The organism is Lawsonibacter celer (assembly GCF_014281125.1).
GTDB lineage: Bacteria > Bacillota > Clostridia > Oscillospirales > Oscillospiraceae > Lawsonibacter_B > Lawsonibacter_B celer.
The window spans coordinates 1-56,800 of the sequence record NZ_JACOEA010000009.1; the positions used below are offsets into that span (position 1 = coordinate 1).

Here is a 56,800-nt window from a genome sequence, read left to right on the forward strand (position 1 = left end):
TGATGTACTCCAAGGGCGTGCTGGCCAAGAACAACCGCCAGTTTGTGGAGCGCGCCGCCCGCGTCATCCGCGAGTATGGCTGTGAGGTCGCCACCCCGGATGAAGCCCGTCAGATCCTCAGCCTCAAGTAAGCGATCCACTTTTGTGAAGGTCTTGCCGGGTGGGAGGCGGCCATCCCACCCGACCAGATAAAAACAAAATGGGAAAGGAGTCGTTTTTATGTCATTGATCCCCTTCATCGCGTGGGCCCTGTCCGTAGTTGTCGGCATCTTTATCTATATCTACGTGGCGGCCAAGATCGAGAAGAGCGGTCTCAAGCGCTTGGGCGCGACCGGACACCTCTTTACCTGTGATCCTGACAAGAAATGAGCGAGCGAGTGTTCTACCTGACAAACTGACAAGAGAGAGGGAAAGTAAAGTATGAATATCTACCTTATCGTATTTATCATCTACTTTGCGATCATGATCATCTCCTCCATCGCGGGTGCAAAAAAGGTCGAAACTATGGGCGACTTCACCTCCGGCGGAGGCAATATGGGCCTGATCCTTGGTATCGGCACATCCGTTGCCACATGGCTGTCTGTGGCCTCGGTCATGGGTGTGCCCGGCAATATTTACTCCCGCGGCGTAGCCGCCGTGTTCGGCTGGATCGCCGGCTGGTTCCTGGGTACTGCCATTATGCCCCTGATCGCGCACCGTGTCCGCCGTCCCGCAGTCCCCACCCGCACCTTCCCTGAGTTCATTCATGTGCGCTACGACCCCTTTGAGAGGAAGTCCAAGATCCAGATCTTTGTGGCTGTCATCGAGCTGGTGGGCTACTTCGTGTTCTCATTTATCCAGGTTCAGGGCTTCGGCATCGTGCTGTCCACCATCAGCGGCCTGAACTACAACCTGTGCTGCGTCCTGTTCCTGGTGGTGCTGGTCTTTACCTCCTTCGGCGGCTTCCAGTCTGTGGCCCGCACTGATACGGTTAACGCCATCCTGATTCTCATCGGCGTGATCGCCGGTATGGTCACAGTGCTGCACCTGACTGGCGGCTTCAGCGCCATTGTGGATAACTTTATGACTACCACCGCTCCTGTTGTTGAAGGCGGCGAACCTCTGGTGGCCGGCGTCCTGGGCTCCCCCTGGGGCACCTTCGGTTTCAGCGCCATCATGTCCACCTTCCTGGCCAACTCCATCGGCGCCACCGTGGCCCCCCACTGGATTGCCCGTTTCATGGCTCCCAAGAATGCCAAGACCGCAGCGCTCCAGATGTTCTGGGTGCTGATCGTCCTGATCCCCGTGTTCGTACCCTTGGTGGTCATCGGTATGGGCGGCAAGATGCTGATGCCCTCCCTGCCCGTTGGCGTGACCTCTGACTACATGTTCCCGCAGCTGATTGTGCGCTTCCTGAACCCGGTGCTGGGCGCCCTGGCCCTGACCGCCATCTGCGCCGCCGCTGTGTCCACCGCCAACTCCATGCTGCTGCACTGCTCTACCTCCCTGATTTACGACATCAAGCGCGTGATTCAGGACAAGGTACCCTCCGCTGAGGAGGATGCCAAGACCACCAAGCAGCTGCGTTACTGCGTGCTGATTTTGGGCGTGCTGGCCGTGCTGGGCGCCATCGCAAAGCTCTCTCTGCTGGCGGCAGGCTTTACCTACATCTACGGCGCCTTTGGCTCCACCTTCTTCTGGGTCACTTGGCTGGGCCTGTTTACCAAGCGGATGAACAAGCCAGCTGCCTGGGCGGCCATGATTTCCGGCCTGGTATCCTATCTGATCATCACCGCCGGCAAGATCAGTGTATTTGGGATCCCCACCTTCTTCGTCACCGCGGGTATCTCCCTGATCTTCTGCCTGATCTTTATGTTCGCCACCAAGAAGCCCCCGGTGGAGGCGTATGAGTCCTTCACCAGTGATAAGGTCAGCGAGTCCACTTTGGCCGTGGTTCGTGCCATCCGCAAGGATGCCTGATTTCGCATCCCCCAACTCACACACTCTCCATACAGGAAAAGGCGGTCCGGTTTTACCGGACCGCCTTTTCCATTTGCCACGGGCACAATTATTTGGGAGGCATAACTGAGGCTTCGCCGTCAATCACAACGGCACCCTCCTGGTTGGTACACACGGTGTGCAGTTTGACGCGGTTCTTTCCTGTGTTGAGCTCCGTAATGGTGACTGTGGCGGTTATTGTATCGCCAATCCGCACCGGCGCGGTAAATTTCAGGGTTTGTCCCAGATAGATGGAGCCGGGGCCGGGCAGCTGCATGGCAATGGCGGCCGAGATCAGGCCGGCAGAGAGAATGCCGTGGGCGATGCGACCCCTGAAGTGCGTATTTCTGGCGTATTCCTCGTTGATATGGGCGGGGTTCAGGTCGCCGGTAATACCGGCAAATTCGTATATGTCATGCTCGCTGATGGTCTTAGAAAAGCTGGCGGACTGGCCGACGGTCAGCTGGTCGATGGTGAGTGCCTTCATCCTTAAAACACCTTTCTGGTCAAACCGTAGATTTCGCGGGCTTCTTCCGGGGTGGCGGCCTCCAGGCCGTTGATCTCCAGCAGCTGCTTGGCGCGGGTTACAAATTGGGCGTTGGAGTCGGCCTTGACGCCCTTGAGCCACATCACGTTATCCTCCATGCCTACACGCAGATGGCCGCCCATGGCAATGGTGGCCATCATCATGGGCAGATGCCCCCTGCCGATTCCGCAGGCGGCCCAGGTAGAGCCCTCCGGGAGAATGTTCTTTAGGAATACCAGATTTTCGACTGTGCAGGGCATGCCCCCGGCGGCACCCAGGACGATCTGGAAATGGCAGGGGGATTTTAGAATGCCGGTTTTGATATAGTGGATGGCGTTATAAACCATGCCGGCGTCAAAAATTTCGATTTCCGGCTTGATGCTGCACATCTGGAGTGCGAGGCCCAGCTTTTCCAGAAAAGCGGGCGGGTTCATAAATACAGTGCGGTGCTGCCAGTTGAGGGTACCTGCATCAAACGAGGCCAGCTCGGGCAGCAGGGCCTGGAGGGGACGGATGCGCTCCTCATCACCGAAGTCCACGGAGCCGGAGCTGGTGATGTTCAGGCAGATGTCGCAGTCCCTGTGGGCGCGGATGCGGTCGATGGTTTCCTGATATTTGCTAAAATCCGTGGAGGGGGTGCCGTCATCGTTGCGGACGTGAATATGGGCAATCGCCGCACCGGCTTTCCAGCACTGGTAGACGTCCTCGGCGATTTCTGCGGGGGTAATGGACAGATTAGGGTTGTCTTCACGGGTAGGCCAGGAGCCGGTGATAGCCGCGGTGATTACGCGCTTGTTTTTTAAATCGGGCATGCTCTGATTCCTCCTATCAATTTTTCGGGAATAGGTGCTGTTTTTAAAAAGAAGCAAAATTCATGCCAAATCTTTCTGCCCCATTCTAAAACAGGGTTGGCATGAATTTTGCTTCTTAAATAAAGAAGAGTTCAAATGAAAAAGGAGGAATCTCTAAAATGAAAGTTGCAATTCTGGGCTGCGGCGCCATGGGGACGGTTATGGGCGCTTATATGACCAAAAATGGCTGTCAGGTGGAACTTATTGACAGCTATGCCGACCATGTCAGCGCGTTGAACAGAAATGGTGCGCACATCGTGGGCACCGTGGATTTCACAGTGCCGGTGCACGCAGTGACTCCCGAGCAGATGGAGGGGATTTATGATGTGGTATTCCTCTTCACAAAGCAGACGGCCAATGACGCGGTGCTGCCTCACCTGCTGCCCCACTTGGGGTCGGAGAGCACGGTCTGCACCCTGCAGAACGGGGTGCCGGAGCCCTATGTGGCCAGCTATGTGGGGGAGGCGCGCACCGTGGGCGGCACGGTGCTCTGGGGCGCCACCTTTGTGGAGCCCGGCGTGTCGGAGCTGACACAGGACCTCTCCCGCAATGACCACCTGTTTGAGGTCGGGGAGATCGACGGCTCTATCGGCCCCCGGATTCAAAAGGTGGCGGAGACCCTGGGTTACATGGGGCCGGCCAAGGTCTCAGATCAGCTGATGGCCTCCCGCTGGGGCAAGCTAATTAACAACGCCTGCATGAGCGGTATGTCCGCTGTGTGCGGGGCGACCTTCGGCGGCGTGCTGGACAACGGGATTGCCCGGGCCTGCCTGAGCTATCTGGGCCGGGAGGTCAAGGAGTGCTGTGAGGCGGCTGGGTATAAGCTTCCGACCCTCCTTCACGAGCAAGCCCCCGACAGCTTGGAGATTGCCGATCAGGCGATGTTCGAGGCCAATCAGCGCATGTTTCTGACTATGTACTCGGATATGCGCACGGCCAAGGCCTCCATGCTCCAGGATCTGGAGAAGGGCAAGCCTACCGAAGTGCGCATGATCAACGGATACGTGTGTGAGACGGGGGACCGGTACGGGATTGAGACGCCGTTCAATGACAAGGTGGTAGAGATTGTCACTGGTATTGAGGAGGGGCGCCTTCCACTGAATGACTCCAATCTGACGCTGTTTGACAGGGCTATGTTTCCCTATCCACTCTGATCTGGCTGAGTATAAAAACAGGGCCGCCCCGATCGGGGCGGCCCTGTGCCGGAAGGCGCTACAGGGAGGAGGCAAAGACGGCCTCAGAGACCAGCAGCTCCGCCTGGGGCAGGACGGCCACCAGGCTGGCTGGCACCTGATTGGTGGGCGTGCCTGCGGCGGCGAGGGCTTCGGTCTTTTCCACCGCGTCCCGCTTGGCCGGTGTATTGGCCACCACCCAGACCGCCTTGGCCTCTGCCGCGTTGGCAAGGCCGATGGTGACGCCCGCCGTCAGAGGAGGGGCCTCCTTTTCAAAGTATTTTTGGGCCACCGTGGCGGTGACGCCGGCCACCTGGGCCACGTGGATGTGCAGAGCGGGGTCGATGCCCGGCTCGTTCAAGGCTACATGGCCGTTGACGCCGATACCGAACACGATTACGTCAAAGACGCCGCGGGCGGCGAGGTACGCCTCCCCTCGGGCGCATTCCGCCTGGGGATCGGCCGCGCCGTCGAAGAGAAATACCTCCTTAAAGTCCACCTCGTCGAGAAAATGCCGGTGCAGAAAGTCCGCCATGGCGCCGTCGGCGTCCTGGGGCAGGCCGCACCACTCGTCCATGCCGAAGAAGGTGGCCTGGGCAAAGGAAATTTCCCCGGCCCGGACCTTCGCCTTCAATGCGTCAAACAGGGGGAAAGAGGAGGTGCCGGCCGCGATGGAGATCAGCGCGTCAGGCTTGGCGCGCACAATGTCTGCGATCCGGTCGGCCAGATACCGGCCCAGAGCCTTGTCGTCGGAAAAACGCTGCACCGTGCTCACCTCCAGTTGTCCACCGGCTTGGCAGCCTTGGAAAAATAGGGCAGTTCCACCTTGCGGCCCTCTTTGGAAGACAGGTACGCGGCGTGGATGACCTCCAGCACGGCCTTGCCGTATTCGCCGTCAGAGACGGGCTTTTTGCCGCTGCGCACACAGTCCACAAAGTGGGTCAGCTCCTGGGGATAGCCCTGGTTGAACGCCTCCTCGAAGATGGGGAAGGTCCAGCCGGTGGTGGCTCCCGCCTTCTCGCTGGCGTAGTCGTAGCCGTCCAGGCTGTACATCTGAGAGGAGTTGCCCTGGAACAGGTCGGAGTAGCACACGCCTTTGTCCCCGTACACCTCGATGCAGTCCTGCATGCCGCCCTGCTTGACCCAGCTGTCCTCACCCACGCACAGCACCTTGCGGCCGCTGCACTCAAACTCCAGCTGGGTGATGGAGTGGTCCTCGGCGTCCGTGTCGTGATAGACGTGCATAAAATTGCCATAGACGGCCTTGGGGGCGGTGTTTTTGAGCATCCACATGAACCAGGCGATGGCGTGGCACCCCATGTCCATCATCACGCCGCCGCCGGACTTGTCGGATTCGTAGAACCAGCGGCTGTGAGGGCCGGAGTGCTTCTCGCACTGCTTGAGCATGTACACATCGCCCACCGCGCCGCTCTCCACAATGGCGCGCACCCGCTCGTACTTGGGCGCGAAGCACAGCTCCTCAGCGTACATGAGCAGCTTGCCGTTCTCCCGGCAGGCGGCGATCATCTCGTGCGCCTCCTGGAGGGACAGGCACAGGGGCTTTTCAATGATGACGTGCTTGCCCGCTCTGGCGGCCTTCAGGCAGACGTCGTGGTGCAGGAAGTTGGGCAGGCAGATGTCCACAATATCGCATTCGCACTCCGAGAGCAGAGCGTCCACATCGTCATAGGCCGCGGGCACGCCCATTTTTTCGGCAAAGGCCCGGGCCTTGTCCAGGTGGTGGGAATATACGGCCACCACCTCGGCGTCATGAACAAAGCGCTGGTAGGAGGAAATATGGATTTCAGAGATAAAGCCGCAGCCCAGCACGGCCACTTTGGTCTTGTTCATGCATTGCTCTCCTTATTTTCTTACATATATTGTTTCATAAAGCGGTAGCTCTGCTCAATGCCGGCACGCACATCCTCCGGGCAGCTCTCAAAGGCCTTGTCCTCCACCTCGATGACCGCGCAGCCGTTGTAGCGGATGTCGTTGAGCGCCGAGACAAAGGCACCGAAGTCCACGCCGCCCATGCCTGGCAGCTTGGGGGAGTGCCACAGGGTGGGGTAGGAGAAGCAGCCATACTCGTCCAGCTTTTCCTGGTAGATCTTGATATCCTTGAAATGGACGTGATAGATGCGCTCGGCAAACTCGTATACGGGCTTGATGTAGCTGGCCCTGGTGAGGTAGGGGTGGGAGGGGTCCAGGGCAAGCCCCAGGGCAGGGGAGGGGATGCGGCGGAACATCTCCCGCCAGATGGCGGGAGAGCAGGCCAGGTTGTTGCCGCCGGGCCACTCGCTGACGGTGTAGAGCATGGGGCAGTTCTCAATGGCGAGCTTCACGCCCTTATCCTCGGCGTAGGAGACGATGGGCTTCCACACCACCTCGAACTTGTCCAGGTTCTCCTCCACGGTCTTGTTCTTGTCCTTCCCGATGAAGGTGGTGACCAGATTGACACCCATCAGGGCGGAGGCGTCGATGAGGCGGTAGAGGTGCCTGACCGCCACTTCAGCGGCCTCCTGGTCGGCATCCATGGGATTGGGGTAGTAGCCCAGTGAGGCGATGGCCACGCCCCGGTCCTCGGCGTACTTTTTATAGTAGAGCAGCTTGGCGTCGTCGCTTTCATTGAGGTCGATGTGGGTGACGCCGGCGTAGCGGCGCACCGCCTTGCCACGGGGCCAGCAGCACACCTCCACACAGGTAAAGCCCACCTTGGCGGCATAGTCGATCACCTGCTCAAAGCTGTCGTCCGGCAGAATCGCGGAATGGAGACCGAGTTTCATCATGGGAATACCCTCCTTTTATAAAATATGTAGATGGATGGTCCGCCTTTACAGGGCGGCGATGGTCTCGCGGAGGAAGCGCACGGCCATGCGGATGTCCTCCGCGCCGTTCTTCGCCTCGCGCTCGATGGTCAGGAAACCGTTGTAGCCTACAGACTGGAGGGCGCGGAGATAGGGGATCCAGCGCACGCTTCCCTGACCCAGAGGGGTCTCCTCATAGCAGGGGTTGGAGAGAATCCAGTCCAGGCCGTCCTCGGCAAATTTGTGGTAGAACTCCTCCGGAAGGATAGGGCTCAGGGAGCGGCCGTCCTTGGCATGGGTGTGGACGATGGCGCTCCCCGCGTCGGCCACGGCGGACACCTCGTCGTCGGCCCCCACCATAACCAGGTTGGCCGGGTCAAAATTGATCCCCATGCCCTTGCCGCAGGCGTCCACAAAGCCCCGCAGGGTCTTAAGGGGCTCGGGGCCGGTCTCCACGGCGATGACGGCACCCCGCTCCGCGGCGTATCGGGCCGCTTCGCCCGCTGCGTCCAGCATGACCTGGTAGCGGGGGTGGGAGGAGTCGGCGGGCACCACGCCGATGTGGGTGGTGACAATCCGGCAGTCCAGTTCCAGAGCCAGATCCACCACCCGCTTCAGGTAGTCCAGCTTGGGAGGATTGTCCTCCGGCTTTTCAAAGCCAAAGCCCCCCAGCTCGCCGCAAAGGGCGGTGACCGTCTGCCCGGCGTCCCGTGCGGCGGAACGGACCGCGGAAACGGTGTCCCTGGAGACAGTGCGGGGGTCAAACTCGTCTGCCGCGTAGATCTGCACGCCTTCAGCGCCGCAGCGGCCGGACTCCCGGATGCCCTCCAGCAGGCCGACGCCAAACCAGTCGGCCAGAGTTGCAATTTGAAACATACGCCCGCTCCTTACCCGTCGATTTTGATCCAGCGGCGTTCCCGGGCGCTGCGCACCACGGCGTCGCACAGGACCATTTCCCGCAGGCCGTCGTCAAAGTTGGCAAAGATCCCCTTGCCGCTGTCACCCTGCTCAATGGCGGCGTAGATGGCCTTGAAATTCTGCTTGAAGGTGTCGGGGAAGCCCTCCACATGGCCGCCGGGATAGCTGATAGAGGCGGCGGCCAGGCCGCTGAGGATGGAGGGGTCCTTGGGGGCCTTCTGGTTGAAGGCGTCTCTGCGACCGATCCAAAGCTCGTTGCTGTCCTCGCTGTCCCAGTGAAGGGCGCACCGGCTGCCGCCGATGTCCATGAGGATCTGGTTCTTCCGCCCGGCAAACACCTGGCTGATGGTGCAGGCGCCGTGGGCGCCGTTGTCAAAGCGGAAGAGCACCGTGCAGTAGTCCTCGGTGTGGATGGGGATCTCCGCGTAGTCCTCGGGCCGCAGGGCCATGCCGGAATAGGTGTCCACGGGCTTGAGGGGCTTTTTGCGGGTTTTGTGGAAGGTCTCAAAATCGGCCAGCACTTCCACCGCCCGCAGGCCGGTCACCGACTCCACCATGTCGATCCAGTGGGAGCCGATGTCCGCAAAGGCGCGGGAGTCGCCGCTCACCTCGGGCTCCAGCCGCCAGCTGTAGTCGGTGTCGTAGTACAGCCAGTCCTGGAGATAGCCGCCGTGGACGGTGTAGATGTCGCCCACCTCGCCGCTGTCCACCATGGCCTTGGCCTGCATGACCTGGGGATACCAGCGGCAGTTGAAATTGACGCCGGTGATAATGTTGTGCTCCTTCGCGTAGGCGGCCAGCGCCCGCGCCTCCTCCAGGGTCTTGGTCAGGGGCTTCTCGCACACCACGGCGATGCCCCGCTCCATGGCGTACATGGCCATCTCATAATGGGAGGCGTTGGGGGTGCAGATGTGGACCACATCCGGCTTTTCCGTGTCGATCATCTCCCGGTAGTCGTCGTACCCCCGGGGGACACAGTGGGCCTCGGCCTTGGCGGCGGCGTTGGGCACGTCGGCGACGGCCACCACATCCACATTGCCCAGCCGGCGCAGCGCCTCAATATGGGCGGCGCCAATAAAGCCAACGCCAATTACACAAGTTCGGAACCGTTTCATTTTTGCTTAACCCCTTTCAAATATTATCAAATGCGCGGTGCACACAGACGGGACGCTTCTACCAAGAAGTATATCCTATGCTGCAAAAGATTGCAAGGGAAACCCCATATAATTCGGAGAGAAGGGCTGGAACACTTTTTTAATGTTGAAAAACACTCTGTTGCAGGTCTTTATCTGAAAAAATTTGAAAACCATTGAATGAAATTGAAAAGAATGATATAATGGCACCGGCCCAGGCCGCCGCCGTCCTGGCCGCGCAGGCCCAGAAGTGACGTTTAGGAGGGGTAAGTAATGAAAGATATCTGCAACAAACTGATTCAGGCGACTCGGTTTCCCTCGCCCGCCCGGAAGGACTGGCGCATCGGCTGCATCGGATCCGGCTTCATTATGGCCGACTGCCATCTGGTCTCCTACCGGAACGCAGGGTTTAACCCGGCGGCCATCGCCTCCCGCACTCCGGCCCATGCCCAGGCGGTAGCCGACCGGCATGGGATCCCCAAGGTGTATGATACCTGGCAGGAGCTGCTGGCGGACGAGAGCCTGGAGATCCTGGATGTGGCCTTCCCGCCGGATCAGCAGCTGGAGATTGTCCGCCAGGCGGTGAAGTGTCCCAACCTAAAGGGCATCCTGTGCCAGAAGCCCTTGGAGATGTCTCTGGAGCGGGCCCGGGAGATCGCCCGGCTGGGGGAGGAGAGCGGCAAGGCCATTGCCGTCAACTCCAACATGCGCTGCGACCAGTCCATGCGGGCGCTGAAGTATCTGCTGGACACGGGAGAGCTGGGAGAGCCGGTGCTGGCCACCATCGAGATGCGTGCCATTCCTCACTGGCAGGAGTTCCTGAAGGCGTACAGCAAGTTGGAAATCTTCGGCATGGGGATCCACCATGTGGACATTTTCCGCTTCCTCTTCGGGGACCCGGCGGAGATCACCTGCGTGTGCCGCACCGACCCCAGAAGCAAGTTCCCCCATACCGACGGCATTGTGCAGTTTACCTACAAATATGACAGCGGCATGATGGCCACCTCTCTGGACGATGTGTGGGCCTGGCCGGAGGAGCCCTGCGAGAAGGACATCTACATCCGCTGGCGTGTGGAGGGCACTGAGGGCATGGCCCAGGGCACCATCGGCTGGCCCATGTATCCGGAGCGCTGCCCCTCCACCCTGCGCTTTACCTCCAAACGCTATCCCCACCAGTGGGTGGAGCCCAAGTGGGAAACGGTCTGGTTCCCCGACGCCTTTGAAGGGACAATGGCCCAGCTGCTGCGGGCGGTGGAGAACGGGACGGAGCCGGAGATCTCCGCCCGGGACAACATTGCCACCATTGCCTGCGTGGAGGCCTGCTACCGCTCCATTGAAGAGAAGCGCACCGTGGCGCTGAGCGAAGTGTTGGGCTGAGGATACAGACCGCCCGCCGGAGGGCGGGAAAAACATGTCAATGAATAAGGAGGAATCCACTATGATCAGCGTCGGCATTTTTACCGGCTACTACCCCTATGCGATGGATGAAGTCATCCGCCGCATCAAGGCCTCTGACTTCAACTGTGTACAGCTGGACGTATCCTTTAAGGATTTTGACGCGGCAAAGCAGCCGCTGACCGAGCAGAAGGCCCACGAAATCCGGGACGCCTTCCGGGACGCCAACCTGCCCGTGATCGCCGTGTCCGCCTACACCAACTTCATCCACCCGGACCCGGAGGTGCGCAGGCGCAACATCGACTATATCAAGATGATGCTTCGCTATGCCAGAGATTTGGGCTGCCCCTATGTGGCCAGCGAGACGGGCACCTATAACCTGGAGAGCGACTGGGTCTGGCACGAGAAGAACGCCGACCCCAGAGTGTATGAAGAGACCATCGGTGTCATCCGGGAGCTGGCCGACTTCGCCGGGGAGTGGGGATCCACCTTTATTGTGGAGAACTACGTCAACAACGTCATCGGCACGGTGGAGCAGGTGGAGCAGATGTTCCGCGACGTGAACAGCAGGCATCTGGGTCTGATCTGCGACCCCACCAACTATTTCAACGAGACCGCCATGGAGGACATCGACGGCACCATCAACCATATCTTTGACAAGCTCAGCCCCTACATGAGGATTGCCCACGCCAAGGACATCAAGTTGGCCTCCGACACCGGGGAGAAGCACGCGGACATCGATGCGGACGCCTCCCACTCCTTCCGGGGTTCCGGCAGTGTGGAGCTGCCCGCCGCCGGTCTGGGTGTGCTGAATTACCCGCTCTATGTGAAACGCCTGGCGGAGGAGCACCCCAATATTCCGCTGATCATCGAGCACCTGGACGAGGGCGATATCGAGCGGGCCAAGCGCTTTACCGACGGTGTGCTCAAGGACGTGGGCGTGTAAGATACCGAATATCTGTAACTGAATTGGGAGGAACGAATATGCAGTACCGCATCGGCATTGACCTGGGCGGCACCGCCGTCAAGTCGGGGATTGTGGATGAAAATCATCAGGTGGTGTTCCGCCACTCACAGCCCAGCGACCATAACTTTGAGCGCGCTGTGGCCGGCCTGGCCGAGGCGGTGGAGACGGTGGCCGCCATGGCAGGGCTGAGGGTATCCGACTTTCCCTGTGTGGGGGTGGGTATCCCCAGCACCGTCAACCCCCATACAAAGCGGCTGGTGTTTGCCAACAATACCGGCTGGCGGGACGTCCCCATCGGGGAGGCCTTGGAGCAGCGCCTTGGTATTCCCGTGTACATCGGCAATGACGCCAACTGCGCCGTCATCGGCGAAGCGCTGGCTGGCGCGGCCAAGGGGCGGAAAAATGTGGTGATGCTTACATTGGGCACCGGCGTGGGCGGGGGCATCCTGCTGGACGGCAGGCTCTTCACCGGCGGCGACGGCATGGGGGTGGAGCTGGGGCACACCCCTCTGCTGCACGGGGGGTACCGCTGTACCTGCGGTATTGAGGGCTGTCTGGAGGGCTATGCCTCGGTGACGGCGCTGATTCGCCAGACCAGGCAGGCCATGGAGGAACACCCTGAGTCCGCCCTCCACGCCTATGTGGCGGAGCACGGCGGGCAGGTGGACGGCCGCACCGCCTTCGACTGCGCCCAGGCGGGGGACGAGGCGGCCGCCGCTGTGGTGGACCAATACCTGGAGTATCTGGCCAACGGCATCGGCGGGCTGATTACCATCTTTCGCCCGGAGATTTTTCTCCTGGGCGGCGGCCTGTCCGCTCAGGGGGAGAATCTGACCCGCCCACTCAGCGAGAAGGTGCTCCGCTATGTGTACTCCTCGGACCTGATCGGAGTGCCCCCCATTGTGACCGCCACCCTTGGCAACGCCGCCGGGACCATCGGCGCGGCCTACCTGGATCGGATGTAGGGCCATGGTGCGCTTTGGGATCATTGGAACCAATTTTATTTCCCGGGAGTTTGTAAACGCCGGGAAAGCGCTGCCCGATTTCCGTGTCTCGGCGGTGTACTCCCGCAGCCTGGATACCGCCCGGGCCTTTGCCGGGGACTCGGGGGCGGTCTGCCTCACCAGCCTGGACGAGCTGGCCGGCCGGGCCGATGTGGACGCGGTGTACATCGCATCCCCCAATGCCTTCCACGCCGGTCAGGCGGAGCAGATGCTCCGCGCGGGCAAGCATGTGCTGCTGGAAAAGCCCGCCTGCCCGGATCGGGACACGTTTGCGCGGCTGTGCAGCCTTGCGCGGGAACAGGGCGTGGTGCTGCTGGAGGGCATGCGCCCGGCCTTTACCCCCGGCTTTGTCGCTCTGAGAGAGGCGGTTAGTGGCCTCGGTCCGGTGCGACGGGTCTCTTTCCTCTACTGCCAGTACTCCTCCCGATATGACAAATTTAAGGCGGGAATTGTGGAGAACGCCTTCAACCCGGCCCTGTGCAACGGCGCGCTCATGGACATCGGGGTGTACTGTGCCCACGCGCTCGTCTCCCTGTTCGGCCCGCCGGAGGGCGTGCTGGCCGCCGCGCACCGCCTGGAAAACGGGCTGGACGCCCAGGGGGGTGCCCTCTGCCGTTACCCGGGGATGCTGGCCGACCTGAGCTGGTCCAAAATCGCGGACGGCAGGCGGGCCAACGAGATCCAGGGGGAGGAGGCCAGCCTGCTCATTGACAGCATCACAAATCCCAAGCGGATCCAGAGGGTCGGTCGGGATGGGAGCCGCAGGACACTCTATCATGACCCTGATCCGGAGTTTTTCGGCATGACTCACGAGATTGCCGCCTTTCTGGCCTTTGTCGCCGCAGCTGAGAGCGGCCGGCCGTGGGAGGGGCACAACCGGGTGACGGAGCAGACCCTGTCCCTGATGGACCAGGTCCGCCGCCAGACCGGCATTGATTTTATCCTGCGCACGTCGTAGAAGAGAGGGCGGAACCATGATTGCATCTGCAAGAAGCCTCTATATTTTAAGGCGGCTCAACGAGGCCGGCATTGTAGACTACAAGAGCATCGCCAGCGAGCTGGGCGTGTCCGAGGCCACGGTGCGCCGGGACTTTGAAAAGCTGGAATCCCAGGGAAAGCTGCGCCGGGTGCGCAGCGGAGCCGTGCGCAATGGCGATGAGGAGGGGGAATTTGACGCGGAGCTGTCCATCCGCGCCAAAAACACCCTGAATACCCAGGAAAAGCTGTTGGTGGCCACGGCCGCGGCAGAGGTGGTGCAGCCCGGGGAGAGCGTGTTCCTGGACGCGGGCACCAGCATATCACCGCTGGGTTCCCTGCTCTTGACCATGCCGATCCGCATTGTGACCTACAACAATGTGGTTTTGCAGCGGGCCACCCCCAAATCCAGGGCGGAGGTCTTTGGCCTGGGCGGACAGCTGATCCCAGCGGATCAGATGATTGTGGGCGCGATTGCCGAGCGTACCCTGGAGAATTTCGGCTTTGACCGGGCGTTTATCGGCTGTATGGGTCTGGATGTGAAGAACAACACGGTCTACGAGACGGATATGGAATGCATGCGCCTGAAAGAGATTGCCATGAAGAACGCCAAGGCCAGCTATCTGCTGGCCGACCGCAGCAAGCTGAGCAAGGTGGGCCTGTTCCGCTTTGCCGGGCTGGACGCCTTTGAGCAGGTGTATCTCAACGGCCCCAGGCCAAAGGGAAAATTCCAGGATAACCTGACCTTTGTGGAGCCAACAGAAAAGGATTAAATTCGTTTGAAAAGCGTCCATGCACTGCATGGACGCTTTTGCAATGTTTTGATTGACTTTGCAAAAAGATGCGATATAATGACAGTGAGAATATAGAAAGGCGGCGTGTGTATTTATGAAAACCACAGATCCGAAGAAAAGAGCGATTCTGGAGTCCTTTAAGAACGGATTGATTGTATCCTGTCAGGTGCAGCATGACGACCCCATCAGCACCCCCGACATGCATGTGAAGATGGCCCAGGCCGCCCTCTGGGGCGGGGCTGTGGGCATTCGCGCCAACTCCCCGGAGCAGATACGGGACATCAAGGCGGCCGTGGACCTGCCCCTCATCGGGCTATATAAGCAGTGGAACAGGGGCACCGATGTGTTCATCACCCCCAATCTGGACGCGGTGCGCCAGGTGTATGAGGCGGGGGCCGACATCATCGCACTGGACTGCACCAACCAGATCAACGCCGACGGCCGTCCGGCCTGGGAGCTCTTCCCCGAGGCCAAGAAGGCTTTCCCTGACGCCATGTTTTTTGCCGATGTGTCCAACTTTGAGGAGGCGGAGCGGGCGGTGGCCATGGGGGCGGATATCGTGGGGCCCACCCTGTACGGCTACACGGCGCAGACCAAGCACATTGAGGAGCCCGACCTGCGGGAGTTTGCCCATATGTGCCGCGCCTTCGGCGACGACGTATATATGGTGATGGAGGGGCATATCTACTCCCCGGAGGACGCCATCAAGTGCCTGTACTTAGGCGCCCACGCGGTAGTGGTGGGCAGCGCCATCACCCGCCCCCACCTGACCACCAAGCGGTTTACCGACCTGATGGGCGGCTACCGGAACAACTGGCGCGACGCGGAGAGGAGTGCGCATTAATATGGCCTTTAACGCCGAAATCGCTCAAAATGTAGAGGTCAGCATCAAGATTCCCCCCGAGCTGTCCCCTATGGCACAGCTGGAGCTGATGGAGCGGTACACCGCCGTTCACAGCGCCCCGGGCCAGACCAAGGAGGGGCGTGAGGCGGCCTGCCTGCGGGTGCTCTATCCCGCCCTGTTCCGCTCTATTGAGCCGGCGGACCTGATCGCCGGCCGGCTGGATTTCCTGCCCATCGGCTTTGGCTGTGTGACCTCGGTGGGCGGCGTGGGCCATTACTGCGTGTTCAACAAGCTGACCAAGTTCAAGGCCCAGCTCCCGGAGGGGGAGCAGGGCCGGGTGGACGCGCTCTATCAGTACTGGCTGGAGCACGACCTAAAGACCAAATACTGCCGGGATGCCCTGAAGGACGATATCGTGGGCATGTTTATCGACTGTGACTACCCCCTGATCGCCACCGCCCGGCTCTCGGGCATGATGCTGGACTACCGTACCCTGATGGAGCTGGGCATCGGCGGCCTGCGCCGGCGCATTAAGACGCTGCAGGCGGAGAAGGGGGACAGCGCCTTCTACCGGGCCAGCCTGGACTGCCTGGACCTGTTCGGCGTGTGCTGCAACGCCCTGGCGAAAAAGGCCGCCCGGGGGATGGAGACCGCCGGTCCGGAGCGGCGGGCGGAGCTGCAGCGGATGATCGACGCCCTGGGGAACATCCGGGAGAACCCGCCCGCGACCTTCTTTGAGGCGCTGCAGCTCTTCTGGCTGTATGCCCTGCTGGCCGGGGTCATTAATTATGGCCGCATGGACGACGTGCTGGGCCCCTTCCTCCAGAGAGATCTGGACGAGGGCCGGCTCACAGAGGAGGAGGCCTTCCGCCTGCTCAAGTCCCTGTGGACCATGATCGAAAACCGCCGCACCACGGTCAACGGCCGCATCATCGTGGGCGGCCGGGGCCGCCGTGATCCAGAGGCGGCGGACACCTTCGCCCGCATCGCCATGAAGGTGGCCCAGGCCACCCGGTATGTGGAGCCACAGTTTACCCTGCGTTTCGACCGGAACACCCCGGAGGATATTATGGACGCGGCGCTGGACACCATCGGGCAGGGGGCCACCTATCCCACCCTGTACAACGACGATGTGAACATCCCGGCGGTCATGCGGGCCATGCGGGTGGACGAGAAGACGGCGGAGCAGTATGTCCCCTTCGGCTGCGGCGAGTTCGTCATCCAGGGGCAGAGCACCGGCACCCCCAACACCTGCATCAACCTGCTGAAGCTGCTGCAGATCTCCCTCAACGGCGGCGTCGACCCCATGGACGGTGTGGACAAGAGCGACGGGGTGCCCCTGCTGCCCGCGGAGGAGCTGGACAGCTTCGAGGCGGTGTACGGCCAGTACAAGCGCCTGGTGGACCACTATCTGGATCTATCCGTGGCGGCGCAGACCCGGTCCTATGAGATCATGAATCAGGAGGTCTCCTTCCTCTTTACCAGCATCCTGATGGACGACTGCCTGGGCCGGGGGAAAGCCGTGCTGGACGGCGGAATCCGCTACTTGGGCGGCACCAACGAGACCTATGGCAACATCAATGTGTCCGACTCTCTGGCGGCCATCAAAAAGGTGGTCTTTGAGGAGAAGCTGGTCACCCTCCCCGCCTTGCGGGACGCGGCCAACGCCGACTTTGCCGGTCAGGAGCGGCTGCGCCGGGCGCTCTGGGAGTGCCCCAAGTACGGCAACGACGACCCCTATGCCGACGACATGGCCGACGACCTGTTCCGGTTTGTGGCCAGCGGGGTGCGGGACAGGGGCATTGCCGCCGGGATGCAGTACTACTTAATCGTCATCAGCAACAACCAGCTCAATACCGAGTGGGGGCGGCGCACCGCGGCCTCCTACGACGGCCGGCACAGAGGGCAGTTCATGAACCCGGCCAACAATCCCCAGGGGGGCGCCAATCACAGCGGCCCCACGGCCATGCTCAACTCCCTGGCCCGGTTTGACGCCGGGCTCCACGGGGGCAGCGTGCAGAACATCAAATTTACCCCGGATTTCTTCAACAACCGCAGAGACCTGATCAAGCAGATGTTCCGGGTGTATTTCGACAAGGGCGGCTGCCATCTGATGGTGACCGTGGTGGACCGGGGCGTACTGGAGGCGGCTGTGGAGCGCCCGGAGGAGTACAGGGACCTGATTGTGCGGGTGTCCGGCTTCTCTGCGGTGTTCGTCAATCTGGAGCCGGACATCCAGCAGGAGCTGATGAGCCGGGTGCTCTATGGCTGAGAAAACCCTTCTGGTCACGGAGATCGAGCGCAGCGCCATCCACGACGGCCCCGGCCTGCGCACGGTGGTGTTCCTCCAGGGATGCCCCCTGCGCTGCTTCTGGTGCTGCAATCCGGAGACCCAGCCCCTGACCCCGGTGCTGCTCCACAACGGGAAGCGCTGCGTGGGCTGCGGCTGCTGCGTGTCCGCCTGCCCCCACGGGGCTATTTCCCTGGCGGAGGGGAGGGCACAGGTGGATCGGACCCGGTGCCGGAGCTGCGGCAGGTGCGTTCCGGTGTGCCCGACGGGGGTCAACGCCCTCTCCGGCCGGGCCATGGCGCTGGAGGAAATCCTGGACATTGTGCGCCGGGACATGGATTACTACAAAGCAACCGACGGCGGGCTGACCCTCTCCGGTGGGGAGCCGCTGCTCCAGCCCGCGGCGGTGAAGCTGCTGGCCATGGCCAAGAGGGCGGGGATCTCCACCTGGGTGGAGACCACCGCCTTTCTCCCATGGGAGCGGCTGGAGGAGGCCGCCCGTTTCCTGGACGGCCTCTATGTGGACTATAAGCATTCGGACGCGGCCGCGCTGGAATGCTCTGCCGGGGCGCAGCTGGAGCGGATTGAGGAAAATCTGCGCCGGCTGGCGTCCGCCGGCGCGCCCTTTACCCTGCGCACCCCGGTGATCCCCGGCTTCAACGACAGCGAGGCCGCCCTGCGGGGCTGCTTTGCCTTTGCCCGCGACCTGGGTCGGGAGGAGTATGTGCTTCTGCCCTACCACAGCCTGGGGGCCGGCAAGTATAAAAAGCTGGGCCTGAATCCGCCCATGGCGCAGACGCCTGTGATGAAGCCGGAGGCGCTGTCCGGCTTTGCCGCCCTGGGGGCAGAATACGGCCTGCGGGTACAAATTGGAGGTTGACCATGTTTCTGCTGGAGCCTGTCTATAAGGACTACCTGTGGGGCGGCACCGCCCTGTGGGAGCGGTTTGGCAAGGGAGCCGGCCTGCCGGTGGTGGCGGAGAGCTGGGAGCTGTCCACCCACCCGGACGGCCTGACCCTGCTGGCCGGGAGCGGCCGGACCCTGCGGGACGCGCTGGGGGAGGACCTGCCCATTCTGGTGAAGCTCATCGACGCCCATAAGCCCCTATCCGTCCAGGTACACCCGGATGACGCCTACGCCCTGCGCACCGCGGGGGAGCGGGGCAAGACCGAACTGTGGCATGTGCTGGCTGCGGAGAAGGACGCATATCTGTATCTGGGATTGAAGCGCCCGGTGACCAAGGCGGAGTTGGAGCGCGCCATCGGGGAGAATACGGTGGAGGAGCTGCTGAACAAGGTGCCTGTCCACGCCGGGGAGAGCTACTACATTCCGGCGGGGATGCTCCACGCCATCGGTCCGGGCTGCCTGATCTATGAGGTGCAGGAGAGCTCAAATCTGACCTACCGGGTGTATGACTACGGCCGGGTGGACGCCCAGGGCCGCCCGCGGGAGCTGCACATTGCCGACGCCCTGGCGGTGGCGGCCCTGGCTCCGGTATCCACCACGCCTCCGGGCGCGGGGGAGGCGCGGGAGCAGGGGGGGCTCCGCCGCCGGGCCATTGTCCGCTGCCCTTATTTTTCCCTTTGGGAGCTTCATCTGGCCGGACAGGCCCATGTCTCGGCATCGGCGGACGGCTTTTGCCATCTGCTGTGCACAGAGGGGGCCTGCAGCGCTTTCCAGGGCGGGGAATCGCTTGGACTGGCGGCGGGGACGGGGCTGTTCCTGACCGCAGGAGAGGAAATTGCCCTGGAGGGGGAGGCCGTCCTGCTGGCGGTATCCCCGGGGAAATAGAGGCATTTCGCCAGAAATCCCATCTGCTTCTCCAATCACAGTTGCAAAACGCCCCAAAATGATGCATACTTATACCATTCTACTCGCTGCCGCGGAGTACGGCGTTTTGCCCCGCGCGGCGGAAAGGAAGACTGATCCACTTGGTTGAAGTAAAGCATCTTGTCAAACACTATGGAGCCAAAGTCGCCCTGGCCGATGTGAGCTTTTCCATCCGGGCGGGGGAGGTGGTGGGCCTTCTGGGCCTGAACGGCGCGGGTAAATCCACCACCATGAACATACTGACCGGGTATCTCAGCGCCACGGCGGGCACCGTGCGCATCGACGGGCACGACATCCTGTCCGACGCCAAGGCTGCCAAACGGTGCATCGGCTATCTGCCGGAGGCCTTCGCCTTTTACCCGGAAATGCGGGTGAACGAATTTCTGTCCTTCTGCTGCGACCTGAAGGGAGTTACCTCCAGGCGCGCCGAGCGGGAGGCGCACATCTCCGCCATCTGCGAGCGGGTGGGTCTGACCCAGGTGCGTACCCGCATGATCCGCAACCTGTCCAAGGGCTACAAGCAGCGGGTGGGCTTCGCCCAGGCGCTGGTGGGAAGCCCGAAGGTGCTGATCCTGGACGAGCCCACGGTGGGCCTCGACCCCTCCCAGATTATTGAAATCCGGGAACTCATCCGCCAGTCCGGACAGTCCAGCACGGTTATTGTCTCCTCCCACATCCTCTCGGAGATCCAGGCCATCTGCGACCGGATCATCGTCATCCACGGGGGCCGGGTCATCGCCGACGACACGCCGGAGCGCCTGTCCCGCAAGATGCTTGCCACCCACAGGGCCATTGTGCGGGTGGCCGGCGCGCCGGAGGCCGTCATTGCCGCGCTGGGTGCCGTGCCCGGCGTGCAGGCGGTCAGGGCCCTGGCGGAAAAGGAGCCGGGCGCCTGGGACTACAGCATTGACGGACAGCCGGACACCGACATCCGGGCCGATGTGTTCCGCGCCCTGGCGGCGGCGGACCTGCCGCTGCTGGGCACCTATCATAACGAGTTCTCCCTGGAGGAAATCTTCCTCAATCTGGTGGGCGAGCAGCAGGTGGAGCAGGAGGAGGGAGCGCAGCCGTGAGAGCCGTATTCAAGCGGGAATTCCGCGCCTATTTTCAGTCCCCTTTGGGCTATGTGTTCATTGCGGTGCTCTATTTTTTCACCGCGTACTATTTCTTTACCTATAACCTGTACAGCAACACCACGGATATGTCCAATCTGTTTCGCCAGCTCTTTTCCGTGGTGCTATTTTTGGTGCCCATTCTGACCATGCGCCTGATGAGCGAGGACAAGCGCTCCAAGACCGACCAGCTGCTGCTGACCGCGCCGGTACCCCGCATCGGCATTGTGCTGGGCAAATACCTGTCGGCCCTGTGCGTGTACCTGATCGCCATTTCCGGCGCCCTGCTGATGGCTTTGGTGCTCTCGGCCTATGCCGCACCGGACTGGCCGGTGGTGATCGGCAATCTCCTGGGCTTGGCGCTGCTGGGGACGTGCCTGATCGCCATCTGCATGTTCCTGTCCTCCCTGACGGAGAGCCAGGTCATCTCCGCCGTGTGCGGCTTTGCCGTCAGCCTGTTTCTCATTCTAGTGGACGCGCTGGTGTATGTGGTGTCCACCCCGGCCTTTCAGACCTTCTTTTCCTACCTGTCCTTCAACGACCACTACAACGGCTTTACCTACGGTATCATTGATTTTTCCAACGTGCTGTTTTTCGTGAGCATTGCGGTGATGTTCCTTCTGTTCACCACTGCTGTGCTGGAAAAACGGCGCTGGAGCTGAGGGGAGGGCCGGACGCATGAAAAAACCTGTAACCACGCACAGCGGGAAGATGAAGGTCATCTTTGCGCTCATCATTGTGCTGCTTCTGGCGGCCACATTTCTGCTCAACGCGGTGGCGCTGGTGCTGTCCAACCGCTTCCCGCTTTCGGTGGACCTGACGGCCAACGCCGCCTATGAGATCGGGGACGAGACAAAGCAGGTCCTCTCTGCGCTGAGCCAGGACATCACCATTGATGTGCTGGCCACGGAGGAGGCATTCAGCGGCGACTCCTACCTGGTGCAGGCCAAACGGATCCTGGAGCACTATCCCCAGTACTCCGACCGGGTGAGCCTGCGCTATATCGACTACGCCGCGGACCCCAGCTATGCCGCCAGCCACCCCGACCTCACCCTGTCCGAGGGAGATGTGATCGTCTCCGGCAACGGCCGGGTGCGGCAGGTGTCCATGACCTCCCTGTTCAACTACGCCTATACGGCTTCCGGCTCCCTGACGATTGAGTCCTCCCGGGCGGAGGAGGCGGTGACAGGGGCGATTCTGAACGTGCTCAGCAACCGGGACGTGCGCATCGGCGTGCTCACCGGCAACGGACAGCAGGACATGCCCAATTTTACCGCCCTGCTGGTGAACAACAACTATGTGCTGGAGAGCGCGGTGGCCGCCACCAGCGACCTGTCGGCTTACGACGCGCTGCTTCTGCTTGCCCCCCAGTCTGATTTGTCTGAGGACGATGTGCGCAAGCTGGAGGAATACCTGTACAACAACGGGTCCTACGGCAAGACCCTGTTCTACGCCGCCTCAGTGACCCAGACGGTCCTGCCCAATCTGGAGACCTTCCTGTCCGAGTGGGGCGTGACCGTGGGGGACGGGTCGGTATTCGAGACCAAGGCGGAACGCACTTACCAGTACCAGCCCTATTATCCCATTGCGGACTACACCTCCGAGAACTGGCGGGATATGCTCATCGACAGCAGCACCCCCATGCTTATGCCCCTGTGCCGTCCGCTGGAGGTGCTCTTTGACAGCCGGGACGGCCAGTACACGGAGACGCTCCTCTCCTTTGGGGAGAGCGCCGGTGTGCGCCCCTCCGATGCGGGGGAGGGATTTGCAGCCGACGATGCGCAGCAGTGGGGACCCATGCCTGCCATGGTGCTGGCCAGCCGAAAGGTGTATGAAAACGGCGTCTTGGCCAAGCAGTCCAATGTGGTGGTCACGGGTTCGGTGTCCATGCTGGAGGAGGTGTGCCTGCAAAATTCCTCCCTGGCCAACAGCAGCTATCTGCTCAACCTGTTCAACACGCTGACCCAGCGGGAGGAGACCGTCACCATCGCGCCCAAATCCCTGTCCGGCAAGACCTTGGGCATTACCACCGCCCAGGTATCCACGCTGGGCATGGTGCTGGGGGGCGTGATTCCTCTGGCCATTCTGGCCGCCGGTATCGGCGTCTGGCTGTATCGGAGGTATAAGTGATGAAACGACTGATACAGCTACTTACCATTGAAATCGTGGTTGTGGCGGGGCTTGCCGCAGTCCTGGCCGCCCTGCTGCTGAGCACGCCCGATTCCGGCGCGGAGCACCACGTGTTTTCCAACCATGCAGCCACGGACGTGGCGTCCGTTCAGGTGGAGAACGAGCTCGGAGTGGTCTCCGTAACCACCCGGGACGGCGGCTATATAATCGACGGCGTGCCGGCTGAGCTGGTAGACACCAGCGCGTTCATTGAGTTCCTCACTGCCTGCTCCCAGGTCTCTGCCCAGCAGCAGGTGGCTGGAGGGCAGGCCGACCTGGAGCAGTACGGCCTTGCCCAGCCCCAGGCGCAGATGACGGCAGCCTATACCGACGGGGAGTCGCTGACCGTCCGCCTGGGCAGCCAGGAGAGCATTTCAGGCGACTATTACTGCTGCGTGGAGGGGGAGAACGGGGTCTACCTGCTTCCGGCGGAATACGCCCAATGGTATCTGATTGCGAAGGAATCTCTGATCTCGTTCCGCCTTACGCCGGAGCTGGCGGTGTCCAGCGCCCTGTCCGCCGTACAGGATGTGACCTTCAGCGGCAAAGCGCTGGAGGCCCCGATCACCATTGAGTCGGTGTCCGCCGGGGACGAGGAGGTAAAACAGCTGGCCCGTTCCTTCGGCGCGGCCACCCATATTGTGCGGGGCGCCGGGGTGTACGAGCTGGATCAGACCTACGCCCTGACCATGCTCACACCCCTGTGCGGGATGACCGGACAGTCCATCGTCTCCTACGGCCTTACGGAGGAACAGGTGGACGGGATGGGCTTTGCCGATCCCTACCTGCAAGTGGAGTTTGACTACAAAAACGGCGCCGACACGGTCGAGCACTATGTCCTGCGCTTCCTGCCCGCCGTAGAGGACGGCACTTACTTTTACGCCAATGCCCAGGGCAGCGGCGTGGTCTACCTGGTGGAGCGGCCGGCTTTCATGGATCTGGAATACGAAAAGCTGCTGCTGCGCTGGTTCCTCTCCCCGTTGCTGATGGATGTGAGCGGCGTCACAGTGGAGAGCGCCGCAGGCCGGCATGAATTTCAGGTGGACAATACCGACGCCCGAAACCCCGTGATTACCCTGAATGGCTCGGTGGTGGACACCGATCTGTTCCGCAGCTTTTTCAAGCTGCTGGGCAGCGCGGCCAGCGACGGGGAATACCTGGGAGTGCAGCCGGAGGCGGAGACGCCCGCGGTGATGACCATCACGTACCACTATACGGACGGAAAGGCAGACGACGTGATGGCGTTGCATGCCGGAGGCACCCGGCGGATGAACGTATATGTCAACGGCGTGTGCGAGTTTGCCATGAAGGAAACCTTTGTGGAGCGGGTTAACCAGGCCCTGAGCGCCCTGCAGGCGGGAGAAAGCTTCGATATTAACTGGTAAGCTGGGCACGCAAAAATATATTGACATTCTCTCCAAAAGCCGCTTGCATTTCTCTGCTCCTTTTGTTACAATAATGACGAGATTTGAAACGTTATTTTTTATTTTGCAAAACGGCTCCGCTGATTGTTTGCCCGCGGATATTTGCAACAAGGGGAGGATTCTGATTTGAAGGAGAGCAAGCTTAAGGTGGCCGTGATCAGCTGCGGCATGATTGCCAACGCGGCCCATATCCCGGCTTACCGCAGCCTGAGCGACAAGGTGGACCTGGCTGCTGTGTGCGACGTGAATCCCGTCTCGGCGGAACAGACCGCACAACGTTTTCAGATTCCCCGCTGGTATACGGACGCGGAAGAGATGCTCCTCAAGGAGAAGCCGGACCTGGTTTCGGTGTGCACGCCCAACGCGCTGCACAAAAAAATGGCCATGTTGGCCCTGTCCCACGGAGCCCATGTGGCCTGCGAAAAGCCCATCGCCTTCACCTATGCCGACGCGAAGGAGATGTTTGACTACGCGAAAAAGGTGGACCGGGTGCTCTTTGCCTGCCAGGTGGTGCGCTACAACCAGGAGTACCAGGTGGCCAGGGAGTTTGTAGAGGGCGGCCTGCTGGGTGACATCTACTATTCGGAATTTTCCCTGATCCGCCGGCGGGGCGTGCCCAAGTGGGGCGCGTTTCACCGGAAGGACGCCAACGGCGGCGGCGTGCTGTGCGATCTGGGGGTGCATATGCTGGACGCGGCTCTGTGGGTCATGGGGGGGCCGAAATTTGCCTCCATCTCGGGCACGGCGTCTGCGCACATCGCGCGCAATGAGCGGGACGTGATCACCAGCCTGGCGGAGAGCGGCGCCCCAGCCGGGGTGTTCAACGCCCGGCCCTATTCCCCGGAGGAGTTTGAGGTGGAGGAATTCGCCGCGGGCAATCTCCGGCTGGACAACGGCTGTTGCATCAACTTCAAGACCTCCTGGGCGGTCAACCTGCCGCCCGAGTACTCCATGTCCTTTGCCGGGAGCAAGGCGGGGCTGCTGCTGCCCCAGGTGGAACTGCTGTCCACCATGGGCCGCTACCAGGCGGACATCAAGCCCCGGCTTTTTCCGGAGGAGCGGCCCTTTGCCAAGGAGGCGTTTCCGGGGCACTTCCTCCTGTTTGCAAACGCGGTGGACCATCTCCTCCTCGGCACGCCGCTGGCGGTCCGGCCGGAGGAGACCCTGAATGTGGCCGCCATTATCGACGCGTTTTACCGCTCCGCTGCGGAAGGCCGTGAGGTCCGCGCGGAGGAGATCACCGGATAACTGCATGTTCCGGCAGCTAAATTTCATATCATGAAAAGGAGCGTTTTATCATGAAAGTCGGCCTGTATTCCATCTCCTGTTCGGGAACCTGGTTCAAAGACCGTCCCGCCCTGACTGTGGAAGAATTTATTGACACAGCCAAGAAATTCGGCTATGACGGCGTGGAAATTGATCTGAAGCGCCCCCACGGCTCCCCTTTGGATCTGGATGAAAAACGCTGTGCGGAAATCCGCGCCTATGCGGAGAAACAGGGCCTGGAGATCTGTGGCTGTGCCGCCAATAACAATTTTGCCTCCATCGTGCCGGAGCATATTGAAAACGAGCTGCTCATGGTGCGGGAGCAGATCCGGGTCACGAAGCAGCTGGGGGCGAAGGTGCTGCGGGTGTTTGCCTGCTGGCGGGGGATTGTGAAGCGGGACGGCGTGGCCACCTATGAGATCCCCAGCCAATACCACACTTATTACGGCGCGCTGGACTATGAGCTGCGCCTGAGCATTGTCAATTGCCTGAAGGAGGCCGCCAAGTGGGCGGAGGAGGCCGGTGTGGTGCTGGCCCTGCAGAACCACCACCCCATCATTGACGAGTACACCGACATGCTGGACATTGTCAAATGGGTGGATTCCCCCTGGGTGAAGTGCTGCCTGGACGCTCCCTGCTGCGGCTGGACGACGGAGCACCAGTCGGATGCGTATATTACCAAGGCCGTCCGCGATGTGGGCGACCTGCAGATGATTACCCACGCCAACGCAGAGTTTATCGAGCACCCCGACGGAAAGATCGAGATGATCTCCTTTGATCCGCACCTCCAGCCGGTGCTCACCAACTATCCCGCCTTTATCCGCGCGCTGAAGGAAGTGGGCTACGAGGGCTATATCAATTATGAGTTCTGCCACATGCCCTTCCAGGGCGGCAAGGTGCGGGGCTACAACGACTACATCGAGGACCAGATCCGCATCGCCCAGAAATACTTCCGCGGTCTCATTGAGAACGCCTGAAGCACACTTGAAACCCTGTCGCGTATCCATCTGGTAATCGAGGGGATGTCAGCCCCTTGGTTATAAACACCGGAAGGCACCGGAAGATGCTTCCAACAAAAAAGAAGGAGGAAACAAAATGAAGAAGTATCTCGCAATGCTGCTGGCAGTGGCCATGATACTGGCTTTGGCTGCCTGTACCAGCCAGCCCAGCGGCAACTCCCCCGCGCCCCAGACTTCCGCACCTGTCTCGACTGACACCCCCGCGCCCACCCAAGGCGGCGATACCCAGGAAATCCGCCTGGCCTCCCACAACGCCGTGATTGAGGGTAACCCCTACCGTGTGCGCTATGAGGCCGACATCCAGGAGGCTGCCGCGGCCGCCAAGGACTACGGCCTGAACGTCTCCTACGCGTCCTTCGTGTCCAACTGGGACGCCGCCACCGAGTCTCAGCAGATTGAGAACTCCATCAACGAGGGCTATGACATCATCCTGGTGAACGCCGTGTCCTCCACCGGCCTGGATCCCATCATTGAGAAGGCTCAGGATGCCGGCATCATCTACATCAATGCCGACTGTGAGTACACCTCCACTGACGTAAACGTGCTGAATGTCTCCACCGACCAGTACTACCTGGGCTATGAGACCGCCAAGTACGCCGCTGAGGTCCTGGGCGAGGGCGCCAAGGTCATCATGATCGCCGCGCTTGACGGCAACTCCGCCAATACCGACCGCCAGAACGGCTTTGCCGACGCCATCGAGGAGTACGGCCTGGAGGTCGTGGGCGGCCAGTACAACCACGACTGGGACGCCGTGAAGGCCCAGCAGATCATGACCGAGATCCTCAACTCCGGCCTGGAGTTTGACGGCATCCTGATCTCCCAGTGCGCCGAGGCCGCCCTGGCCGCCTATGACGCCGCTGGCGCCCAGTATCCCAAGTTCATCGGCTTCAACGACACCGGCGAGTTCATGAGCCGTATGTACGAGCTGAACAAGGATGAGAAGAAGATGGACTTCATGGTCATGTCCAACCCCCCCGGAGTTGGCGCTACCGCTCTGAACTTCGGCCTGAACATGATCCTGGGCAAGGAGCTCAAGGAAGACGTGTACACCGTGCCTGAGATCCACGCCATCCGCGTGCCCTCCAAGGTGTCCTTCACCTACGATGACATTGAGAACCCTGAGTTTGTCGAGTATGCTACCACCATGGCCCCCGGTGATGCCATCACCTACTGGCTGACCATCGACGAGGTTGCCAGCGCCTACTTCAAGTAATCCCCGCAAGCAACATCTATATTCCCAGAAGGGACCGAATGGACCGCTTGACCGGCGGAATTCCGATTCCGCCGGTCAAGCTTCTACTTCTTTATCTCCGGCCTGCCGCCCGCCTGTTTGCGGCAGGTCCGGTGGTCCCGGGCAGGCTGTGCCTGCCCCCTGTGGGGACAAGTCGTCCCCTTTCCGGGCGTCTTGCAGCGGGGACCGAACTTTTTTATTGGCGGGAGGGAAGCGATTCATGTTTGAGTTACGCGCAATCGAAAAGCGATTTGACGCGGTTGTGGCACTCAACGGCGCGCATCTGCATGTGGAGCCAGGCGAGATTCGCGCATTGCTGGGCTCCAATGGCTCCGGTAAGTCCACAATGATCAAAGTGCTCGCCGGTCTGGTCAACCCCAACAAGGGGGAGATTCTGATCGACGGTGAGCCGGTTGAAATCCACAGCGGCCAGGATTCCAGGCGCCTGGGAATTGCCACGGCGTTCCAGGATTTGAGCCTGGTTCCCACTATGAGCGTCCGCGATAATATCCTTTTGGGCAATGAGCCCTGCAACAAATTCGGCATCGTTGACCGGAAGGCCGGCGACGATTTGATCGACGCACTGTTGGCTCGATTCCATATTGACTGTGATCCCAACGCATATGTGCAGACGTTGACGCCGTCCACGCAGACCATGCTGGAGGTGGCCAAGGCGGTGTCCCTCAAGCCGCGGCTGCTGCTGTTGGACGAGGTGACGGCCGCGCTGCACTACGATGAAATTGAAGTGCTCTTCTCCGTGATGCGCGAGCTGAAGGAGGAAGGCGTCGCTATGATCTATGTAACCCACCGTATGAATGAGGTGTTCCAGGTCTGCGATACCACTACCATCATGCGCAGCGGGGAAACAGTCACCGAGGGTAAGATGTCTGACTTTACCCTGGATGATATAGTATATTATATGACCGGTCAGCGCCCGGAAAAGGGCGACGGGACCGCGGCTCACGGCCACTTCCACGCAGAGGACAAAACCCCTCTGCTGGACGTGAAAAACCTGTCCATCTTCCCGCGGGTGCGGGATCTGTCCCTGCGGGCCTATCAGGGCGAGATCATCGGCATTGGCGGGCTTCAGGGTCAGGGACAGTCGGAATTCATTCGCGCGCTTCTGGGGGCCGAGCCTTTTCAGGAGGGCACCATTGAGTATGATGGCAGGAGTGTGGCCTTCAAATCCCCGGCTCAGGCAGTGAAGGGCGGTATGGGCTTCATCTCCGGCGAGCGCAACCGGGAGGCTATGTTCCCCCTGCGCACCATTGAGGAGAACATTCTGGCCGGCAAGGTGGCCAAGGGCAATCTGTTCGCCTACATGACGCCTAAGTCTAACCATGCTTTTGCCAACGACGCGGTGGAGAAATACAGCATTAAAATTGGTGAGCTGGGCCATCCGGCCAGCTCTCTGTCCGGCGGCAACCAGCAGAAGCTGGTGGTGGCCCGCTGGATTGCCATGCAGCCCAAGCTCCTGTTGTTGGACGACCCCACCAAGGGCGTGGATATCCACTCCCGTCAGGAAATCCACAAGATACTGCGCCAGTGTGCCGATGAAGGTATGACCGTCATCATCTCCTCCAGCGAATCGGAGGAGCTGCTCAGTATCTCCGACCGGATCTATGTGTTCTATGAGGGCTGCGTGAGCGCCATGCTCTCAGGCGACAAAAAGACGCCTGAGATGCTGGTGGCGGCCATGATGGGCATGACCGGCGGCTCGCAGACATCCGAGGAAGGGGTGCAGTCATGATCAAAAATGCATTTGACAGGTTCCGCCGCTCCCCGGCGTTTGCGGGATTCATCCTGTTCCTGGTCGCTCTGGTGCTCAACGCCGTGCTGCAGGGGCCTGCGTCCTTTTTCACGGTCAAGAGCATCAATACCCTGTTTGCAAAGAACGCCCCCTTTATTATCGTCACCGTGGCACAGAGCCTTCTGCTGATTGCCGGCACCATGGATATTTCCTGCGGCGTGCAGGTGGCTCTGGTCAACGTGGTCATCATTATGGCCGGGCAGACGCTGGGGCTGCCATTCATCGTGTGCTGCATTCTGGGCGTGGGTGTGGCCGTTCTGGCCTCCTTGGCCTGCTGGATATGCTGCTCGGTGTTCCGACTGCCCGCGCTTTTGGCCAGCTATGCGCTGACCTATATCATAAAGGGTATAAACGTCATGATTATGGACGTGCCCCAGGGCAAGGTGGACAAGGTTTTCTACAAAGCCTACGACTCCCAGATCCTCGGGTTTATTCCGGTATCCGCCCTCTTTATTGTGGGCGTGCTGATCATTTGGCTGTATGTCCGGCACAACCGGTTTGGCACCCATATTTACGCCGTGGGCGCCAATCCCCGTAATGCCTTTGCCGCGGGCATCAGCCCGATGAAGGTGCAGCTGAAGGCCTTTGTGCTCAAGGGGATCTTTATCGGTGTGGCCGGTATCTGCATTACCCTGATGATCGCCTCCGGTAATCCGCTGCAGGCCGAGGACTACGGCATCCGCTCCCTGTCCGCCTGTATTCTGGGCGGCCTGGGCTTCGGCGGCTGGGGCAATGTGGCCTGCGCAGTGTTCGGCTCTGGCTTCTATGTGCTGATCCAGAACTCTGTGTACTATTTCTTCTCCCTGCTGGTCAAGCTGATTCCCGGCTTTGCCGTTACCAGCTACTGGCAGAACTTTGTGTCCGATATCATCATTTTCCTGGGTCTGCTGATGACGATCGTGACCGCCAAGGGACAGCGACAGGCCCTCAAGGAGGGCATTGTGCGCCAGTTCCGGCGCAGCGACCGCCATTACGACGAACCCACGGCGGCAAAGAAGGGGGGCGACGGGAATGAGTAATCCTCTGGCTGCTCAGCAGCTCTCCGCCAGCCAAAGGGCAAAGATGTTCATCCAGAAAAGCCCCGCCCGCATGGCCTTTATCATCGCGGCGCTGATCTATCTGGTGACCATCATTATCTCCCCCACCTCTCTGAATCCCAGCGCCATCGGCTCGATCATCATGCTCACCCTGCTGCTGAGCTTTGCCTCCGCGGGCCAGACCATCGTGCTGATCGGCGGCGGCATGGACTTCGGTGTGGGCGCGGTGATGTCCTCGGCGGCGATTTTGACGACCACCATTATGAACGGTAAGGACGGCCATTTCCTCCAGCTGCTGGTGACGGCTCTGGCCATGGGCGCGGTGGTCGGTCTGCTCAACGGCGTGTGCACGGTGAAAATCGGCCTGCCGCCCATGATCGTCACCCTGGCCATCTCCAATGTGGTCACCCGGATGCAGTATGTGCTCACCCAGGGCAGCCCCATGGGGTATGCCTCGCCTACGTTTATCAAGACGGTGACCTCCCGCCTGTTCGGCCTGCAGTTCCTGCCGTCCATCGTGCTGTATGCCATTATCATCATACCGCTGGTCTACTTCCTGCTCAACCGCTCCCGCTTCGGAAAGCAGGTCTATCTGGTGGGCAACAATCCCACCGCCGCGCGGCTCAACGGTATCAATGTGGCTCGGGTGCAGATCCTGACGTACGTGTTTTCCGGTCTGTTCGCGGCCTTCGCCGGCATGTTGGGAGCGGCGTACATGAACGCCGCCCGATGCCAGATTTTTGACGAGTACGCCTACAATTCCCTGATCGCGGTTATCATTGGCGGCACCACCCTCTCTGGCGGTATTGGCTCCTATACGGGCAGCATCGCCGGGTCCCTGGTTATGGTGGTGCTCAGTAATGCGCTGACCACGGTGGGCCTTTCCCAGCCGGTACGCAACGTGTTCATGGGCCTGATTATGGTCCTGCTGCTGATTCTCTACAACCGGGAGAAGAAAGTCCGGCAGTAAGCCGCTCCGTCTTTCCCGGATATAGGTCTACTTAAAAAAGAACCGGCTTCGGGTGCCCCGGCGCCGGTTCTTTTTGTCAAAAGGAGAGATTTCATGGAAACCCACACCAGCCCTCCCGCAGTGAAGGGTGTTACGGCCGCCATTCTGATCGTATCTTTCCTCTACGCCTTTGTGAACTCCATCAGCAGCGTGCTGCTCAACGAGGTCGTGGAGACATTCGCACTGACCGGTGCGGCGCAGGGCCTGCTGAGCAGCATGCTCAACGTGGGCTACATGCTGGCGCTGCTGGTCAACCCCCTGTTTCAGGGGCGGACGGAGAAGCTGGCCATGCTCCTCCTCTCCGGCATCCTGCAGGTGGCCATGCTCCTTCTCTCCGGCGCAGCCACCTCCTTTGCCGTGTTCCTGCCCGCCATTGTGCTTTTGGGGGTGGGCTGCGGCTGGCTGGACGGGTATATCAACTCCTGCATGATCGATTACCATCCCCAGGACAGCCCCAAATATCTCAGCCTGCTCCATGGTCTCTTCGGTGTGGGCAGCCTGCTTGCCCCCCTGCTGATGCAGGCGCTGCTGCTGGGGATCAGTTGGCGGGGCGTGTTCTTTGTGACCGGAGGCATGATGGCAGCGGCCATGGTCTCTGTAGCCCTGGCACGGCGTGGGGTCAAGCGCCTGAACGGCTTCCAGCAGGTGCAGGAGGCCCGCCTGTCCTGGCGGGAATTGGGCGGCTACCTGCGCAACAGGCGCAATCTGCTGTTACTGGCCTGCGGGGCCATGTGCGCCCTGGTGCAGACCGGCCTGACCTGCTGGATCGTGCGCTACATGCTTCTGGTACATAACGACAGTGCCCTGGGGGCCACCTGCCTGACCGCCTACTGGGTGGCCGCCACGGTCAACCGCTTCCTGGCACCCCGCCTGCGGGTGCGCCCGCTGCTGTTGATTCTGGGTGGCGGGGCTCTGTCCGCCGTACTGCTGTCCCTGGGCATCCTCAGCGGAAGCGCCGTGGTGATGTGCCTGTGCTTCGGATTGCTGGGCCTGGTCACCGGGCACTTTATGCCCATGATGGTGGCGGAATGCGCGAGAGGCTATCAGGGCAGTACCACTCTCACCACATCAGCCTACATGTTTGTAACCGGCATTGCCAGAGTCGTGGTCCCTCTCCTGATGGCCGCCGTATCCGATGCGGTCTCCGTTCAGGCCGGTATGTTCCTGCCTGCGGTCGCGGGCGTGCTGGCAGCTCTGATGGGTGCTGTGGCCCTGCGCAATGCGCCCCGGGAGGCTGAAAATGGGTGACCGGTGAAATGCAGGCGGGGGTGTGTGGAATGCAGAGCTTTTTCTGGGAATATCGGATGAAACCGGATTTTCCTTTCTCTGCCATTGATTATGCAGTTACTGACATTGTAGGGGGTCCGCCGCCCCGGCTGCACTGGCACAGTTTTTTTGAGCTGGGCGTGTGTACCGCTGGGGAAGGAATCTTCTATTTCGAAGAAAAATCCTACGACTATTCCGCGGGCGACATTTTTCTGGTTAACAACCTGGAAAAGCACGGAGCGGCGGCGTTGAGCCAGGCAGACACTCGGTTCCGCTTTTTCCTTTTTCTGCCGGAGCTCTTTTTGGAGGGGGCCGCCGCTTGGGAGGCGGAATGTCTGCTCCCCTTTCAGTACGACAGCGCCCGGTTCTGCAACCGTGTCACCGGGGACAGCCCAGCGGGGCAGACGCTGCGTCCTCTTCTGGATGGTCTGTGGGAGGATGCCCACGGCGACCGCACCGGCCGGGAACGGCTCATTCGGGCCCGGCTCCGACTGGTGTTGGCTGAGCTGTGCAGCTTGCTCCGGCTGGATGAGAGTCCGGCTTCCGCGGCGGCATTAGCGGATTATCTGCGCCTGCGCCCAGCCCTGTCCTATATAGACAGCCATTTTTCCCAGCGTTTGAACCAGAAGGAGATCGCCGCGCTGTGCTTCCTCAGTGAGTCCAGGTTTCGACACCTGTTCCGCAGGCAAATGCACATGAGCTTTCAGGATTATGTGGCAAAGCTGCGCTATCTGGACGCCCGGCGGCGGATCGCCTCTGGCATCGGCAGTATCTCTGACGCTGTCCGCGAGGCGGGGTTTTCCAATCCATACCGCTTTTATCAAATGTTCCAGGAGAATGAGGGGGTCACACCGCTGGTTTGGCGGACGCGGCTGCGCTCTGGGGAAAATGATCCTTTGGGGGAATAGCCGGATTTGATATAAAGCAAAGCGCTTTTGATATTTTCCTTTCCTCATGTTCTGTTGTAAAATTTACTTGTAAGATGTCTGACATTTGCACTTTAATTTGTGCGCTTTAACAATATTCTGTAAACAGACGCATTGATGAAAGGAGAGTTTTCTATGCTGAAGTACCCGCATCTGTTCCAACCCATCCAGATCGGTAATATGCTGGTTCCCAACCGCATTTGCCATGTGCCTACCGACGTCAGTTCCTCCCATGCCGATGGTTCGGTAAGTGAACGGGACATCCATCACCACAGCGAGCTGGCCAAGGGCGGCGTGGGCCTGATCATTGTAGGCGCCACCTCCCCTGACTCTGCTACTGGCCGCCCCACCGTTACCGGCCTTGCGGCAGACAGCGATACGTTTATCCCAGGCTTGGCTCGCTTGGCGGAGAGCATGCACAAGTACGGCGCCAAGTGTGTGGTCCAGCTGCAGCACCCCGGCCGGCAGTGTGCTTGGCCCCGCTATAACACCATGTCCGCCACCGATATGGTGGTGAAGCTGCCCTGGAGCGCGGGGCATGAGATCGTCTATGAAAACGCGGAGGAGAAGGGCAAGCCGGTGCGCGCCATGACCACCGAGGAAGTCGTGGATATGGTGGACAAATTCTCCGAGGCGGCCTGGCGTGTCAAGCAGGCTGGTTTTGACGGCGTGGAGCTTCATGCGGCTCATGGCTATCTGATCTCCCAGTTCATGTCCCCCTATCTAAACAAGCGCAACGACCGCTGGGGCGGCAGCTTTGAGAACCGGATGCGCTTTCCATTGGCCATCATCAGCTCTATCCAACAGAAGTGCGGCAAGGACTTCCCCATTTTAGTGCGCTACTCTGTGGACGAGTGGGTTGAGGGCGGCCGTGAGTGCGAGGAGAGCGTCCGCGTAGCTGCAGAGTTCGAGCAGGCAGGCGTGGCGGCTTTGGACCTGAGCCAGTGCATTCAGGAGAGCCCCGGTGCCGGCTTCGACCCCATGTACTATCCTGAGGGATGGACGCTTTACGCCTCCCAGGCGGTGAAAAAGGCCGTGTCCATTCCCGTTATCAACAGCCACACCTTCCGCAACCCCGACTTCTGTGAGAAGGTCCTGGCCGACGGCGACACCGATATGGTGGGTCTGTCCCGTCAGCTTTTGTGCGACCCCTACTGGGCGCTGAAGGCCTATCTGGGCAAGGACGAGCAAATCCGCCGCTGCATCTCCTGCCTGACCGGCTGCTGGCAGGAGAGTATGATGGCCAAGAAGGAGATTGGCTGTGCCATTAACCCCGCCTGCGGCCATATGGAGTTCGACAATATGGCTCTGGCCGAGAAGCCCCTGAATGTAGGCATTGTGGGCGGCGGCCCCGCCGGCATGGAGGCTGCCCGCATCGCCACGGTCCGCGGCCACAAAGTCACCCTCTTCGAGAAGAGCGGGGAGCTGGGCGGGGCCATTCTGGGCTGCTGCATGGCCCCGGGCAAGGAGAAGATGAAGTGGTATGCCGACTGGATCCGCAATCAGATCAAGCAGCTGAAGGTGGATGTACGGCTGCGCACTGTACCTACGGTGGACGATTTGAAGGGCTTCGATGTGGTGCTCAACGCTACTGGCGCCTCCAGCTATGTGCCTGAGTGCATCGGCGCGGAGCGGGTTGTGCCCTTTGAGGAGGCCATCGCCTGTCCCAAGGTGACCTGCCCCTTCCACCCCAAGGACCGCAAGATGCGCAAGACCGGCCAGAAGGTCCTGGTCTGGGGCGACCACTACGCCGCCGCCGACACCGCCGCCGCCCTTGCCGGTATGGGTAAGGAGGTCACCGTGGTCACTGACAAGAAGGAGTTTGCCGCCACGGTGGAGGTCATCCACATGTACGTGCTGCGCAAGCGCTTTGCCCAGACCGATGCCGAGGCCCTGCACAGTGAGCCCTTCAAGTTCCCGGTGAAAGTTATCGAGAACAGCACGGTTTACAGTGTGGAAGAGGGCAAGGTGGTCGTGATGGACAAGAACTTCAACCGCACCGAACTGGCCATCGACGATGTGATCACCTGCCACACCCGCTCCAACACCGCTTTCTTTGAGCAACTGCAGGCTGCGGGTATCCCGGTGATCAACGCCGGCGACAGCAAGCGGCCCCGCAACCTCCACGCCGCAGTGATGGAGGGCGCCACCTTCGGCCTGAAGCTGGAGGAGAACGTGCTGCTGAACTCCAACCACAGCGTGATCGACGCGCTGCCCGCGGACGTGCGCGGCCAGATCCAGGATTAAGACCTTTACTCCAAATACGGCAAAAAGCGGACCGCCCCAACGGGCAATGTCATTAAGTTAATGCTTTTGCCAAACACAAAAAAGCACCCACCCCGTTTGAACGGGGTGGGTGCTTTTTCTGATGCGGTAACGGTAGTTATTCTGCATGATGCTGCATTTTATACCCGGGAAAATCGAAAGCAGGTTGTTCGAAAAATTATAATTTACCTACTTCTTATGGCACTGATAAAATGCTTTCAAATCCGCTTTTACTTCCTCCGGTATCAGGGTTTTCTTCACACCGCGAATAGCCCCTTCCAGCGCCAGCAAGCGGTTGATACAGGCTGATTCATCTATTTGCTGTATTTTTAGCCATGCCGCTTTGGCACCTGTGCTTTTTAGTTCATCAGCAGTATTTATACCAACCTGCATGAGCTGTTCTTCAACAACCTTTCCTATGTTTGGCAATTTTGACAATTCTCCCACAATACACACCTTCCTCTACAATTTCCCATTTATCTGCCTGTTTATCCTTCTAAAGTATATCATACTTGGAAATCAGCAAAACCGCTCGATTTATGCGCTTTAAACTGTTTGAACTGTCGCGTGCGAACACCGTTCCACCACGGCGTGAAGCTAGTGTGCCTCGCGAGTGATTTTGAACGCAAGAGGAGTGAGTGTTTATTTACATTTTGGTTATACTTCGCCCTTTAACTAAACGCCACAGGGAAGAAAAAAGCCAGCCGTTAAGGAACGGAACCTCGCGTTTCGCCCCCCTACAGCTGGCTTTTTCGCTTAACTTAATGACATTGGCCCAACGGGCGGTCCGCTTTTTGGTTGGAAAATTTGGTTTGCCGGTCATCGGGAGAGGGCATCCGGCGGCAGCGCCGCCGGATGTGAAACACAGAAATCAGCCCTTGACAATCGCGGCCGTGTCCATGGCGATCATGAGCTCCTCGTCGGTGGGAATGAGGAGGACCTTCACCTTGGAGTCGGCGGCGGAGATCACGGTTTCCTTGCCGCGGGTGTTGTTGGCCTCGGCGTCCATCTTCACACCCATGAACTCCAGGCCGGAGGCGATGGCCATGCGGGTGGCGGCGTCATTCTCGCCCACGCCGGCAGTGAACACGATGGCGTCCACTCCGCCCATGGCGGCGGCGTACGCGCCCACCAGCTTCTTCACGCTGTACTGGAAGGCCTCCAGAGCCAGCTCCGCCCGCTGGTTGCCCTGCTTGGCGGCGTCCTCAATGTCGCGGAAGTCAGAGGACACGCCGGAGATGCCCAGCACGCCCGACTTCTTGTTCAGGATGTTCATCATTTCCTTCATGCCGTACCCGTACTTGTTCATCAGGTACTCCAGGATGCCGGCGTCCAGGTCACCGGAGCGGGTGCCCATGGGCACGCCGGCCAGGGGAGTAAAGCCCATGGAGGTGTCCACGCTCTTGCCGCCATCCACAGCGGCCACGGAGGAGCCGTTGCCCAGATGGCAGGTGATGACCTTCACGTCCTCAATCTTCTTGCCCAGCATGTCGGCCGCCCGAGCGGAGACGTAGCGGTGGGAGGTGCCGTGGAAGCCGTAGCGGCGGACCTTGTCGGTCTCATAGTACTCATAGGGCAGAGCGTAGATGTAGCTCTTGGCGGGCATGGTCTGGTGGAAGGCGGTGTCAAACACGGCCACCATGGGTACGCCGGGCATGACCTTCTCACAGGCACGAATGCCGGTGATGTTGGCGGGGTTGTGCAGGGGGGCCAGGGGGATGCACTCCTCCAGGGCGGCCATTACATCGCCGGTGATGCGCACGGAGGAGGCGAACTTCTCGCCGCCGTGCACCACGCGGTGGCCTACCGCGTCGATCTCAGAGGCGCTCTTGATGACCCCGTGCTCGGGAGAGAGCAGAGCGTCCAGCACGGCCTGGATGGCCTCGGCATGGGTGGGCATGGGGATCTCAAACTCGTGCTTGGCGTCCTTGGCGGGTACCTTGTGGGTGAGGCGGCCGTCGATGCCGATGCGCTCACACAGGCCCTTGGCCAGCACCTCGCGGGTCTCGGGATCCATCAGCTGATACTTCAGCGAGGAGCTGCCGGCGTTGATAACCAGAACTTTCATGACTCAGATCTCTCCTTAAACAAACTTTTTTGAGTATGGCTTGTAGGGTAAGGGGTCTCGTAGTAAAATAAGTCCATATGTAATTTCTATTTTAGCCCTTTTTTCCCAAAAGGACAACCCATATTTTGAAAGAAAACCGGGGGAAATTCCGCCCCGGACTTGGAGGAAGCGCTATGAAAACCGCCGGAATTGTCGCGGAATATAACCCCTTTCACCGGGGGCACGCCTGGCATATCGCGCAGACGCGCCGGGCGCTGGGGGAGGACGGGGGGATCGTGTGCGTCATGAGCGGGCACTGGGTCCAGCGGGGGGAGTGCGCCCTGGCGGACAAGTGGAGCCGGACAAAGCTGGCCCTGGCGGGGGGCGCGGACCTGGTGCTGGAGCTGCCCACCCCCTGGGCCATGGCCACGGCGGAGACCTTTGCCCGGGGGGCGGTGGGACTGCTGGCGGCCACGGGGGTGGTGGACGTGCTCTCCTTCGGCAGCGAGTGCGGGGACGCGGGACGCCTGGGGCAGATCGCCGGCTGCCTGGACAGCCCCCGGTACCGGGCCGGCTTGGCGCGCTTTTTGGGGCAGGGCATGACCTTCGCCGCCTGCCGGCAGGCGGCGGTGAAGGATATCCTGGGGACGGAAGCGGCCAGGCTGCTCTCCGGCCCTAACAACAACCTGGGGGTGGAATATCTCCGCGCCCTGAATGCGCTTCACAGCGGCATTGCGCCGCTGGCTGTGCTCCGCCGGGGGGCGGAGCACCACGGCGTGGGGGTGGAGCCCGGCTTCGCCCCGGCGGCCCAGATCCGCGCGCTGATCCGCGCTGGGGACTGGGGCGGGGCGGGAGCCCTTCTGCCGGGCGGGAGCGAGGAGGCACTGCGCGGCATTGAGCTGGCCGAGCTGGTCCGGTGCGAGCGGGCGGTCCTGGCCCGGCTGCGCACTATGGCTCCGATGGACTGGGCCGCCCTGCCGGACGGTGGGGCGGCAGAGGGCCTGCCGGAGCGGCTCACACGCGCCGCCGGGCAGGCCCGGACCCTGGAGGAATTCTATACGATGGCCAAGACCAAGCGCTATCCCCACGCCCGGCTGCGCCGACTGGCCGTGGGGGCTTTCCTGGGGCTGAAGGCGGCGCAGCTGCCCCAGGCGCCTGCCTACCTGCGGGTGCTGGGGTTCAATGCCAGAGGACAGGGCCTGCTCCGGGAGATGAAGGAAAAGGCCGCCCTGCCGGTGCTCACCAAGCCCGCTCATGCCAAGGGATTGGATGGAGAGGCCCGGCGCCTGTTTGAGCTGGAGAGCCGCTGTACCGACCTATATGCCCTGTGTCTGGAGCACCCATGGCCCTGTGGCCGGGAGTATACGACCGGGCCGGTGCTTACCGCCCCTTCCGCCGTGATCTGCGCAGAGTGAGCCGGACAGCGAGAAGGATCAGGAAAACCGCAAGGATCAGCAGCACAGGCCAGAAAAATGCAAAGAGATAGGCGGCGCTGGAGAGAAAAGCGGAGAGCGCGGCCTGGGCGCGGTCCAGCAGAGTGATCTCCGGCTTTGGATAGAGGGTGAAAGTCAGCTCCGTCTCAGGGAGCGTGTCAAAATGGGCTGTGTAGCGGAAGTCTCCGTCCGCCTCCAGCGGCAGGGAGGCGTCCACAAGGTAGGGGCAGCTTTCGGGGGTGTTCACGGTAAGGTCAAGGGTGCCGAAATCGGCCCAATACCGGGCGGGCGAGAGCAGGTAGGTGAATTCCTGAGTCCAGTGGCTGGTGCCGTCCCGGCAGGCATAGGCGTAGCTTTGGTAGGACACGGCAACCTCACGGCTGTCCTCTGCGGGGAAATCTACGGTATAGACAAGGGCGGTACGGCCGGCGTCCTCACCATCCGGGGAAACCGTTCGGGCGGAGAAATCCAGGGGAATGCCGTCCGCGGTGACACAGGCCAAATCTGTCCAATCGGCGGGGGAAGGCGGGCCGACCTGCCCATCATATTCGTCCAGATAGAAGGCCATCTGGACGGAACAAGGGTCTGAGGTTGGATTTTTCATTTGATATACGGCGGTGACTTGGGCGGAGAGCTGTACGCCGTCCCACTCCGATACGTCAAAGGTGAGCTGTTCCGCGGTGACTGTGATGGGACAGTCCTCCTGAATTTCCAGAACAGAGCCGCCGATTCCGCCGTAACGGGTGGGCGCGGAATTTGCGTTGGTCGGCAGAAGCAGTGCCGGCAGCAGAAGCAGAGAGAGGACACAGAAACGTACTTTTTTCATTTGGACCTCCTATTCCACGACGTTATATACGGAATCTTCCTCATCTCCATCCTAGCAAAAAAGAAAAACAGGGTCAATGACACAGGGGCTACAAAATCGAGGGGGCGGCCATCGGGCCGCCCCCTCGATTATTGCACATGCACATGGTTGTGGATATGCTCCGAGCAATAGCAGTAGTAGCCGTTGCATTTGGAGCAGTAGCGGAATTCCTCGTTGGGGTAGTCGGTATCGGTCTTGCCGCAGACGGCGCATTTGTGGATATAGCCCTTTTGCTGCTGGGCGGCCTTGGTGGCCTGTTTGAAGTTGACCGTCTGCCGGGAGTGGCGGTATTTGACCCGGCCGAACAGGGCACTGACATCCGACCAGAAGAAGAGCAGGTAGTTGAGCACAGCTACCAGGGGCAGCAGGCAGAACATCCACACGCCGCCGGCGATATAGCGCACGCAGTCAATGCCGAACAGGGCCAGATCCAGCCAGGCAAGCCATTTGACCTTCACGGGAATGATAAAGAAAAACAGAACCTGCATGTCCGGATAGAGGGAGGCAAAGGCCAGGAACATGGACATGTTAACATAATACATATTGACATAGGAGTAAACCTCCCAAACGCCGGTCAGGCGGAGCAGCACGCCGGCGATGACGGTGAGCACAATGCCGGAGGCGTAAAACAGGGTAAATTTACCGCTGCCCCACTCCCGCTCCAACGTGGTGCCGATGAACCAGTAAAAATAGAGGGAGAGCAGGAAGAACAGGGGACTGTAGTTAATGGGGATAAAGATGAAGCTGATGATTCGCCAGACCTGCCCCTGCAGGATCAGATCTGGGAAAAAAGCCAGCAGGTTCGAGCAGGCGTAGTTGCTGAACAAATCCAGCAGAAACACGACTACATTGCCGATGACAATATACTTCATCAGATTGGGAATCCCGAAGTTGGGATGCTTGCGGCAGAATCGGTCCATCCAGGTTTGCAGAGCGTTCAATTAAATTCCTCCCAGGTTGAAGGTAGTAAGGCAAGTCTAGCAGGGTGCGGGGGTAAAGTTGGGAACAAATTGTAAACTTTACTTCAGAAGCCTGCGGATCCTGGCTTTCATCTCCGGCGTGAGGGCCTTGGCCGCCAGGCGGTAGGGCAGGGAGGGAAGGGAGAGGTAGTCCCGCTCCACCTTCTCATAGGGGCGGGCGGCAAAGGCGGCGAAAAACGCGGCGCGCCTGGGGTTGGCCTTCAGCGGGGAGGCCAGCCGGGGGTTTCCCGCCACAGCCTCGTCCAGGGGGCGCTCCACCTGACCAAAGTCAGGGGAGAGGGCCTGGAACACGGCCGCTCCCTTTTCGCTGTTGACCAGAACCATGGACACGCCCTTGTCCCGCTCCACGGGCAGGGTCAGCTTCTCATCCAGTCCCCAGTAGTCGGCCAGGGTGAAATCCGCCGGCCGGCTGGTGCTGGTGTACTGGCACCGGGCGCAGGAGGGGCGCAGGAAGAGCTGCATGCCGAAGCCCCGGCCGTAGGGGGTGCGGTTGAAGTCCTCGCTGTACACGGTGCCGTCCGAGAGGCGGGCGGTAAAATACGGGTGGCTCCAGCCGTGGGATTTGTCCTTGAAGCGCACGTCGGTCACCCGGGCGCCCCGGGATTGGCCCAGGTTCCCGGCATAGGCCCGGAACACAGCGGGGGAGGGGACGCCGTGGCACACCAGGTCGCAGGTGAGCAGGTTTTCATAGTCTTTGCCCAGGTAGCGCAGCAGGCCGTCGATCTGGCAGGGCACGCCGGAGAAGAGCACGGGGGTCCCAGAGTCCAGCAGTTCCTTGGCCTGGCGGAAGGCACCGCCGATCTCGCTCTGCACATACTTGGAGCCGCGCATGGGGGCCAGCTCCTCCAGGCTGCGGGCGCAGACATGGCGGACGGTCAGCCCCGGCCCCAGCACCGCGCCGAACACCGCGCCCCCCTGGTCCAGGGTGCGGCGGGCCAGCAAGGAGAAGAAGCCGCCGGAGGAGGAGGCCGTGCGCTCGGCCTCGTCGGCGTTCCACACCGCGTGGGCCTTTTCCGGGGCGGGGCCAGGGGTTCGTGGGTTCACAATGGGACAGGTATGCTCGCACTTGCGGCAGAGGATGCAGGAATCCCCTACCACAGGGCGGAGAAAGCCCTCGTGGTCGGGCTGCATGGAGATGGCATCCACTGGGCATACCGAGGCGCAGGCGGCGCAGCCGGTACAGTCCTCGGCCCTGCAGAGCACGGGACGGCTGGCCGGCGGGGTGGGTGCGTCCGGGGGAGCCGGCATGTCCGCCCCCTCCAGGGCAGCCTTCAGATAGGACAGGGAGTCGGCCCGGGTCTCCTCCAGGCGGGCGTTGACCGCCTCGTAGTCCATGGGCGCGTCCACCGGGGCGGTGGCGTCCAGACCGATGACCCGGTCGGTACAGCCCAGGCGGGAGAGCAGACTGTAGATGCGGGAGAAGGTGGGCTCGGCCCGCTCCTTGGGGGACATGGAGGTGAAGAAGGGCCGGCCGAACTGCAGGGAAAACACGGCCCCGTGGAAGGAATTAGTGACCACATAGGAGGCCCCTTGGAACAGCCCCAAAAACTCCTTGGGACCGGCGTCAAAGACCAGGTCCCTGGCGCCGGGAATCTTCCGCCTGGCGCCGGCCAGCTGCACGATGGGCAGGCCGGTGCGCTCGGACAGGGCGAGGGCGTAGGGGGCCGCCTCTCCCGGGTCGGAGACAAAGTAGCACAGGATGTAGGGGCCGCTCCCCTTGGGGGGCGCGGCCAGGGCTGCCCAGTCCTCCCGGCGCAGCAGGAGCGTGGGGTCCAGCACCACCCGGGCCTCCCGCCCGGTCATCTGCTCCAGCAGGACCTGGCCCCGCTTTTCCCGCACGGAGAGGGCGGAGAAGGGGGCCAGATAGTCCCGCAGCTGGGCGGCCTTGTCCTCCGGCAGTTGGGGCACCCCCAGGCTGGGGGCGTAGGCGATCCGGCGGCCCTCCCGGACAAAGGCCAGGAGAAAGGAAGGGTCGAACTGCTGGTTCTGAAAGATGTATGGGTTCCAGATCTGATCGCTGCCCGCCACATACACGTCATAGGCCGGCGGTTGGGCATTGAGCTGATCAAAGGAGGTGTATTGCCGGGGAGAGAGGACCATCTCCTGGGTCACAAAGGCCTCAAAACGGTCAAAACGGCGCTTGAAGGGGGCATAGTGGAGCGCAGTATGGACGTCAGAGACCGTGTCCCTCAGGCTGCCGGACTTTTTAAACAGCTGGTTGGTGCGGGTGGTGTGGGTGAGGCGGTAGTCAATGATCTCGCATTCGTGCCCCAGGCCCTGAATGGCCCGCATGGTGGCGTAGGCCTGCAGCTGGGCCCCGTAGTGGTGGGCAAAATGAAAGGTGATCAGTCCGGTATGCAGCATTGCGCTTCCTCCTAAACGGGAAAATCAGGTTCCGCTCTGCGGCTGTTCTGCCGCAAACGCGGAGCGTTTCGCGGCAGATCGGCATCGTCCGCGGTTTCGCCCGCAGGGCGGGAGCGGAGCGCGCCGGGAACAGGTATAACAGCCGCCCTGCGGCTATTATACCACAAAAGGGCCGGGGTTGTACATGTCCGATTGGATGGGGGCAGGAAATTGCGGTTTTGCGCCTATCCGGCGGAAAATACTTTTGAAATTCTGACACAGGTTCTCTTTTGTCTATGGTGCGGCGCTCTGTGGTGTCCTAAAATAAAATAGAATCATTGACTTGTTTTAAATGGAAAGGAGTGTGCCATCGTCGTGGGTTTTACCGACCGAATTAAAATCTTCGGTGTGTCCAAGGCGCTGGACTATCTGGAAAAGGACCCGGACACCAATCTCCCGAAGCTCATGGAGTGGGTGGACAAATTTGGGGGAGAACGGATTGTGCCGGCTTATCAGGACGTATTTCACCGTGCGCTGTCCGACCCGAGCAACAACTGGTACCAGCTGATTAAAAGCATGTATTCAGACATTGACAACCGGGTGCTGAAAAAGATTTTTGAGAATTTTATCATCCATGCCGGGCTGCTGGATTGGACGGCTCACAACGCCGCGGGCGGCTGGCCGGAGGGGGCGGCGCCCTGGGCGACGCTGATCGACCCGTCCATGGCCTGCAAAATGGAGTGCAAAGGCTGCGGAGCCGCGGTCTACGGAGTGCGGCCGGCCATGGAATTTGACAGCCTGGACGAGGAGATCGTGGCCCGCAAAGCCAAGGGGACCCACCTGTACATTTTCAATCTGAGCAACCTGCTGGAGCGGGAGGAAGAAATGATTGCGCTGTGCAACAAGCACAGCGATTGTGTGTTCGCCGTGTTTACCGTGCCTGGGACTATTACAGACCGGCTGGCCGAGGATATGCTGCGGGTGCGCAATCTGTTTCCCGCTATCTGTATGCGCGGCCCGCGGCCCCTGCCATCGGAGGAGGAGGCCATGGCGCTGCTTCGGCGCTACAAGCTCCCCTTTGGCGTGGCTTGTCCCTGCACCGCCGAAAATGTGGAGCAGGTGGGTACCGAGGAATATTACGATAGGCTCATCGCGCTGGGGGCCAAGTTCTGCTGGTTCTTTACCTGCCCGGCGGTAAGCCCGGAGGATCCGGCGGGGCCCATGCAGCTGTCTGAGCTGCACCAGCGAGTAAAGGCATTCCGGAAGAGCAAGCCCCTGCTCACCCTGGATTTCTGGGACCGGCCCAGCCCGTCGGCGGTGGGCCGGCAGGGGGCGGAACAGGAGGCGCTGGGATGAGTATTGTAAAAGATGAAGCGCTGGCGGAATCCGGCCGCCGCAAGATCCGCTGGGTGCGGGACTTTATGCCCGCCCTGGGCGGGATTGAGGCCCGCTTTGAGCGGGAGCGCCCCTTTGCGGGTCTGAGGATCGCAGTTTCGGTCCACCTGGAGGCCAAGACCGCCAATCTGGGCTATGTGCTCCAAAAGGGTGGGGCCCAGGTGTATCTGACCGGCTCTAACCCCCTGTCTACCCAGGATGATGTGGCCGCCGGACTGGCCAGTATGGGGGTGGAGACCTTCGGCATCCACGGTGCGTCCGCCGAGGAGTATGAGGGGCACCTGGTCGAGACGCTGAAGTGCAGGCCCCATCTGATTGTGGACGATGGAGGCGATCTGGTCCATCTGCTGGGGGACAAGTGCGCCGCGCTGGGGGAGCATCTCATCGGCGGCTGTGAGGAGACCACGACCGGCATCCTGCGCCTCAAGGCCCGGGAGCGGGAGGGCATCCTGCCCTGCCCTATGATGGCGGTGAACGACGCCAAGGCCAAGCACTACTACGACAACAAATACGGCACCGGGCAGTCCGTATGGGACGCCATCATGCACACCACCAACCTGATTGTGGCGGGCAAGACCGTGGTGGTGGCCGGATACGGCTGGTGCGGCAAGGGGGTCGCCATGCGGGCTAAGGGAATGGGGGCCGACGTGATCGTCACCGAGGTGGACCCCTTCAAGGCCCTGGACGCCACCATGAACGGCTTCCGGGTGATGCCCATGGCGGAGGCTGCCCGATATGGAGACGTGTTTGTTACGGTCACGGGGTGCAGGGACGTGATCACCCCAGCCCATTTCGCGGTGATGAAGCACAACGCCCTGCTGTCCAACGCCGGCCACTTTGACTGCGAGGTGGATGTGGCGGGGCTGGCCGCCCTGGCGGTGAAGCGGGAGGCGCGCCGGGAGAACATCGTGGGGTACACCCTGCCCGACGGGCGGGTGCTCAATGTCATCGGCGAGGGACGCCTGGTGAATCTGGCGGCGGGCAACGGCCACCCGGCGGAGATCATGGATATGTCCTTCGCGGTACAGGCCCTGGCCCTGGAGTGGCTGGTGAAGCATCGGGCGCAGCTGGAGAAAAAGGTATACCAGGTCCCCGGCGAGATCGACGATGAGATCGGCCGGGTGAAGCTGGCCGCCATGGGTCTGGCGATTGACGCCCTCACGCCGGAGCAGGAGGCGTATCTCAGCGGCTGGAAGGCCTGAGGGTTTCGGTATGGGCTTCATACAAACCCGGCAATCTGTCTATTGCAGTTTTGCGGACAAGCCGGTAGAATACCAATGTAAAATCGAATAGCCTTATCAAGAGCGGCGGAGGGAACGGCCCAATGAAGCCCGGCAACCTGCAAAGGCAAGGTGCCAAATCCGGCGGTGTACGCATCGGAAGATGAGAAGCGACCAATATCTCCCTGCGCGCTCCGCCGCCCGGCGGGGCGCGCGGTTTTTGATTGGGGCAAGAGAAAGAAAGGAACGATACATATGGCAAAGCGTCTGTTTACCTCGGAGTCTGTGACCGAGGGACATCCCGACAAAGTCTGCGACCAGATTTCCGACGCGGTCCTGGACGACATCTTGGCTGCTGACCCCAACGCCCATGTGGCGTGCGAGACCTTTACCACCACGGGTATTGTTACCGTGATGGGCGAGATCACAACCTCCCACTACACTGACATCCCGTCCATCGTGCGCCGCACAGTGGAGCGCATTGGCTATACCGACCCGGCCTACGGCTTCGACTACCGCTCTTGCGCGGTGATGACCGCCATTGACGAGCAGTCTCCCGATATCGCTATGGGCGTCAACCAGTCCTTTGAGGCCCAGAACGGCGGCATGGACGCCGCCGACCTGATCGGCGCCGGCGACCAGGGCATGATGTTTGGCTACGCCTGCGACGAGACCCCCGAGCTGATGCCCGCGCCCATCTCCATGGCCCACCAGCTGGCCAAGAAGCTCACCGACGTGCGCAAGTCCGGCGAGCTGTCTTGGCTGCGCCCCGACGGCAAGAGCCAAGTCACCGTGGAGTACGGCGACGACGGCCAGGTGCTCCGTTGCCCCGCCATCGTAGTGTCTACCCAGCACGATCCGGACATCGCTCTGAAGGACCTGCGGGAGGCCATTGTGGAGACCATCATCAAGCCCGTCATTCCCGCAAAGTATATCGACCAGGAAACCAAGTTTTATGTCAACCCCACTGGCCGCTTTGTGGTCGGCGGTCCTGTGGGTGATACCGGTCTGACCGGCCGCAAGATTATCGTGGACACCTACGGTGGCAGCGCCGCCCACGGCGGTGGCTGCTTCTCCGGCAAGGACCCCACCAAGGTGGACCGCTCCGCCGCTTACATGGCCCGCTATATTGCCAAGAACCTGGTGGCCGCCGGCCTGGCCAAGAAGTGCCAGATTGAGCTGGCCTACGCCATCGGCGTGGCCCACCCGGTCTCCGTCCTGGTGGATACCTACGGCACCGGCGTGCTCCCCGAGGAGAAGCTGTCCGACATCGTCAATGAGTGCTTTGACATGCGCCCGGCCAAGATCATCGAGCATCTGGACCTGCGCCGTCCCATCTATGAGCAGACCGCGGCCTACGGCCACTTCGGCCGCACCGACGTGGACCTGCCCTGGGAGCACCTGGACATGGTGGAAAAGCTGAAGAGCTACCTGTAACTGGATAAAGCGACTGTAGGATCCCGCCCCCTGCCAATGGCAGGGGGCGGGATTTTTGCGTCTCAAGGAGTGTTCAGATCGGACAGAGGGATAGACACTCCCCCTGGACCCCAAAATGTGGGGAAAACCAACAAAACTGTTGTGGGAAACCACAACGCTTTCAAAAAGACGCAGGAAACCCGGGTCCCGCCGATAGGTGGGAAAGCCTTGTAGGCCAGCTGTTTGTAAAAAAGATGGGGCTGGCGTAAAAGTTGGCCTCTGAATTGCAATGGTATAAGTGCAGGAAAGACAAAGCGCAGCAAAAGGGGGATTTGCTATGGATAGGACGCTCAGGCGGCCCGGCTCCCCCTATCCCAACCAGATGGAGTTTACCGGCTATAAGGCCTCTGTGCCCGGCGCGGGCGACAATATTCCCATGATTCAGACTGCGGAGAACCTGGCGGTCCGGTACAGTCTTACCCGGGAGGAGTGCGACGCCTTTGTACTGGGCAGCCATCAGAAGGCGGCGGAGGCCTGGGAGAAGGGGTGGTTTGCCGACCAGGTGGTGCCTGTGACGGTCCCACAGAAGAAGGGGGATCCAAAGGTGGTGACCATGGATACTGACCGATTTGAGGCCGCGCTGTAAGAGGCCAGTCTGGACGCGGTGCTCAACCTGACCACCTTTTCGGCGCGTCAGGCGGTACAGCGCCGCTGGAGTTACGCCTGGGGCAACTGCGCCGTTGAAGCCGGAGCTGTGCTCCTTTGACGCAGGCACGATGAGCTGGGGCTGCGATCTGGTCTTTGAAAACACACCGGCGTTCCTGGCTGAGCTGTGCCGCTGTGTCAGCGAAGAGGGGGCATCAAGCCGGAAACTGAAATTTTTGACGGCCGCATGATGGGCAACGTGGCGTATTATATCAGGAATGGAATGCTGAAGTCCCCCTGCCACTACCAGTTTGTTCTGGGTGTGCTGGGCGGTCTGGAGGGCACGGTGGAAAACCTGCTCTTCCTGAAAAAACGTCTGCCGGAAGGGGCCACTTGGAGCGTAACCGGCATCGGCAGGGACCACATGGCCATGATGCTGGCCGGTCTGGCCCTGGGGTGTGACGGCCTACGGGTCGGCCTGGAGGACAATCTCTACCTCAGCCGCGGCGTCAAGGCTACCAATGTCCACCTACTGTGCCATGGGGTGCGGAACCTTGTTTTGCAGGATCTGTCCGGGCAGTCTCTGGAGCGCGCCAAGCTGCTGATCCGGCAGGGGCTGGATTTTATGGAGGAGCACGGTGCGGTCCATCTCCAGGAGCTTGGCGGCCGCACTTTTGTTGCCGTGGCACACCTGCATGGCGTGGAAGATAGCGTCCCGCTCCAGCGCGTCCTTGCGCCCTTTCAGCGTAAAACTGTGGAGGTCAGGGGAATCCGCGCGCTGCAGGCCGATGCGCTCTGACAGGAAGTCAAAATGGGGCACGTTTAATTCGCCATAGCCCAGCAGAACGGCCGCCCGCTCCAGGGTGTGCTCCAGTTCCTGTACATTGCCCGGCCAGTGATAGGTTTCAAAAAAGCGGTATACGTCGGGATGAATGCCGGTAATCGCCAGACCGTTGCACTGGTTCGTCCGCTTGATAAACAGCTCGCACAGCTCAGGCAGATCCTCAAGCCGGTCCCGCAGGGGAGGGGTAACCAGCTCCATGGTGTTGAGCCGGTAATAGAGGTCCGCACGGAACTGCCCGTCGTGTACCATCTGGGCCAGATCCCGGTTGGTGCTGCACACCAGCCGCACATCCAGCGGGATGGGGCGCACGCCGCCCACCCGTTCGATTTCCTTCTCCTGGAGCACCCGGAGCAGCTTGCCTGCAGAGTGATCGGCATCTCGCCGATCTCGTCCAGCAGGAGGGTGCCGTGGTTGGCCAATTCAAAGCGCCCCACCTTGCCCCGGCGGTCCGCACCGGTAAAGGCCCCGGCCTCATAGCCGAAGAGCTCCGAATTCCAGCAGGTCCTTTGGAATGGCCGCGCAGTTGATTTTGACAAAGGGTTTTTCCGAGCGCTTGCTCAGCTTGTGGATCGCGTTGGCCACCAACTCCTTCCCAGTGCCGGTTTCACCGGAGATGCACACGGTAATGGTGGAGTTTGCCACCCGTCCAATCAGGCCCTTTAGTTTCTGAATCACCGGGGAGCTGCCCAGAATGTTGTCCAGCCCGGATTCCACCTGGTAGAGCTGGGCGAGGTGGGACTGATAAAGCTCGTTCTGGTGGCGCAGCAGCTCCATCTCTTCATGCAGGCGATTGGAGTCCTGGAAGTCGCGGATGACGCCCTCGGCCATAACGCCGACAATCTCTCCCCGGTACCGGTCCCCATCGCGATAGATGGGCAGCCGGTTGCAGACCGTGGAGACGAGCACCCTGGAGCCTGACTTTTGACTGGCGACCGACATAAAGCGGCCCAGCTCCTCCTTACCATCCCGGAGCACCTGGGGAAGCCGGGTATTGGGGATGACTTCCCGGACAGGGCGGCCGATCAGCGCCTCCTGCCCATAGCCCAGATAGGCGGCGTACTCCCGACCGATAAACGTAATGCGCTCCTCACAGTCTATGGCGACGAAATAATAGAGAGATTCCAGGATGTCTCTGGCGATGCGGTTGAATGACGATTCGTCCATTTGTGCCAGCCCTTCCATGAACGTCTACGTGCTCCGGCGGCGGAAAAAAGGGATTCGCAGCCCGGGGTTACAATAGACAGATTTTGATTTATTATAACAAAAAGGGGCTGTGAATCAAGGAAGGGAATCGGAATTATGCACAGCCGGCCAGCCGGGCCGCACCGGCCACCAGGGCGCACACCAGCATGCCGGCTGCGGTGGGGAGGGCGAAGGCAAGCAGGGTCCATTTGAGGCTTTTGGTCTCCTTGCCCACGGTCATGCAGGTGGTGGAGCAGGGCCAGTGCATCAGGGAGAAGAGCATGGTGCACACCGCAGTCAGCCAGGTCCAGCCGTTGTCAATGAGCAGGGCGCGCAGGCTGTCCAGGGACTGGAAGTCCTGGAGGGTGCCCGTGGCCAGGTAGCCCATCATTATAATCGGGATCACGATTTCATTGGCTGGAAAGCCCAGGATAAAGGCCATGAGGATAACGCCGTCCAGACCCAGCAGCCGGGCAAAGGGGTCCAGAAAACCGGTACACCACTGAAGCACGCTGGTCCCGCCCACGGTGATATTGGCGCACAGCCAGATCACCAGCCCGGCCGGAGCGGCCACCGCCGCAGCCCGCCCCAGGACAAACAGAGTGCGGTCCAGCACGGAACGGACAATCACCTGACCGATTCTCGGCCGCCGGTAGGGGGGAAGCTCCAGGGTAAAGGAGGAGGGCACACCCTTCAAAAGCGTGCCGGACAGCAGCCGGGACACGGCGAAGGTCATCGCTACCCCCAGAACAATGACTCCGGTCAGCAGCAGGGCGGAAAGCAGTGACTGTCCGCCTCCGGCGGAGGAGCCCACAAAAAACATGGTAATAATTGCAATGAGGGTGGGAAATCGCCCGTTGCAGGGGACAAAATTGTTGGTGAGCATGGCGATCAGCCGCTCCCGGGGTGAGTCGATGATGCGGCAGCCGGTGACGCCGGCGGCATTGCAGCCGAAGCCCATACAGAGGGTCAGCGCCTGCTTGCCGCAGGCTCCGGCCTTCTGAAAGGCGTGATCCAGTACAAAGGCCACCCGGGGAAGATAGCCGAAGTCCTCCAGCAGGGTGAAGAGGGGGAAGAAGATGGCCATGGGGGGAAGCATGACGCTCACGACCCAGGCCAGGGTGCGGTACGCCCCCAGCACCAGCAGACCGTGGAGCCAGTCCGGGGCGTTGAGATAGGCAAACAGATCGCTCAGACGGTCCTGTATCCAGAACAGACCGCGGGAGAGCAGGTCCGAGGGGTAGTTGGCCCCCTGAATGGTCAGCCAGAACACCGCAGCCAGCAGCAGAAGCATGACCGGAATCCCGGTGGCACGGGAGGTGAACAGCCGGTCCAGCCGCCGGTCCCGCCGGTCGCTGCGGGCGGTCTGCGTAAGGGTTCCATTGCAGATGTCCTCGGCGTTTAGCACCAGGCAGGAGACGACCCGGTCCAGAAACGCCTCCCGGTCGATGCCGGCCGCCTGCAGTGCGTCCCACTGGGCGGCCACTGCCTGGGCCACCGCTTCGTCCGCCCGGAGGCAGATGCCCAGGGTGTGCTCCATGGAGGAGAGCAGACCCTCGTTCCCGTCCAGCAGTCGCAGGGCGGTCCAGCGGGCGGGCAGGCGGCCGTCCAGACGGGGCGCGAGAAGCGGCTCCAGGGCGGAGACGGCGGCTTCAATGGGGGCCAGATAGCGCACCGGGGCGGGGGCGGGCGGCGCCGGGGCGGAGGAGAGGGCCGCCACGGCATCCATCAGCTCCTCCAGCCCCTCCCCGCGGCCTGCCGACGTGCCGACCACGGGAACACCCAGCCGCCGGGAGAGAGCGTCCAGGTCGACGCGCACCCCTTTGCGTCTGGCCTCGTCGAGAAGATTGACGCATACCACGGTCCGGGGCATCAGTTCCAGGGTCTGGAGCACCAGATTCAGATTGCGCTCCAGACAGGTGGCATCGCACACCACAACCGCGCAGTCCGCACCGCCGAAGCAGAGAAAGTCCCGGGCCACCGCCTCCTCTGCGGAGTGGGCCATGAGGGAGTAGGTGCCGGGCAGATCGACCAGCACATAGCCCCGCCCCTGGTGTTCGCAGCGGCCCTGGGCGTTGGCCACGGTCTTGCCCGGCCAGTTTCCTGTGTGCTGATGTAAGCCGGTGAGGGCGTTGAATACCGTTGATTTGCCCACATTGGGGTTGCCCGCCAGGGCGATGACCTTGTCGTCCGGCCGCTCCCGCCGGATCACAAGGCCGCCGTCCACCGCTCCGGCGCCGGTGGAGGATTTGGTCAGTCCCATTGCCGCCGCCCCCTTCCGTTAAGCGGGCACAGCCCGCCGGGCTGGGTGGAGCAGGGGTTCCGCCTGGGTGTGGACGGTGTCCGCGTCACAGGCGCGCAGGGCAATGACCGCGCCGCGGATCCGATAAGCCGCAGGATCGCCCGCAGGGCTCTTGGCCACGCAGGTGACATAGGTGCCGGGGATCAGGCCGATATCCATCAGGCGTCGGCGCATGGCGCTGCCGGTATGCAGGGCGACCACACGGGCGCTCTGCCCCACTTGGAGCGCACTGAGGGAAAGCTCGTTCATATCTCAAAACTCCTCACATACATTGAGTGGAGGGAAACTATGTTTCCGCACCCTATCTTATTGCCATGGGCCACGAATGGTGCTGAAAACGGCGGGAGGCGAACGGGTATGTCCATGGAGGAACATCCGGATTTTTACACACAAAAGGGGTATCAGATGCGCAGGCAGGAACATTTGACCGGGGCGATGGAAGATTATCTGGAGATGATCTGCCGCCTGGCGCAGAGTGCGGGGTACGTGCGCACCGGGGATCTGGCCCAGCAGCTTCATGTGCGGCCGCCCTCCGCCTCAAAGATGGTGGGGCACCTGCGGGAGCGGGGGCTGGTATCCTTTGAGCGGTACGGCCTCATCCGCCCTACCGCGGCGGGATGGCAGATTGGCCGGCGGCTTTTGCGCAGGCATGAGGTGCTGCTGCGCTTTTTCCAGCGGGTCAACGGCACCGAGGATGAGCTGGAGCTGGTGGAGCAGGTGGAGCACGCCATTGACGAGCGGACGGTGGATAACCTGGAGGCCTGGCTGGGACGGATGGATGACGCGGACCAGGCGTAAGCGGCGGCGGCAGGGGAGCTCTCTTCGGCCCCAGCTGTTCCTGCTGGCGGTCCTGGCGGCGGCCATTGTTCTTTTGCTGCTGCCCGATCTGCTCCGCCGTCCGCGTCCTCTTCCGCCCCCGCTGCCGGCCGGAGACGCGCCGCGGGCGGTGGAGGAGGTGCTGCCGGAGGATCTGGCCGGGCTGCGCCGGGCTTTTGTGGAGCAGGCGGCCTCCCTGGTGGGAAAGGTGGGGTATTTCTGGGGCGGCAAGTCTGACTGTATCGGGTGGGACGAGCGCTGGGGAATTCCGGCGGTGGTGACGGCCGCCGGGTGCAGCGACACCGGGAAGAGCATGCCCTTCGGCCTGGACTGCTCCGGCTATGTGTGCTGGGCGGCGGTCAATGCCGTTGGAGACCGGGCGGCCTATGGGAGCGTCGGCGACGGCGTACGGGCCCAGTGGGCGGCCTGCAGCCCGGTGGAATGGGCGGACGCCCAGCCGGGCGACCTGGCCTTTTTTCCGGATCTGTCCCATGTGGGAATTGTAGCGGGCCGGGATGAGAGCGGGAAGCTGCTGGTGCTCCACTGCTCCCGCAGCCTGGGGGGCGTGGTGTGCTCACCGGACGGAGCTGCCGCAGGGTTTACACAGCTGGGCAGGCCCGCGCTTTTTGCCGATTTTTTGTAAAAACCCGGAGAAAAGGACCGGCGCTTCTGTCAGTTGTGCCGAAGTAGAGCCGGGACCATTGACGCAGGAAAAAGAAGCCGGTACAATAAAAAAAGAAATGCTTGACCGCAGCGGGACTGCTGCGGTCATTTATTGCCCGGAGGGTTGAAAAATGGCAGAACAGCGGCAAGAAAACAAAATGGGCGTTATGCCGGTGGGGCGGCTTCTGATCAGTATGTCGCTGCCGATGATGGTCTCCATGCTGATCCAGGCTCTGTACAATGTGGTGGACAGCGTGTTTGTGGCCCAGATCAGTGAAAACGCCCTGACTGCGGTTTCTCTGGCGTTTCCGTTCCAGAATCTGATGATCGCGGTGGCTTCGGGCACTGGCGTGGGCGTCAACGCCCTGCTCTCCCGCAGCCTGGGGGAGAAGAATTATGACACCGCCAACAAGACGGCGGAAAACGGCGTGCTGCTGGCGGTCCTCAGCGCGGCCGCGTTCACCGCGGCGGGGCTGTTGGTCTCGCGCCTGTTTTTCTCCGCGCAGACTGATATTCAGGAGATTGTGGAGTATGGCACCACTTATATGACCATCTGCGGAGGCCTATGCGTCGGCATCTTCCTGGAGATTATGTTCGAGCGGCTGCTCCAGTCCACCGGGCGCACATTTTTCACCATGATTACCCAGGGCACGGGGGCGGTTATCAACATTATTCTGGACCCGGTGCTCATCTTTGGCTATGGGCCGTTCCCTGAGATGGGGGTGGCCGGCGCGGCGCTGGCCACCGTACTGGGCCAGATCGCGGCCATGTTGCTGGCCATTGTGTTCAATGCCAGATGCAATCCGGAGATTCGGCTGCGGCTGAAGGGATTCCGGCCCGACGGGGCGATCATCAAGCGGATTTATCAGGTGGGCGTGCCCTCGATCATCATGGTATCCATCACTTCGGTTATGACCTTTGGCATGAACAAGATCCTGCTGGCCTTTTCCAGCACCGCGGCGGCGGTGCTGGGGGTGTATTTCAAGCTGCAGAGCTTTGTGTTCATGCCGGTGTTCGGCCTGAACAACGGCATGGTCCCCATTGTCTCCTACAATTATGGGGCGCGTCACCGGGGACGCCTGATCCGCACTATAAAGCTGGCGATCCTGACGGCGGTATGCATTATGCTGGCGGGCTTCGTGGCCATACAGTTCTGCGCGCAGCCGCTGCTGCTGCTCTTTAATGCCTCGGAACACATGCTCTCTATCGGCGTGCCCGCCCTGCGCATCATCAGCGTCAGCTTTGCCCTGGCCGGGTTCTGCATCGTGTGCTCATCCACCTTCCAGGCCCTGGGCAACGGGGTGATGAGCATGCTGGTCTCCATTGTGCGGCAGCTGGTTGTGCTGCTTCCTGCGGCTTGGCTGCTCTCCCTGAGCGGCAGAGTGGAGTTGGTTTGGCTGGCATTTCCAATTGCCGAGCTGGTCTCTCTGTGCCTGTGCGCCGGATTCCTGCGCCATATTTATCGGAAAGTCATTCAGCCCCTGGATAAGGCCTGAAATGTGCTCTTGCCTGCCCGACGGCAGGCAAGAGCACATTTTGCTGCGGAAATCGGAGTTGATTTGCCGGGCGCTTTCCTGTACAATAGAACCTGCGGGCCATGCCCGCACCCAACCAAGAGAAAAGGGGGCAGCTTTCATGCTGAAAGTGCTCTATCTGCTGAACTTTGCCGGAAAGGCGGGGACGGAGCGGTATGTGGAGACGTTGGTGCACTATCTGAGCGGGGAACGGGTGCAGCCCTTTTTCGCCTATCACGAGGGCGGGCTGCTGGTGGAGCGGCTGGAGGCCATGGGTGTGCCCTGCCGCCGGGTGGAGATGCGCCGCCGGTTTGACCGGAAGGCGGCCAAGGCCCTGGCCGCCCTGTGCGCTGAGTGGGACATCGACGTGGTCCACTGCCACTATCTGCGGGAGCATTACACCGCCCTGCTGGCCAAGAAGTACAACCCAAAGATCCGCGTGGTGTATACCAATCACTTTGTGCTGGCCAACGACGCTGTGACCCGCTTTACCAACCGCATCATGGACAAGCGCCAGGACCAGATGATCGCCGTGTGCAATAAGGGGAAAGAGCAGCTCATTGCCAACGGCTGGAGCGGGGAGCGCATTCAGGTCATCTTTAACGCCGTGGACATGGAGGCGTGGGCGGGCGACCGGCAGTCGTCCACCCTGCGCTCCGAGCTGGGCCTGCCGGAGGACCGGTTTGTCATGCTGTGCGCCTCCCGCTTTGCCGATGACAAGGGGCACAAATATCTGATCAACTCGATCAAGCGGCTGACGGAAATTTCCGACGTGCCATTCACCCTGGTGCTGGCCGGGGACGGCCCTCTGCTGGAGCCGGCCAAGGCCCAGGTAAAGGAGCTGGGGCTGGAGGAGCAGGTGCTCTTCATCGGCTTCCGCAAGGACATCAAGAACCTGTACAAGGGCTCCGACCTGTACGTCAACTCGTCTCAGCATGAGGCGCTCTCCTTCCTCATCATCGAGGCCATGGCCGCCGGCCTGCCGGTGATCGCCACGGATATGGGGGGAAATTCCGACATTGTGAACGATCAGGCGGGGTGCGGACTGCTGGTGGAGTACGACAATCCGGACTCTATGGCGGGCGCCATGAAGCGTTTCCTGGAGGAGCCGGACTTTGCCG

General features: G+C 61.2%; 52 protein-coding genes, 2 pseudogenes and 1 riboswitch (1 of these 55 cut by a window edge). Of the genes and pseudogenes, 37 read left to right on the forward strand and 17 right to left on the reverse strand.

The annotated features are described in order from the left end of the window. Positions 1–2: 2 nt before the first annotated feature. From H9Q75_RS11815 to H9Q75_RS11825, 3 genes are all read left to right on the forward strand, one after another. A complete protein-coding gene (locus tag H9Q75_RS11815) occupies positions 3–131 on the forward strand; it encodes a 3-keto-5-aminohexanoate cleavage protein (RefSeq protein WP_186565042.1) in 129 nt (42 codons plus the stop codon). Positions 132–219: 88 nt separating this feature from the next. Beyond that, the gene (locus H9Q75_RS11820; protein ID WP_186567375.1) at positions 220–369 is read left to right on the forward strand and encodes a hypothetical protein; all 150 of its coding nucleotides are present in this window, start codon (positions 220–222) and stop codon (positions 367–369) included. A 51-nt stretch (positions 370–420) separates the two neighbouring features. After that, on the forward strand, positions 421–1,959 hold the full coding sequence (locus H9Q75_RS11825; protein ID WP_186567377.1) for a sodium:solute symporter family protein: 1,539 nt from the start codon (positions 421–423) through the stop codon (positions 1,957–1,959). Positions 1,960–2,047: 88 nt separating this feature from the next. Here the strand turns inward: H9Q75_RS11825 and H9Q75_RS11830 are convergent, their stop codons facing one another. Continuing rightward, complete coding sequence (locus tag H9Q75_RS11830) at positions 2,048–2,464, reverse strand: MaoC family dehydratase (protein WP_186567379.1); 417 nt, start codon at positions 2,462–2,464, stop codon at positions 2,048–2,050. Between the two features lie 2 nt (positions 2,465–2,466). Continuing rightward, on the reverse strand, positions 2,467–3,315 hold the full coding sequence (locus H9Q75_RS11835; protein WP_186567381.1) for a beta-keto acid cleavage family enzyme: 849 nt from the start codon (positions 3,313–3,315) through the stop codon (positions 2,467–2,469). A 158-nt stretch (positions 3,316–3,473) separates the two neighbouring features. Between H9Q75_RS11835 and H9Q75_RS11840 the strand changes: the two genes are divergently transcribed. Continuing rightward, positions 3,474–4,508: a ketopantoate reductase family protein gene (locus H9Q75_RS11840; protein WP_186567384.1), complete on the forward strand. Its 1,035-nt coding sequence runs from the start codon at positions 3,474–3,476 to the stop codon at positions 4,506–4,508. A 58-nt stretch (positions 4,509–4,566) separates the two neighbouring features. Here the strand turns inward: H9Q75_RS11840 and H9Q75_RS11845 are convergent, their stop codons facing one another. Genes H9Q75_RS11845 through H9Q75_RS11865 form a run of 5 tightly spaced genes read right to left on the reverse strand, consistent with a single transcriptional unit; the run spans position 4,567 to position 9,363 of the window. Then, positions 4,567–5,292, reverse strand: coding sequence for a 6-phosphogluconolactonase (locus H9Q75_RS11845; protein WP_186567386.1), 726 nt, complete (start codon positions 5,290–5,292; stop codon positions 4,567–4,569). A 5-nt stretch (positions 5,293–5,297) separates the two neighbouring features. Further along, positions 5,298–6,377 (reverse strand): Gfo/Idh/MocA family protein, encoded by a 1,080-nt coding sequence (locus H9Q75_RS11850; protein WP_186567387.1) that lies wholly within the window; start codon positions 6,375–6,377, stop codon positions 5,298–5,300. Between the two features lie 20 nt (positions 6,378–6,397). Then, on the reverse strand, positions 6,398–7,309 hold the full coding sequence (locus H9Q75_RS11855; RefSeq protein WP_186567489.1) for a sugar phosphate isomerase/epimerase family protein: 912 nt from the start codon (positions 7,307–7,309) through the stop codon (positions 6,398–6,400). 48 nt (positions 7,310–7,357) lie between these two features. Further along, entirely contained in the window at positions 7,358–8,206 is an 849-nt protein-coding gene (locus tag H9Q75_RS11860) for a sugar phosphate isomerase/epimerase family protein (RefSeq protein WP_186567389.1), read from the reverse strand. Between the two features lie 11 nt (positions 8,207–8,217). Further along, positions 8,218–9,363, reverse strand: a complete 1,146-nt coding sequence (locus tag H9Q75_RS11865; protein ID WP_186567391.1) for a Gfo/Idh/MocA family protein — start codon at positions 9,361–9,363, stop codon at positions 8,218–8,220. A gap of 291 nt (positions 9,364–9,654) precedes the next feature. Between H9Q75_RS11865 and H9Q75_RS11870 the strand changes: the two genes are divergently transcribed. From H9Q75_RS11870 to H9Q75_RS11975, 22 genes are all read left to right on the forward strand, one after another. Next, on the forward strand, positions 9,655–10,758 hold the full coding sequence (locus H9Q75_RS11870; RefSeq protein ID WP_186567393.1) for a Gfo/Idh/MocA family protein: 1,104 nt from the start codon (positions 9,655–9,657) through the stop codon (positions 10,756–10,758). A 34-nt stretch (positions 10,759–10,792) separates the two neighbouring features. Next, on the forward strand, positions 10,793–11,722 hold the full coding sequence (locus H9Q75_RS11875) for a sugar phosphate isomerase/epimerase family protein (RefSeq protein WP_243200822.1): 930 nt from the start codon (positions 10,793–10,795) through the stop codon (positions 11,720–11,722). Between the two features lie 38 nt (positions 11,723–11,760). Continuing rightward, the gene (locus tag H9Q75_RS11880; protein WP_186567397.1) at positions 11,761–12,708 is read left to right on the forward strand and encodes an ROK family protein; all 948 of its coding nucleotides are present in this window, start codon (positions 11,761–11,763) and stop codon (positions 12,706–12,708) included. 4 nt (positions 12,709–12,712) lie between these two features. Further along, positions 12,713–13,705 carry a Gfo/Idh/MocA family protein gene (locus H9Q75_RS11885; RefSeq protein WP_186567399.1) on the forward strand — a complete coding sequence of 331 codons (993 nt, stop codon included), beginning with the start codon at positions 12,713–12,715 and terminating at the stop codon, positions 13,703–13,705. A gap of 16 nt (positions 13,706–13,721) precedes the next feature. Next, entirely contained in the window at positions 13,722–14,495 is a 774-nt protein-coding gene (locus H9Q75_RS11890; protein WP_186567401.1) for a DeoR/GlpR family DNA-binding transcription regulator, read from the forward strand. Positions 14,496–14,610: 115 nt separating this feature from the next. Beyond that, on the forward strand, positions 14,611–15,360 hold the full coding sequence (locus H9Q75_RS11895; protein ID WP_186567403.1) for an N-acetylmannosamine-6-phosphate 2-epimerase: 750 nt from the start codon (positions 14,611–14,613) through the stop codon (positions 15,358–15,360). A 1-nt stretch (position 15,361) separates the two neighbouring features. After that, complete coding sequence (locus H9Q75_RS11900; RefSeq protein WP_186567405.1) at positions 15,362–17,632, forward strand: pyruvate formate lyase family protein; 2,271 nt, start codon at positions 15,362–15,364, stop codon at positions 17,630–17,632. Further along, the gene (locus H9Q75_RS11905) at positions 17,625–18,530 is read left to right on the forward strand and encodes a glycyl-radical enzyme activating protein (RefSeq protein WP_186567407.1); all 906 of its coding nucleotides are present in this window, start codon (positions 17,625–17,627) and stop codon (positions 18,528–18,530) included. The genes H9Q75_RS11900 and H9Q75_RS11905 overlap by 8 nt, the downstream gene beginning before the upstream one ends. A gap of 2 nt (positions 18,531–18,532) precedes the next feature. Further along, positions 18,533–19,441: a type I phosphomannose isomerase catalytic subunit gene (locus tag H9Q75_RS11910; protein WP_186567409.1), complete on the forward strand. Its 909-nt coding sequence runs from the start codon at positions 18,533–18,535 to the stop codon at positions 19,439–19,441. A gap of 140 nt (positions 19,442–19,581) precedes the next feature. Continuing rightward, positions 19,582–20,553: an ABC transporter ATP-binding protein gene (locus tag H9Q75_RS11915; RefSeq protein WP_186567411.1), complete on the forward strand. Its 972-nt coding sequence runs from the start codon at positions 19,582–19,584 to the stop codon at positions 20,551–20,553. Continuing rightward, the gene (locus tag H9Q75_RS11920; RefSeq protein ID WP_186567413.1) at positions 20,550–21,254 is read left to right on the forward strand and encodes an ABC transporter permease subunit; all 705 of its coding nucleotides are present in this window, start codon (positions 20,550–20,552) and stop codon (positions 21,252–21,254) included. Before H9Q75_RS11915 ends, H9Q75_RS11920 begins: the two co-directional genes overlap by 4 nt. A 16-nt stretch (positions 21,255–21,270) precedes the next feature. Further along, positions 21,271–22,722, forward strand: a complete 1,452-nt coding sequence (locus H9Q75_RS11925) for a GldG family protein (protein WP_186567415.1) — start codon at positions 21,271–21,273, stop codon at positions 22,720–22,722. Continuing rightward, positions 22,722–24,146, forward strand: coding sequence for a DUF4340 domain-containing protein (locus tag H9Q75_RS11930; protein ID WP_186567417.1), 1,425 nt, complete (start codon positions 22,722–22,724; stop codon positions 24,144–24,146). Before H9Q75_RS11925 ends, H9Q75_RS11930 begins: the two co-directional genes overlap by 1 nt. 165 nt (positions 24,147–24,311) lie before the next feature. Next, on the forward strand, positions 24,312–25,433 hold the full coding sequence (locus H9Q75_RS11935; protein ID WP_186567419.1) for a Gfo/Idh/MocA family protein: 1,122 nt from the start codon (positions 24,312–24,314) through the stop codon (positions 25,431–25,433). Positions 25,434–25,483: 50 nt separating this feature from the next. After that, complete coding sequence (locus H9Q75_RS11940; RefSeq protein WP_186567421.1) at positions 25,484–26,428, forward strand: sugar phosphate isomerase/epimerase family protein; 945 nt, start codon at positions 25,484–25,486, stop codon at positions 26,426–26,428. 118 nt (positions 26,429–26,546) lie between these two features. Further along, the gene (locus H9Q75_RS11945; RefSeq protein ID WP_186567422.1) at positions 26,547–27,683 is read left to right on the forward strand and encodes a substrate-binding domain-containing protein; all 1,137 of its coding nucleotides are present in this window, start codon (positions 26,547–26,549) and stop codon (positions 27,681–27,683) included. Positions 27,684–27,921: 238 nt separating this feature from the next. After that, positions 27,922–29,451, forward strand: coding sequence for a sugar ABC transporter ATP-binding protein (locus tag H9Q75_RS11950; protein WP_186567424.1), 1,530 nt, complete (start codon positions 27,922–27,924; stop codon positions 29,449–29,451). Next, positions 29,448–30,530 (forward strand): ABC transporter permease, encoded by a 1,083-nt coding sequence (locus tag H9Q75_RS11955; RefSeq protein WP_186567426.1) that lies wholly within the window; start codon positions 29,448–29,450, stop codon positions 30,528–30,530. Before H9Q75_RS11950 ends, H9Q75_RS11955 begins: the two co-directional genes overlap by 4 nt. Next, positions 30,523–31,518 carry an ABC transporter permease gene (locus tag H9Q75_RS11960; protein ID WP_186567428.1) on the forward strand — a complete coding sequence of 332 codons (996 nt, stop codon included), beginning with the start codon at positions 30,523–30,525 and terminating at the stop codon, positions 31,516–31,518. Before H9Q75_RS11955 ends, H9Q75_RS11960 begins: the two co-directional genes overlap by 8 nt. A 93-nt stretch (positions 31,519–31,611) precedes the next feature. Next, positions 31,612–32,805 (forward strand): MFS transporter, encoded by a 1,194-nt coding sequence (locus H9Q75_RS11965; protein ID WP_186567429.1) that lies wholly within the window; start codon positions 31,612–31,614, stop codon positions 32,803–32,805. Further along, the gene (locus tag H9Q75_RS11970) at positions 32,802–33,731 is read left to right on the forward strand and encodes a helix-turn-helix domain-containing protein (RefSeq protein ID WP_186567431.1); all 930 of its coding nucleotides are present in this window, start codon (positions 32,802–32,804) and stop codon (positions 33,729–33,731) included. Before H9Q75_RS11965 ends, H9Q75_RS11970 begins: the two co-directional genes overlap by 4 nt. A gap of 153 nt (positions 33,732–33,884) precedes the next feature. Then, complete coding sequence (locus H9Q75_RS11975) at positions 33,885–35,996, forward strand: oxidoreductase (RefSeq protein WP_186567433.1); 2,112 nt, start codon at positions 33,885–33,887, stop codon at positions 35,994–35,996. Positions 35,997–36,203: 207 nt separating this feature from the next. Here the strand turns inward: H9Q75_RS11975 and H9Q75_RS11980 are convergent, their stop codons facing one another. Together H9Q75_RS11980 and H9Q75_RS11985 are read right to left on the reverse strand one after the other, a co-directional pair. Beyond that, complete coding sequence (locus H9Q75_RS11980; protein ID WP_186567436.1) at positions 36,204–36,461, reverse strand: TfoX/Sxy family DNA transformation protein; 258 nt, start codon at positions 36,459–36,461, stop codon at positions 36,204–36,206. A 424-nt stretch (positions 36,462–36,885) separates the two neighbouring features. Then, positions 36,886–38,082, reverse strand: a complete 1,197-nt coding sequence (locus tag H9Q75_RS11985; protein ID WP_186567438.1) for an acetate/propionate family kinase — start codon at positions 38,080–38,082, stop codon at positions 36,886–36,888. Positions 38,083–38,255: 173 nt separating this feature from the next. Between H9Q75_RS11985 and H9Q75_RS11990 the strand changes: the two genes are divergently transcribed. Continuing rightward, the gene (locus H9Q75_RS11990; RefSeq protein ID WP_186567440.1) at positions 38,256–39,476 is read left to right on the forward strand and encodes a tRNA(Met) cytidine acetate ligase; all 1,221 of its coding nucleotides are present in this window, start codon (positions 38,256–38,258) and stop codon (positions 39,474–39,476) included. Here H9Q75_RS11990 and H9Q75_RS11995 read toward each other — a convergent pair. The 3 genes from H9Q75_RS11995 to H9Q75_RS12005 form a co-directional block, all read right to left on the reverse strand. Next, positions 39,442–40,320, reverse strand: coding sequence for a TerC family protein (locus H9Q75_RS11995; RefSeq protein ID WP_186567442.1), 879 nt, complete (start codon positions 40,318–40,320; stop codon positions 39,442–39,444). The genes H9Q75_RS11990 and H9Q75_RS11995 overlap by 35 nt on opposite strands. A gap of 128 nt (positions 40,321–40,448) precedes the next feature. Beyond that, entirely contained in the window at positions 40,449–41,300 is an 852-nt protein-coding gene (locus tag H9Q75_RS12000; protein WP_243200824.1) for a rhomboid family intramembrane serine protease, read from the reverse strand. Between the two features lie 78 nt (positions 41,301–41,378). Beyond that, positions 41,379–43,703, reverse strand: coding sequence for a polysaccharide pyruvyl transferase family protein (locus H9Q75_RS12005; RefSeq protein ID WP_243200825.1), 2,325 nt, complete (start codon positions 43,701–43,703; stop codon positions 41,379–41,381). 354 nt (positions 43,704–44,057) lie between these two features. Between H9Q75_RS12005 and H9Q75_RS12010 the strand changes: the two genes are divergently transcribed. From H9Q75_RS12010 to H9Q75_RS12995, 6 genes and pseudogenes are all read left to right on the forward strand, one after another. Then, positions 44,058–45,038 carry a hypothetical protein gene (locus H9Q75_RS12010; protein ID WP_186567444.1) on the forward strand — a complete coding sequence of 327 codons (981 nt, stop codon included), beginning with the start codon at positions 44,058–44,060 and terminating at the stop codon, positions 45,036–45,038. Beyond that, positions 45,035–46,279: an adenosylhomocysteinase gene (locus H9Q75_RS12015; protein WP_186567446.1), complete on the forward strand. Its 1,245-nt coding sequence runs from the start codon at positions 45,035–45,037 to the stop codon at positions 46,277–46,279. The genes H9Q75_RS12010 and H9Q75_RS12015 overlap by 4 nt, the downstream gene beginning before the upstream one ends. A gap of 90 nt (positions 46,280–46,369) precedes the next feature. Next, positions 46,370–46,467, forward strand: a riboswitch (SAM riboswitch). 85 nt (positions 46,468–46,552) lie between these two features. Continuing rightward, the gene (gene metK, locus H9Q75_RS12020; RefSeq protein ID WP_186567448.1) at positions 46,553–47,734 is read left to right on the forward strand and encodes a methionine adenosyltransferase; all 1,182 of its coding nucleotides are present in this window, start codon (positions 46,553–46,555) and stop codon (positions 47,732–47,734) included. 316 nt (positions 47,735–48,050) lie between these two features. Continuing rightward, positions 48,051–48,359, forward strand: a complete 309-nt coding sequence (locus H9Q75_RS12025) for a thiolase family protein (RefSeq protein WP_186567450.1) — start codon at positions 48,051–48,053, stop codon at positions 48,357–48,359. A 94-nt stretch (positions 48,360–48,453) separates the two neighbouring features. Continuing rightward, on the forward strand, positions 48,454–48,609 hold the full coding sequence (locus H9Q75_RS12030) for a hypothetical protein (protein WP_186567495.1): 156 nt from the start codon (positions 48,454–48,456) through the stop codon (positions 48,607–48,609). After that, positions 48,609–48,836, forward strand: a pseudogene (locus H9Q75_RS12995) (3-keto-5-aminohexanoate cleavage protein); the annotation flags it as partial. The gene H9Q75_RS12030 and the pseudogene H9Q75_RS12995, both read left to right, overlap by 1 nt. A gap of 51 nt (positions 48,837–48,887) precedes the next feature. On the opposite strand, the gene H9Q75_RS12835 reads toward H9Q75_RS12995, so the two are convergent. The 5 genes and pseudogenes from H9Q75_RS12835 to H9Q75_RS12055 form a co-directional block, all read right to left on the reverse strand. Beyond that, positions 48,888–49,451, reverse strand: a complete 564-nt coding sequence (locus H9Q75_RS12835) for an AAA-type ATPase lid domain-containing protein (protein WP_341480949.1) — start codon at positions 49,449–49,451, stop codon at positions 48,888–48,890. Further along, positions 49,452–49,636 (reverse strand): annotated as a pseudogene (locus H9Q75_RS13000) (sigma 54-interacting transcriptional regulator); the annotation flags it as partial. It lies immediately after the preceding gene. A gap of 37 nt (positions 49,637–49,673) precedes the next feature. After that, on the reverse strand, positions 49,674–50,366 hold the full coding sequence (locus H9Q75_RS12840; RefSeq protein ID WP_186567454.1) for a sigma 54-interacting transcriptional regulator: 693 nt from the start codon (positions 50,364–50,366) through the stop codon (positions 49,674–49,676). Positions 50,367–50,499: 133 nt separating this feature from the next. Beyond that, positions 50,500–52,647, reverse strand: a complete 2,148-nt coding sequence (gene feoB, locus H9Q75_RS12050; RefSeq protein ID WP_186567456.1) for a ferrous iron transport protein B — start codon at positions 52,645–52,647, stop codon at positions 50,500–50,502. Between the two features lie 18 nt (positions 52,648–52,665). Continuing rightward, on the reverse strand, positions 52,666–52,935 hold the full coding sequence (locus tag H9Q75_RS12055; RefSeq protein ID WP_186567458.1) for a FeoA family protein: 270 nt from the start codon (positions 52,933–52,935) through the stop codon (positions 52,666–52,668). 108 nt (positions 52,936–53,043) lie between these two features. Between H9Q75_RS12055 and H9Q75_RS12060 the strand changes: the two genes are divergently transcribed. The 4 genes from H9Q75_RS12060 to H9Q75_RS12075 form a co-directional block, all read left to right on the forward strand. Beyond that, on the forward strand, positions 53,044–53,484 hold the full coding sequence (locus H9Q75_RS12060) for a metal-dependent transcriptional regulator (RefSeq protein WP_186567460.1): 441 nt from the start codon (positions 53,044–53,046) through the stop codon (positions 53,482–53,484). After that, positions 53,465–54,145 (forward strand): C40 family peptidase, encoded by a 681-nt coding sequence (locus tag H9Q75_RS12065; RefSeq protein ID WP_186567462.1) that lies wholly within the window; start codon positions 53,465–53,467, stop codon positions 54,143–54,145. Before H9Q75_RS12060 ends, H9Q75_RS12065 begins: the two co-directional genes overlap by 20 nt. A 151-nt stretch (positions 54,146–54,296) precedes the next feature. Continuing rightward, the gene (locus tag H9Q75_RS12070) at positions 54,297–55,661 is read left to right on the forward strand and encodes an MATE family efflux transporter (protein ID WP_186567463.1); all 1,365 of its coding nucleotides are present in this window, start codon (positions 54,297–54,299) and stop codon (positions 55,659–55,661) included. Between the two features lie 139 nt (positions 55,662–55,800). Next, positions 55,801–56,800, forward strand: the 5' portion of a protein-coding gene (locus tag H9Q75_RS12075; RefSeq protein ID WP_186567465.1) for a glycosyltransferase family 4 protein. The gene runs 107 nt beyond the window's last position; 1,000 of the gene's 1,107 nt are visible here — the first part of the coding sequence; it begins with the start codon at positions 55,801–55,803; the stop codon falls past the right edge of the window.

What these genes read in the sequence shown, in the direction of transcription:
- H9Q75_RS11815 (WP_186565042.1), top strand. Translation starts at nt 3, where the DNA reads ATGTACTCCAAGGGCGTGCTGGCCAAGAACAACCGCCAGTTTGTGGAG.
- H9Q75_RS11820 (WP_186567375.1), top strand. Translation starts at nt 220, where the DNA reads ATGTCATTGATCCCCTTCATCGCGTGGGCCCTGTCCGTAGTTGTCGGC.
- H9Q75_RS11825 (WP_186567377.1), top strand. Translation starts at nt 421, where the DNA reads ATGAATATCTACCTTATCGTATTTATCATCTACTTTGCGATCATGATC.
- H9Q75_RS11830 (WP_186567379.1), bottom strand. Translation starts at nt 2,464, where the DNA reads ATGAAGGCACTCACCATCGACCAGCTGACCGTCGGCCAGTCCGCCAGC.
- H9Q75_RS11835 (WP_186567381.1), bottom strand. Translation starts at nt 3,315, where the DNA reads ATGCCCGATTTAAAAAACAAGCGCGTAATCACCGCGGCTATCACCGGC.
- H9Q75_RS11840 (WP_186567384.1), top strand. Translation starts at nt 3,474, where the DNA reads ATGAAAGTTGCAATTCTGGGCTGCGGCGCCATGGGGACGGTTATGGGC.
- H9Q75_RS11850 (WP_186567387.1), bottom strand. Translation starts at nt 6,377, where the DNA reads ATGAACAAGACCAAAGTGGCCGTGCTGGGCTGCGGCTTTATCTCTGAA.
- H9Q75_RS11855 (WP_186567489.1), bottom strand. Translation starts at nt 7,309, where the DNA reads ATGAAACTCGGTCTCCATTCCGCGATTCTGCCGGACGACAGCTTTGAG.
- H9Q75_RS11860 (WP_186567389.1), bottom strand. Translation starts at nt 8,206, where the DNA reads ATGTTTCAAATTGCAACTCTGGCCGACTGGTTTGGCGTCGGCCTGCTG.
- H9Q75_RS11865 (WP_186567391.1), bottom strand. Translation starts at nt 9,363, where the DNA reads ATGAAACGGTTCCGAACTTGTGTAATTGGCGTTGGCTTTATTGGCGCC.
- H9Q75_RS11870 (WP_186567393.1), top strand. Translation starts at nt 9,655, where the DNA reads ATGAAAGATATCTGCAACAAACTGATTCAGGCGACTCGGTTTCCCTCG.
- H9Q75_RS11875 (WP_243200822.1), top strand. Translation starts at nt 10,793, where the DNA reads ATGTCAATGAATAAGGAGGAATCCACTATGATCAGCGTCGGCATTTTT.
- H9Q75_RS11880 (WP_186567397.1), top strand. Translation starts at nt 11,761, where the DNA reads ATGCAGTACCGCATCGGCATTGACCTGGGCGGCACCGCCGTCAAGTCG.
- H9Q75_RS11885 (WP_186567399.1), top strand. Translation starts at nt 12,713, where the DNA reads ATGGTGCGCTTTGGGATCATTGGAACCAATTTTATTTCCCGGGAGTTT.
- H9Q75_RS11890 (WP_186567401.1), top strand. Translation starts at nt 13,722, where the DNA reads ATGATTGCATCTGCAAGAAGCCTCTATATTTTAAGGCGGCTCAACGAG.
- H9Q75_RS11895 (WP_186567403.1), top strand. Translation starts at nt 14,611, where the DNA reads ATGAAAACCACAGATCCGAAGAAAAGAGCGATTCTGGAGTCCTTTAAG.
- H9Q75_RS11900 (WP_186567405.1), top strand. Translation starts at nt 15,362, where the DNA reads ATGGCCTTTAACGCCGAAATCGCTCAAAATGTAGAGGTCAGCATCAAG.
- H9Q75_RS11905 (WP_186567407.1), top strand. Translation starts at nt 17,625, where the DNA reads ATGGCTGAGAAAACCCTTCTGGTCACGGAGATCGAGCGCAGCGCCATC.
- H9Q75_RS11910 (WP_186567409.1), top strand. Translation starts at nt 18,533, where the DNA reads ATGTTTCTGCTGGAGCCTGTCTATAAGGACTACCTGTGGGGCGGCACC.
- H9Q75_RS11925 (WP_186567415.1), top strand. Translation starts at nt 21,271, where the DNA reads ATGAAAAAACCTGTAACCACGCACAGCGGGAAGATGAAGGTCATCTTT.
- H9Q75_RS11930 (WP_186567417.1), top strand. Translation starts at nt 22,722, where the DNA reads ATGAAACGACTGATACAGCTACTTACCATTGAAATCGTGGTTGTGGCG.
- H9Q75_RS11940 (WP_186567421.1), top strand. Translation starts at nt 25,484, where the DNA reads ATGAAAGTCGGCCTGTATTCCATCTCCTGTTCGGGAACCTGGTTCAAA.
- H9Q75_RS11945 (WP_186567422.1), top strand. Translation starts at nt 26,547, where the DNA reads ATGAAGAAGTATCTCGCAATGCTGCTGGCAGTGGCCATGATACTGGCT.
- H9Q75_RS11950 (WP_186567424.1), top strand. Translation starts at nt 27,922, where the DNA reads ATGTTTGAGTTACGCGCAATCGAAAAGCGATTTGACGCGGTTGTGGCA.
- H9Q75_RS11955 (WP_186567426.1), top strand. Translation starts at nt 29,448, where the DNA reads ATGATCAAAAATGCATTTGACAGGTTCCGCCGCTCCCCGGCGTTTGCG.
- H9Q75_RS11960 (WP_186567428.1), top strand. Translation starts at nt 30,523, where the DNA reads ATGAGTAATCCTCTGGCTGCTCAGCAGCTCTCCGCCAGCCAAAGGGCA.
- H9Q75_RS11965 (WP_186567429.1), top strand. Translation starts at nt 31,612, where the DNA reads ATGGAAACCCACACCAGCCCTCCCGCAGTGAAGGGTGTTACGGCCGCC.
- H9Q75_RS11975 (WP_186567433.1), top strand. Translation starts at nt 33,885, where the DNA reads ATGCTGAAGTACCCGCATCTGTTCCAACCCATCCAGATCGGTAATATG.
- H9Q75_RS11985 (WP_186567438.1), bottom strand. Translation starts at nt 38,082, where the DNA reads ATGAAAGTTCTGGTTATCAACGCCGGCAGCTCCTCGCTGAAGTATCAG.
- H9Q75_RS11990 (WP_186567440.1), top strand. Translation starts at nt 38,256, where the DNA reads ATGAAAACCGCCGGAATTGTCGCGGAATATAACCCCTTTCACCGGGGG.
- H9Q75_RS11995 (WP_186567442.1), bottom strand. Translation starts at nt 40,320, where the DNA reads ATGAAAAAAGTACGTTTCTGTGTCCTCTCTCTGCTTCTGCTGCCGGCA.
- H9Q75_RS12005 (WP_243200825.1), bottom strand. Translation starts at nt 43,703, where the DNA reads ATGCTGCATACCGGACTGATCACCTTTCATTTTGCCCACCACTACGGG.
- H9Q75_RS12015 (WP_186567446.1), top strand. Translation starts at nt 45,035, where the DNA reads ATGAGTATTGTAAAAGATGAAGCGCTGGCGGAATCCGGCCGCCGCAAG.
- metK (WP_186567448.1), top strand. Translation starts at nt 46,553, where the DNA reads ATGGCAAAGCGTCTGTTTACCTCGGAGTCTGTGACCGAGGGACATCCC.
- H9Q75_RS12025 (WP_186567450.1), top strand. Translation starts at nt 48,051, where the DNA reads ATGGATAGGACGCTCAGGCGGCCCGGCTCCCCCTATCCCAACCAGATG.
- H9Q75_RS12835 (WP_341480949.1), bottom strand. Translation starts at nt 49,451, where the DNA reads ATGGTACACGACGGGCAGTTCCGTGCGGACCTCTATTACCGGCTCAAC.
- H9Q75_RS12840 (WP_186567454.1), bottom strand. Translation starts at nt 50,366, where the DNA reads ATGGACGAATCGTCATTCAACCGCATCGCCAGAGACATCCTGGAATCT.
- feoB (WP_186567456.1), bottom strand. Translation starts at nt 52,647, where the DNA reads ATGGGACTGACCAAATCCTCCACCGGCGCCGGAGCGGTGGACGGCGGC.
- H9Q75_RS12055 (WP_186567458.1), bottom strand. Translation starts at nt 52,935, where the DNA reads ATGAACGAGCTTTCCCTCAGTGCGCTCCAAGTGGGGCAGAGCGCCCGT.
- H9Q75_RS12060 (WP_186567460.1), top strand. Translation starts at nt 53,044, where the DNA reads ATGTCCATGGAGGAACATCCGGATTTTTACACACAAAAGGGGTATCAG.
- H9Q75_RS12065 (WP_186567462.1), top strand. Translation starts at nt 53,465, where the DNA reads ATGACGCGGACCAGGCGTAAGCGGCGGCGGCAGGGGAGCTCTCTTCGG.
- H9Q75_RS12070 (WP_186567463.1), top strand. Translation starts at nt 54,297, where the DNA reads ATGGCAGAACAGCGGCAAGAAAACAAAATGGGCGTTATGCCGGTGGGG.